Origin of the sequence: Actinomyces acetigenes, from assembly GCF_031296635.1 — a bacterium.
Taxonomy (GTDB): Bacteria; Actinomycetota; Actinomycetes; order Actinomycetales; family Actinomycetaceae; genus Actinomyces; species Actinomyces acetigenes.
In genome coordinates, this window is sequence record NZ_JASPFC010000012.1 from 1 (window position 1) to 57,671 (window position 57,671).

A 57,671-nucleotide genomic window follows, 5' to 3' on the forward strand; every position below is an offset into this window, starting at 1 on the left:
ACGCACCCCACGAAGCCCCGCAGAAACCTCCTCCACACTACGCTCAGCTATAAAGCACGCCAGAGGCGCAATCTTCTCATGAACGAGATTCCTACCACTCCTGCGAACCTCCATATCATAACGGCTCGCCCCCAGATCGGGGCTTGAGTTTCCCTTCTTACCACACCAGTACGCTGACCTACCAAGAGCTCCAATCAGTTCGAGATTTACCCCACTTTCATTCCCGAACAAGCAACGATCGATAATCTTATTACGCAAGTCGTCAAGATACTCCCATTCCTCTTCCAGATTCGGAGGAGCAATACACGGACTCATAGCGGCACTCGTCTTTTTTCCCTTGTTGTTCACCCATGGCTTACGATCTAGATTAATCTGCGGCCAACTTTCTGAGTCAGCAAGAGAAAGAGCATGCTGATATACGGCAGTCGCAACAGCCTCGTCGTCGTAGCCGTCGGCTGTGACAACCATTCGGGGCTCGGCGGTGTCAGTCCAGCCGAGCCGGACGCGCTCGGCCCCGTCGCCTTCCAGGATGAGCGCCAGTCCGAGCCCCGCGAAGGTTGTCAGCGCGCTGGTCATCTCTCCGCCAAGAATCATTCCCGTCACTTCCCTTCCATGGAGATCGTGCAGTCCGCGGCACGCAGCAATGCCTCAAGATAGGAGGTCCCCCAATGACCCCACTGCCTATCGGTGCGGGCGATCAATGAGTCCCATTCACCTTCACCCACTAGCTCCTCCAAGGCATCCGCATGGTCTGGGCCCGCAGTGGCCGGGTCGTGGTCGAACAGGGGCCTGCCACGACCATGACTGGTACCAATCAGCCTCGTGACCAGATCCCGGAGCTCCCGCTCGACGCCGTCGGGCTCAGTCTGCTCCCAGTAAGCGGCTGCGGAGACCAGCTCGTGGCGCCACCCCGCAGGGAGCCCGGCATCGGCCCATGCGCGTCGCACGGCCGCCAGTGATATACTGCGGCCCCCGCTCTTGGCAAGCGCCTCCCTGCCATCGGGATCGCCCCGCCACAGGAGCCTCTGGAAACGGGTATCGTTCTTTCCGACGTCGTGCCAGGCCCCGGCCTCAGTCAAGGCCGTTGCAGGCATCGGCTCAATACCGATGCCGTCGGCCAGCGCCTCCGCACGGGCGGCAACCGCCGCGTTGTGGTCCGCAAGAAGCACCCGGTGGCTCACGGACCAGGTGGAACGGTCGTCGGAATCATCGTCCGGTGTCACGCTGCTGCGTCTCACCATCCATGCGGGTTCGTCCTCCTCATCCCACCCCGGAGGCCACACCACTGTCTCCCCCGGAAACATGTCACTCAGCTCATCCGGTTCCAGATCCGCCAGTCGGCGCAGCTCATCGGAATCGGTCACGACATCGACAACACCGTCGAGTTCCCCGTAGGGCACCGACTCCCCCAAATCCTCACCATCCTCTGTGACGACGCCGGAGGCCAGAAGCGGCACGGAGGCATCCAGGATGATGATGTCGCCGGGGCGAAGCACACGAGACGCGTTCTTGTCTCCGCCTTCATCCTCGAGGACCATCGTCTGCCACTGGGGCAGGATCTCCCCGTCTCGCCACAACACCGACCGTCCCAAAGGATGATCCGTATCCTCTATCAGGCGCTGCACCACCTTCCGTGCGGTGGCCAGAGTCATGGGGTAGACCTCACAGTCCTGCGGAGGCACCTCAGTCAGCAGAGTCTCGCACTCCGTCGCATCGGGCAAGTCCTTCAGGTCCCTCAGGACAAGCCCCACAGTTCCGATCTCCGGGTCGAGGTCGTCGCGGATCCACAGGTCGAGCTCCGGTTCGACGACGAGCCTCATCGACGTCTTCGACCACAGGGCCGCATCCCAGGGCTCAGGCCGCTGGTACAGCAGGCGGCGCGAAGACTCCGCGGGCGGTGCCTTCGGCTTCTCGCTGACCGTCAGAGGAGACAGGTCGCCGTCATCGGCGCGATCCAGAATCCATGTGCGAGCAGCGAGTAGGTCATCCTTCCGGTACGGCAGTACGTCCTTGCTCAACGGTGCTTCCCTCGGAGGGCCGACGACGGTGAACCACGCGCGGTCACGCCGCCCCAGCCGGTTGACCCGGCCGGCGCGCTGAGCCAGGGCACTAGCGGAGGCGAGCTCAGTCACCATATGGGTCAGGTCCAGGTCAACCCCGACCTCGATGGTCTGAGTCGCCACGAGAACGTCGATGCCCGGTTGTCCTGAGACGTCGAAGAGTCCAGGCTCGTCTTGCCTCATGCGTTCCAGGTCCCAGGGGCGCATGCGCCCCACCCACAGCCGGCAGTTCAGCCCCTGCTCGTCGAGGGCCTTCGTCACCTGAACCGCACTGTCCACGCGGTTGAGGACACACCCCACCGTCCGAGGGCCCTCGGGGAGGAGCTCGCGCGCATCCTCAACAGTGGCGAGCACCTGCGAGACAAGCTCATCGCGATAGGCCTTCGTCATCTTCCCGTTGGTAGGCCACGTAGTCGTCTCCACGTACCGAGCCGACTTGGGTGCCCGTACCCGAGCGGCCAACCGAACGTCCTGAGCCAGCGACTCCGGAGTGACGCCGACGATGTCCGTCGCGTCACCCGAGGGCGTGGCCGTCATCTCCACAGTCTGGAGTGCCGGGACTCCGAGCCGCTGCGCGCTCGAAGCGCACAGCTGCCCCACCCTCCGGGCAGTCACGAGGATCTGGCGGCTCAGGTGGGCCTCATCGACCACCACAGCAGCGTCGAGGGCCAGCATCCCCGCCAGCCTGGGGCGCGCGAGCCGGGAGGCTCCGTAGGAGCGGAACAGCAGGCTCGACGCCCACATCGCCGGTGTCATGCACAGCACGGCGCACGCCTCCGGGGCGTTGAGCCAGGCTCGATCCGTGGCCGCCGCGCCACGCATCGTGGCGGTGACCAGCGGTGCGCGGTCCTCGGCCTCGCACACACGCACCCCCACCAGAGCGTCGCGTACGCGACTGAGGATCGAGTCATCCGCGGGCGCGTCCTGCAGGAGGCACCGTATCCTTGCCGCGCGCGCGGCGTGAGAGTCGGTGAGCGCCCTGCGGTTGACCACCACGGCCAGTCTTCTGGGGACACGCTTCGCGGCGCCAACCGAGAACAGAGCCACAGCGAAGACGTGTATCTCCACAACTGATGACTTACCGGCACCTGTCGGCGCAACGATCTGCTCCGGCCAGGTCCCAGTATTCACCAGGTGCCTCAGCAGATCCTCCTGCCAGGCGAAGGGCCGTCTCCCGGCACCGTGAACCGCTTCGAAGAAGTCTCCGAAGTCCTCGATGGCGATCATGGTCTCCTCCCCAACACGTTCTGCGCCAGTTCGATAGGAAGATCAGCCGGTACCAACAGACCTCCGCCCAGGTGGCGGCTCTGCCCGACGGCCGCCAGCTCGGTGTCCGCCAGGAGGTCTCCCGCACTGACGAGCGCCGTGTAGGGCTGAGTGGTGACGCCCTGCGGCATTTTGTGGGCGTAGAAGCTCGGGTTCCTCGTGATGCGATGGTGCCACATCACTCCTGCTCCACGTTCACGTACCTGGGCAACCAATGAGCGGTAGCCCTGGGTGCCTTTGGGCACGGCATCGAGGCGATCGCGCCAGACGAATCCTAAAGAAAGGAGGATCGCGTCCTCGAAGGTCCAGTCCCCTCGCTGGCGGGCCACCTCCGGCACAGCCACTGGCGTCGGGGACCACAGACGCTGCGTTCCCTGAGCAGGTGGGAGCCAAAAGCACTGTGCGTCAAAAACCTCTCCCACCGGACGCAACCTCGCCGGCGCCTCATCTCGGCGGTGGTTCAACTGAGTCATCCCCGCCAGGGCTCTGAAAATGACTGCCTCGTCGTCGTCGCTGACGTCGGAGGGCAGCATGATGAGGAAGGCACCTGGAACGTCGAGCTCCGTCTCAGCCACTGACTGAGAGAGCACAGATGCGGGAACGTACTGTATAGCCAGGCGGTTGGCGGGTTTTGTCATATTTTGCCGGTAGCAGCCTGTAACAATTGGAGGAGCCCCATTACCAATGTGCTTTATGAGTGCCTTATGAAAGGCAACACACCAACTCACGCGGCGTTCTGGAGCAATTTCCTGCCCGGCACCGTCGTCGGCCAAGAAGATCAGGACGTCACGCCAGGGTGAATGATCGCCACCGTTATGCCTCACCGGTTCCACCGGCACATACCTGACGTCCCGCAAGAATCCTCCAGAGGTTAGGAACTCCCTGTCAGAGTCGCTTGAGTCTTCATGAGGGTGAGACTGAGAATGCAACTCGCGGAGCACGCGAGTTCGCCCCGGTGCGGGAACCTGCACGCGCAGACCCCCAGGAGTGAAGGCGGTTGCGGCAGGATCGAGCCGCCAGTTCGTCTCCACCTTCTCGGCACTCATGACCACGGGACTGTCCATCTCCCCAAGGCACGGCACGTCCTCGCATAGTTGAGTCACAGCGTCACGGACATCGTCTGGCATGTCATCCCATACCCAGCCGATCACTCCGTCGATTGCATAACCATCCGATACGGTCCTCGCCTCAGTCTTGTACTTGTTGTTCTCGATAGACCCATTTCTGCGGTGCATAAAAATGCGGCTTGTCTTTATTCTGACGTTCATCGTGGTAGGCAGACAGATCCCGTTCGGCGGATGCTCTTCCAGCCACGTAAGCGCCGCTGCGTACTGGGGTTTTGCCGTGCCATCGCCTGGAGCCGTGGCTCCGATATGGGCAGCGTTCACCAAGGCCGACAACAACCGAGCCGGCGAGGGAAAAGGCTCAGACCTGCCGTCCGCCGCATGCCCATGGTAGACGCCGAGGGGAAAGTGCGCAGTAATGCTGACGGGAGCCATCAGTCGTCCTGCGCATCGTCAGTCACAGCCGCCAGAATCGCCGGGTTGCCCTCAACGACGAGGACCGAACCATCCCAGGTCAGGTTCGCCGCCTGAGTCGCATGGTCGATGGCGGCGCTCAGCAGGCCCTGGGCCTGGTCGATGCTCAGTGGCTCAAAGCTCTCCTTCTGCCCGTAACGCTTGTCCAGGGTGACGACGGCGGGGCCGGTCTCCACCAGGTCGCAGTTTGCCCGTAGGAGGAGCTCGGCGTCGGAACGTGCCAGGCCGTTGAGAGCGAGTGCGGCCAGCAGCGCTCGACAGGCGACGTCGCCTTCCGGCGTCGGAGAGTCGAAGCGCAGGGCACGAAGCGCAGCAAAGCTCAGCACGTGGGAACGGATGATCGCCTGGCAGGTAACGCCACCGAGCTGTTCCAATGACGGCGGGATAGCCCCAATGCCAAGTCGAGCCAACCCTTTCTTCTCATCGCTACCAACAGAATTATCATACGTCTTTTTGGACAATTCTTTCTTCTGTGCATCTGCAATTGCTTTGCGACCCGCCCGGTCCAGCTGGATCCTTGCACCCAGGGGATCGATCCGGGTTCCCCCACGCTTGGACTGGTTGACCTCCGGATCCCCGTCCTGGTCGGCAAGAATCCCAATAATCTCTCCGACGAGGAGACTGCGATAACGACCTGCATTTTTCTTACGCGTGGCGTCCCATCCACCAAAGAGGAGCGTTATGGGGCTGCACTCCAACAGCGGGCGCGCATGGTTCACAGTGGCGTCCCGCAGATCTCGGTACTCTTGCACCTCGGTTGCCGGTTCTCCGTTAATGGTGCCGGCTCGGATCTGCCCGTCGAAGGCCCGGTGTGGCAGGTCGAGGTCGCTGTAGACGATCTTCTTGCCATCCCTCTCGAAGTGGAGCTCAATGCGTGGAGTGCGGGCCAGCACGGGGTCCCCATCCGCGATGGCCGCCGATATGGTCACCTCTACCCTGTTGATCTGGGACGGCTTGGCATCGATGACGACGGCCGTGACAGCCTCCCCGTTCCAGAAGCGTCGCTCGTAGGCGAATACCGGTTTGGCGGTTTTCCCTTTTCCTTCACGATACTTGGCCGGAGCGACCGAGGCATGAGGACCGGCCGCGGGCTCCAAGGGGGTGACCGAGGTCAGGACGCTGGCTCCGCCCGGGCTGCAGGCGTCAAGCAGGTGCTGAAGGGTGATCGTTGACATGTAGGGTCTCCTCGTTGAGGTAGGTCCGTCTGACCTACACCTACATCTCTACACCTGCCCTACGACACATATGACGCGACGATATTGCGGGTTGACTCCGGCGGCAAAACGCTGTTATAGCCCGAGGCTCTCTGCCATAGTGAGGGCATGCCCAAGCAGGACAGACGCATCGTGACCCGCTGCGTGCAAGCCGTGGGCGCCAGCGTTCTCACGCTCTTCGCGATCGTGGGCACATGGCAGGTCTCCGACGGCTCCTGGGGCATTACGGCTGGCGCCGCGCTGGCAGTCATCGTGCTGTGGTGGCGCCGAGAGAAGCCCGACGCCGTCCTCGGCGTCCATCTTGTGCTGTGCGCACTCCAGCTCGGCGTCACCGACGCTCCGCTGCCCGCGGATCTGACGATCGTCGTGTCCCTGTACGCGGTAGGCCGGTGGGGTGAACGGGAGCTCACGCCGGTGTGGGCCATAGCCGTTGTCGTCGGCTCGACGCTGGGGGCGTGGGACTGGAACCGGGATGAGCTGGGAATCGTCCCGCTCTCCCTCTGGGCCCGGGACATGGCGCAGGCCGCCTTCGCACCGCTGTGCAGCGCCGCCATCGCCTGGGGCCTGGGAAGATTCGTGACGCAGCGCCGCCAGCTTCGGGCCAGTCGCCTGACGGCGGAGGAGCAGCGCCGGGCTGCGCACGACGCAGCGCTGCGCAACGAGATCGCCAGGGAGGTTCACGACGTCGTCGGACACGCCCTGGCGCTGATCGCCGTGCAGGCCGAGGCGGGCCACTACCTGGCGGCCGGCTCCGAGGACATCGACCTCCCCGCCGACGAGCGACTGGAGCAGGCGGCTCAGGCGCTCGGGCAGATCCGGGCGACCGCGCACTCGGCCCTGGCCGACACCCGCAGTCTGACCCGCACTCTGGCCTCTCCCCCGCAATCGGAAGAGCACCGGGGCGCCGCAGAACCCGCTGAGCCCGACGATGCCCGGCCCGCCTCCCCTGTCACCGAGACGCCGCTGCGTCCGGTCCCGAGGATCGCCGATCTGCCCAGGATCGTCGACGACGTCCGTGCGACCGGGCTGCCAGTCACCCTGTCAGTGGACGACCGGCTGATCAGTGAGGGCGAGCAGACGGGAGGCCGCAGTCCGCTCAGCGCGCAGGCGGAGCTCGCCCTGTACCGAACGACGCAGGAGTCTTTGACCAACGTGCTCAAGCACGCCGAGGCGGCCGCGGTCGAGGTGAGGCTGGAGTACCGTGACGACGAGGCTCACAAGGAGGTCGTTCTGACCGTCGCCGATCAGCCCAGCGCTCCCGGCACCGGGGCGCTTGCCCCGAGGGCCGGCAGCCGCCTCCCGTCGTCCGAGCAGACGCCCACGGACACCGGCGGGGGCCAGGGGCTGGTGAACCTGCGCCAACGCCTGGCGGCGGTCGGTGGCTCCCTGGAGGCGGGCCCGGGCCCCGGGGGAGGATTCATCGTGCGCGCCCGCATTCCCTCCGAGGCCCCTCAGTCGACAGTCGTGAACCCGGGAGAAGAACCGATATGACCCGAACTCTGCGCATTGCGCTGGTGGACGATCAGGACCTGGTCCGTTCCGGCTTCCGCATGATCCTCGATGCGCAGAAGGACATGTGCGTGGTCGGTCAGGCCTCCGACGGCGTCGGTGTCCTTCCCATGGTCAAGACCACTCAGCCCGACATCGTCCTCATGGATATCAGGATGCCCACCTTGGATGGCATCTCCGCCACCCACGCGGTTCTGGGCAGCCACCCTGACCTCAAGGTGCTCATTCTGACCACCTTCGACCTGGACGACTACCTCGTGGCGGCGATGCGGGCCGGGGCCTCGGGCTTCCTGCTCAAGGACTCGACGGCGCCCGAGCTCCTGGCCGGTATCCGCGCCGTAGCCCGAGGAGACTCGGTGGTGGCGCCGTCGGCCACGCGCCGGCTGCTGAAGCGGTGGTTCGCCCCCGCCGGCCCAGCCGGCCTCTCGGAGCCCGGCGCCGTACATACAGAGTCCATCGATGCTCTATCCGACCGGGAGAAGGAGATCGTCACGCTGGTCGGACGCGCCATGAGCAACGCCGAGATCGCCCAGCACCTCGTCCTGGCCGAGTCGACGATCAAGTCCCACCTCAACCGGATCCTGCACAAGCTGGAGCTGCGTGACCGGGCCCAGCTCATTGTGCTGGCCTACGAGAGCGGACTCGTACGCGTGGGTGGGTAACCCGGCACCGGTTGCGCGTCCCCGAGTTGGAAATCGCCCCGACACCTTGCAACCCCGGGTGGAAACTGGCCCCCATCGGTCACAATGACCGTCGTCGGGCTCTACGGTCGGCTCCATGAGTACCAGCAACCGGTTCCATTTCCTCGACTCCTTGCGCGGCTTCGCCATCGCAGGCATTCTCCTCGTCAACGCCGCCGATCTCATGTGCCTGGGACATGACGTCCCGGTCCGGCCCTTCCAAACCATCCCGTTGGCGGAGAACGTCCTGAACTTCCTGGTGGCGACCCGCTTCGTACCGATCTTCTCCTTCATGTTCGGAATGAGCATGGGGTTCGTCATCGATTCCGCGATCCGCCGGGGCGCCCCTGCCTGGAAGATCCTGCTGCGCCGCCTGGCCGCGCTCCTGGTGATTGGGCTACTCCACTCGATCCTCTATCCCGGTGAGATCCTGCGCGACTACGCGGTTGTGGGAGCCATTCTCCTGCCATTCGTCCTCAAGGTCCCGCGCTCCGTGCGTCTGGTACTCGGTCTGCTGGCGACGGTCGGCGCCTACGCATTCACGGGAGGAGGGGAACTATCGCTACCCGGACTGTTCCTTCTGGGATCGGCGGCCCAGGCCTACGGCCTTCCGGCACGCCTCGAGCACGCCGACCGTCGGATCGGGGCGGCGACGCTCGTATTCGCAGCTGCCAGTGCGGCCGCGATCCCCTGGCAGGCCGCCGAGGGCGGTGATCCCAGGTTCTTCACAGCGGGCGGAGTCGCCGGAGGACTCATGGCCTGTCTCTATGTCTGCCTTCTGGCGCTACTCTGGCGCACCCCGGTGCGGCGGGCCCTGAGCGCGGTATTCGAGCCCCTGGGCCGCATGGCGCTGACCTGCTACGTCACCGCTTCCTTCGTCATGGTGCCGGCGGGAGTGCTGCTCGATTCGCGCTCCACCCAGGACGTGATTCCCGGTCTCATCGTCGCTGCCGCGGTTCTGCCCCTCCAATGGGTGTTCTGCCGTCTTTGGCTCTCCCGGTTCGCCTACGGCCCCCTGGAGTGGGTGTGGCGCTGCATCACCTGGTGGCGGTGGATTCCGCTGCAGCGCCCGCAGTCGAAACGACTCGATCCGGTCAGCTCCGCGCCGACGACGACGGACGGGATAGCGTAGCTCTCCGAATGCGTGAACTCGACCGTCCCGTGGAGGATCCGCACTTCCACCGCGTCGACCAGGTCAGTGCGAACAGGTGGAACCATCACGTCGTCGAGACAATGAAGACCGCGCAGAGCGACTGGCTCAGGGAGCTTATTCGCGCCGGATACGAGTTCGCCTCCCGGTGAGCGCCCCTCAACAGCAACGCAACAGCGCCATGCGGCCGGCCATCCGCTCTGGAGCCCGAGTCCTCGGCCATCGAGGACGTACTTGTTGATCGAGGACTGCGTTATCCCGCAGACGACTGGTACCCGCCAGCAGCCGTTTGCGGGAAGAGTACGTCCTGGACGGAGAACGCAGTTCTCGATCCAGCGCAACCCCTCACTCCCCTGGCGTCATCTCAACGAACCTGGCGAAGCGCGCGTAGTAGTCGTCCTGGAGAGACCTGAAGGTCTCCCGGAGAAACCCCGGCCGCTGCTCGTACTCGCTCAGGCCGCGATAGTAGAAGGCCTTGACCGAGTCAAGCACGATGAACGGCATGATGCCGTTGCCCAGGCACTGCTGGAACATGAGGATCCGCCCCACCCGACCATTGCCGTCCTGGAACGGGTGGATGCTCTCGAAGCGGTAGTGGAAGTCGGCGATGTCGTCAAAGGTCATTCTCGCCGGGGTGCGCGCGATGAGATCGTCAATGGCGAGGGCGACGTGCTCGGGCGCCACGGTCTCGCGCCCACCCACCACATTGGGAACGCGCTTGTAGTCCCCGACGGCGAACGAAGGCCGCCGCGCATCTGCGGTCCCCTGCTTGAGAATTCGGTGGTAGTCCTTCATCGTCTCAGCGGTGATCGGCTCACCGAGGCGGTCGATCATCTCATCGAACAGCTCGAAGGAGTTAACCGCCTCCACGACGTCGTCAACGGCAACGTTCTCTCCCGTGATGGTGCGGGTCTCATAAATGAACCGGGTCTGCTCCTCATTGAGCCGACTTCCCTCGATACGGTTGGAGTTGTACGCCATGAGCACCTGGTTGAGGTGGTACAGGCCGCCCTTCATCCGCGTGTGGCGCTGATCGCGCAGGGTCCGGGCGAAGCTGGGGGCGTCAATGGCGTACTCGTCAGTCATCGGGCTCCTTCCTCACCGTCATCCTATGCCGGTCACCACCAGGCCCCCTGGGCTCTCCCGGTTGCCTGGCCGCCACCGACCTGCGGTAGCCTGCCACGGCCGTAGCAACATCTAACCGCCTGCCCGAAGGAGACCCCCGTGCGCGTCCTGGCCGCCCTGTCGGGCGGAGTCGACTCCGCCGTGGCCGCGGCGCGCGCCGTTGACGCCGGCCATGAGGTTGTGGGCGTCCACATGGCCCTGACCCGCAACCGGGCCCAGACCCGTACGGGCTCGCGCGGCTGCTGCTCCATCGAGGACTCCGCCGACGCCCGCTGGGCCGCCCAGATTCTGGGGATCCCCTTCTACGTGTGGGATCTGTCGGAGGAGTTCGAGGAGCGCGTCGTGGCCGACTTCCTCGACGAGTACCGCGCCGGGCGCACCCCCAACCCCTGTGTGCGCTGCAACGAGCGCGTCAAGTTCGACGCCCTCCTCGAGCGGGCCCTGGCCCTGGGGTTCGACGCCGTCGCCACCGGCCACTACGCGCGCCTGAGCGGTGGCGCCTCCTCCGGCCGCCCCGGCGACACCGAGGGCCTCACGCTGCGCCGCGCCGTCGACGCTGCCAAGGACCAGTCCTATGTTCTGGCCGTCTCGGGCCGCGAGGGCCTGGCCCGGGCTCTCTTCCCGCTGGGCGACGCCCCTTCCAAGGCGCAGGTGCGCGCCGAGGCCGAGGCCCGCGGCCTGCCGGTGGCCTCCAAGCCGGACTCCTACGACATCTGCTTCGTGGCCGACGGCGATACGCGTGGTTTCCTGACCCGCTCGCTCGGCGCCAGCCAGGGCGCCATGGTCTCCCCCGACGGAGAGGTCCTGGGTACCCATCAGGGCTACTTCGGCTTCACCGTCGGCCAGCGCAAGGGCCTGGGACTGTCCCGCCCGGCCGACGACGGCCGCCCCCGCTACGTCATCGAGACGCGCCCGGCCACCAACGAGGTCGTCGTCGGACCTGAGGAGCTGCTCAGCCGCACCGCGGTCGACGGCGACGGGCTCGTTCTGCTCGCCGATCCCGAACCGCTCGCCACCTGCCCGGCAGCCGGCGGCACCGATCCTGACGGCTCCCCCGCCGTCGGCTGGCCGGAGGCCGGCGTTCAGGTGCGCGCCCACGGCCGCCCGGTCCCGGCGAAGGTCCGCGTCGATGCGGCGCGCGGGCTCCTGCACGCCGAGCTGGACACGCCCCTGCGTGGCGTGGCCGCAGGTCAGAGCCTGGTCGTCTACGGCGGCGACGACGGCGACCAGGTCCTGGCCCAGGCGACCGTCGCCTCCACACAGTCCTCCAGCCACGCCGCCATCTGACGCCCCCTTCCGGCCTCGGCGCCGTCGACGCGCCAGGACGCCCGGGCCACGGCAGGCTCGCCGCGCCCCGGGCGTCCTGGCGCCGGCCTCGGTCAGGGACGTTCAGCGCAGGCAGGTGTGCCGTTCAATGGCTCGCACCGCCCACCAGACCAGGATCGCAGCCAGGATGGGCGCCATGACGACGGTGCCGATTCCCACCAGTTGCGGCTCCTGGTCCGCGCGGACGGCCTCAATGAACTGCGGGAGCATCATGCGCGTGACGATCCGCCCGCTGGTCACATCGAGCGACAGCGGCAGCAGCATCGTGAAGACCAGGGCCATGAGCTGGTTGACCATGTACAGGATGACCAGGCCGACCGCGGGCGCCCCGAAACCGAACCGGTTCCAGCGCCCCTGCGCCCCGATGCTCATCACCGCGGCGACCTCGATGATCGTCGTGACGACACCCTCCACCATGGTCAGCCCGTAGAAGAAGAGCATGCCGGTCCCCACCATGCTGATCATCTGACGCACCGGTTCGAAAAAATCTCCCAGCGTCATACCGAGCAGGTGCGCGTAGGCAGCGAACCAGCCGATCATCAGGAGCGTCGCCACCACGGCCGACGCCAGCACCGCAATGACGGCGTACAGCGTCTTGGCGGCGAATATGACGCGTCCCCTCACCGGCAGGCTCATGGTGAGGTAGCCGCGAGCACCGTACATGGAGGCCCAGTACTCGATACCGACCTGGACACTCACGACGGCGGGCATGGCCACGAGCGCTACGAAGGAGCACACCAGCAGTATTGAGGAGAGCACGGGAAGCCTGAGCAGGCTCATGAGTATGGCGCCGACCGCGACCGCACCGATGATCACCACGACTCCGGCATTGCGCCGAGCCTGGGTGCGAGCCTCCTCCATGAGTAGCACGGTGAACATCAGCGGTACTCCTTCCTGAACAGGGCGTCCAGGCTCATACCGCAGTCCTGGCGCAGGTCGTCGGCGTCGCCCGCCAGCAGCAGGTGGCCGTCCTTGAGGAAGACGACGGAGTCGACGATGGGCTCGACGTCGGCAATGAGGTGGGTGGAGATGAGCATGAGCGCCTCGGGATCGAAGTCGCGCAGGACGCCGCTGAGGATGACGTCGCGGGCGGCTGGGTCGACACCGGAGATCGGTTCGTCAAGGAGGTAGACGCGGGCCCGGCGCGACATGGCCAGGCTGACGCGCAGCTTCTCCCCCATGCCCTTGCTCATCTCCTTCAGGGTGCGGTCGGCGGGCAGGCTGAAGAAGCGCACCAGCTCGGCGGCCTTGTCGGCGTCGAAGTCGGCGAACAGACGCCGGTGCTGGGAGATGGCCGCCGGGACGGTCAGCCCGGGGGCCAGGAAGCTCGCGTCGGGCAGGAAGGAGACGAGTGCCTTGGACTCGGGTCCCGGATCGTGCCCGGCGATCCGGACTCTGCCGTCGTAGTCGGCCAGGACCCCGGCGAGGATCTTGAGCAGGGTGGTCTTGCCCGAGCCGTTGGAGCCCATGAGGCCGATGATCCGTCCGGGCGGCAGCTCGAGGCTCAGCCCGTCCAGCGCATGCTGGTCCCGGTAGGTCTTGGTGAGGTTCTCGACGACGACCAGCGGGTCGGCGCCGTCGAGGGCGGGAATGGTTGTGGGTCTGTTGGGGGTGTGTGCGCTCATGACGCATCTCCTGTGGTCTGGCGGCCCTGGCGGTCAGGAGCCCACCAGCGCTCGGTCAGGAGCGCCGCGGTCTGGTCCAGGTCCATGCCGATGGCGGTGAGGGTGTCGATGTAGGAGTCCGTGGCCCCGGAGGCCAGGCTTCGGCGCACGGAGTCGATGGCGCTCGCCCTTGTGGTGACGAAGCGTCCGGCGGTGCGTTCGGCCGCGGTCAGTCCCTCGCTGTCCAGTGCGCCCAGTGCCCGCTGGACGGTGTTGGGGTTGACGCCGGAGCTCGCGGCGAGCTCGCGCACGCTGGGGACTTTGGAGCCCGGGGGCCACTGGCCGGAGACGATCTGGTGGCGGAAGTCGTTGGCCAGCTGGACCCAGATCGGACGGGAGTCATCGAGATCCATGGCTCTCCTGATGTTCGGGGACGGGTGGTGCTCATGAGCGCAGCACAGGCGACTTCGTCAGACCGTCTGTATTACTGCACTAATACAGTGACACAGGCGGGAGGTGTCGTCAAGCCGAACGGCCTGGAGCCCCACACGTGGGCTCCAGGCCGCAGCTCCTCATCGGGCAGGACCACCCGGCCCTCTCCCTCCTGGTCTTCAGTCCGGCGGGCCGACAACGGCGTGGTAGTCGGCGTAGCACTCAGCGAGGAGGACAGGCGGCGCATCCTCCAAGGGCATGGCCCAACGTCCCGAGACCAGGCTCAGGGGACCGGTGGTCACCACCTGGTCCTCGCTCCACACGTCCGCCCCACTGAAGTCAATGACGCTGCACAGGCCGGCTACCGGGAAGTCTTTGAGGAACGTGGTGTACCAGTGGATGTTGGAGTCGGGCTCATAGCCGCGGGCCTTGGCCCGTTTGCGCAGGTCGCGGGCGACGACCCGCCGACCGGCGCCGTCGTTAATGCCCCGCTGTCCTTGGCCCACCTGCGGAGCCCGAGCCGAGAACTGGTCGAAGAGCGGGGTGATCTCGTAGTCGGCCAGGTGCTCCTGCCAGCCGGCCATTTCCGCCTCAGACAGCAGCGTCCCGTGAGCCAGTGTGACCACGGCATCCGGGGACAGCTCCAGTGCGGCGTCGTCGGCTCCCAGAAGCTGGCCGTCCTCAGTGGGGCGGAAGGTCCAGGTCCGGGGCTCATGGCCGCCGGCTTCCGGCTCACGGGTTCCCACACCCTCGTCCTGGCCACGAGCCATCCAGACCAAACGAGCCGCCAGGTGCCGGGCCAGGGGGTGGTCGGCGAACAGCTCCCGCCACAAGGGAGCCGGCCAGGACCGCCCTATGCACATGGCCTCATACAGACGCCGCCGCTGGACCTTGAGCACAGCGGCGACCTCCTTGCGCGCAAAGGTCAGGCGGCACTTGGTCTGCGCCACGAGCTCGCCGTCCTCGCTCTTGCGGGCGGCGGGCAGGCTCTTGCGCGCGCGTCCGTCGGAGTCCGTCAGGGCGATGGTTAGCTCCGGGGTCAGTCGGCCCAGGAACTCGCGCTCGCCATAGGACAGGTGCAGCAGCCCATCAGACCCGAAACCGGCCGTGGGGATACTGCGATCGCCGAGCTCAGCCTCACTCCAACCTCGCTCGGCGGCCACAGCCCGCGTGAGCAGGCTGGCGAAGCCGCGCACCTGCGGCAGGCGGTGCTGGGCCTCAGCCGAGACGATGACCTGCAGGGCCTCGGCGGACGGGTTCGCGGCGACGGCGGTCAAGACGGTCTCGGACTCGGCGCGCCATGTGGCGTGGCGGCTCAGGGCACTCCTGGCGGCGGCGGCAAGACGCTCACCCTCCATTCCGACGGCGAAGGCCAGCAGCCCCTTGTTCCTCAGGCTCTCCCCCTTGGCGGCCTCGCGGTTGTGGGCGACCCAGCACTCGACGACGAAGGCACTGAGCTCACGGGCGTCCTCCGCATCGAGCAGGCTCAGGTAGAGCTCGATGGTGCCGGCCCCGTCGGGGGTCTTGAGCCTGTAGGCCTCGAGCACCCAGTTCCGCGCGATGTCGGGGTCCAGCGGTGTCCCGTCGTCGAGCCTCACCTCGGGCAGGGCCTCGAAGGGGAACCAGTCCAGGGCCGCCGGAGGGCGCTTCAGCCGCCGCCGGGGAGGCGTCAGGGCCTCTGCGGTGACGAGGTCGGTGACGTCATCGCCGTATACCTGCAAGGTGCGCAGCAGGTTGGCCCGAGCCAGACGGTCCTCCTCCTGGGCACGGGCGGCACGCAGCCGGGCAATGCCGTCGGGGATCGTCAGGCCGGCCAACCAGGCCGCCCCCACCCGGCGCACGTGCGCGACCGGACTCATCACTGCTTCAAGTGCCAGGTCCCCGACCTCGGGGAAGCCTGCGAGAAGCTTCTGGGCCAGCTCCCGGTTGACCTCTGAGCGTCCCACGGCAACCTGCGCCAGCGCCGGCACCATACTCTGGGGAACGGCCGGGAAGTGCTCGAGCGCGCACAGCACGCGCGTCGCCGACGTGGAATCCTTCAACAGGTCGCGGGCCCTTGCCAGATCCTGGGCCATCCACGGCCAGCTGTCCTCGGACCCACAGGTCCACAGGGCCCAGTCCCAGGTGATCGTGCGCACTACTTCGGGCAGGTGCCCGGCTCGGACCAGCGCGTCGGCGACGACGCGTGGGTCGGTGTCCCACGGAAGGCCTTCCTCCAGGCGGATACGGGTGATGCTTCTGCTGACGCGCTCATCAGATCCGTCCAGCGAGCGGCACAGCTCGTCGAGCACCGCAGCGCGATCCTCAGGCAGGGGGATCACCGGTGGAACCGCGACCGGCGGAGTCTCACCCGGCTCCGCCCCGCTTCCCCCTTCCTCCTGCTTCACGGCTTCCTGACTCGTGTCGTCGGGCGAGTTCTGTGATCTGGTCGTGACCTGCATGCCTGCATTGTGCCGGTCTCAGGGGGCGCTGGATGCGGAAATGACGGCACATTCCTCCGGACAGGCGTCCACGCAGCAGGAGGACTATCCACCAGTTGGTCTGTCACCTATTCCGCCTCTCGTCTGGACTTTGTCCTTCTAGGCTGCGGTTACGTCTCCGTCTCCTTAACTCCTCTGCTCCCGAATTCTCTTCTCCAAAGGTCCCCCGTCCGCGACCCCACCGCCTACGAGCGTGGCCACCTGCGGGCTCTCGCCACCGCCTCTAGAGCCTCTAGTACGGTCTTGTCCTGTCCTCCCAGTGCGGGTCGTAGGCTCCCAGAGCCGCCAGGGCCGCGTAGTCCGCATAGCACTCGGCCAGCAGCGGCGTGGGCACCTCGTCCAGCGCCACCAGACGACGACCGGTTCCGCGACGCAGCTCCAGGCTGTCGGTCGCACACGGGGTGTTGCCACCCGACACGAAAGCGCCGGTGAAGGTCAGTGCGACGGTGAGGCCCGCTGCGGGAATCGTGCGGAGATACTCGGTGAACCATCCCCCATCCTCCATTCCCCCGTGGCGGTACCCGCGCTTGGAGGCGACATTGCGCACGGAGTAGGCATCGGTCATGTGCCCACGAAGATCGGTGAGCCGCTGCTGGCCCGGTGTGATGACGGGCGCGAGCGCAGAGAGCTGGTCGAACAGCGGCTCGACCTCGTAGTCGGTCAGGTGCTCGCGCCACGCAGACACGGCGTCGGGCCCGATGATGGTCCCGTGCACCACCGTGATCCTCCCCTGGCTTGGGAGGTCGACGACGGCGTCGTCGGCCGCCAGCAGGTCCCCTTCCGGTGTGGGACGGAAGACGAGCGGCTCGCCGCCGTCAGTCGGGGTGAGCTGCCAGATGACCCGGGTGACGAGGTGCCTCATGAGGGGGTGGGCGAGCAGAAGGTCACGCCATTCGGCCGGGCTCCATCCCCGTTCCACGCACATGGCCTCGTAGAGCCGACCGCTTTGGACGGAGAGCACGTTCTTGGCCTCCTTGCGGGAGGCGGTGAGCTGTTTCTTAGCGGCCTTGACGGCGTCCGCATCGTCGTCGGCCCGGGGCGCCGGCAGTGATGCCCGGGCCCTCCCATCCGGCCCGGTCAGTGAGATCTTGAAGTCCGCGGTCAGCCGGCCGGCGAAGGAACGGGCTCCGTAACTCAGGTGCAGCAGACCGTCAGAGCCGAAGCCCGCGGTGGGGATGGTCCGGTCCTCCAGCTGCTCGGCGCTCCAGCCCCGCTCGACGGCGACCTCGTCCAGCAGCTCGCGGGCGGTCTTCTGCAGGCTCGCCATCTTGTGACGCTGCGCCACGCCGATCAGCACCTGGAGAGCGGGGTCCTGGCCGTTGGCTCGAAGAGCCCGAATAAGGACCTCGTACTGGGGCCGACGGTTGCGGTGGCTCCGCATGTAGCTGTGGGTGAGGGTGGCGAGCTCGCCGCCATCGGCTCCGACGGCGAGGGCCATGAGGCCTTTGTCGGCCATCGCCGAGCCCAGGTACGTCCCCTGATGCTCGTCGTAGATCGCCTTGACGTAGCTCTCCAAAGGTCGAGCCAGACCCTGCCTGGCCGCCTCCCGTTCCTCGGGATCGTCGCTCTGGGCGGCCGAGGTCCAGTACCGCTGGAAGTGCTGATACCGCTTCAGCCCGATGTCCTGGGCGCGGGCGAGGCTCTCTTCCGGGCTCGGATGAGCCGTGTCCCGCGCCACCCACGCTCTGACCAGATGGAGGGCCAGCCGACGAGCGTCCTGAGGATCAAGAAGAGAGAGGTAGAGGTCGATGAGGCCCCGGCCGTCAGGGTCCTTCATGATCACGGCCAGGGTCACCCACCAGCGGATCACCTGCGGGCTCACTGGACCGCCGTCTCGCCAGTGCACAGTGGGCAGGCCGTCCCAGTCGAGCCAGTCCGGGCCGGCAGCCGGGTTGGCCTCCAGACCCTCCACGGCCTCCTGCTGGAGCTGGTCGGCAGACAGCAGCTCGGTGAGGTCCTCACCGCAGGCTCGCATGGCCTTGAGCATGCTGGCTCGAACCGACACATCGTCCTCCGTGGAGCACGCTGCTCGAAGGGAATCAACGGACTGCTGAGGCGCCAGAGAGACAAGCCACTCGGCCGCTGAACGTCGAATCTCCGCTGACGGGTCTTTCAGCATGGGCTCAGCCAGGATGGGTGCGGCCGGGGAGGTGCTGAGCAGGCGCTGCACCCGTCGACGCACCCGCGGGGAGGCCGTGACGGCCAGGCGCGCGAGCTTGGGAAGGATCTGAGGAGGCAGTCGCGGGAAGACCTCAAGGATGTCCAGCGCGCGAGGAACGTTCTCCGAGCTGTCGAGCCCTTCAGCCAGGACATCGAGGTGCTCCCACACCCACGGCCACAGCACCTCGGGATCCCCCGTACGCCAGAACACGTGATGAACCGCAGCGTCAATTGGGAGGTTGAAGTGTCTCAGCACGGCTTCAATGGCTCGAGGATCGGCAGCCGCGAGCAGTGTGTCTCTCCATCTGGTGGAGGGGCCGTTGACGGTCAGGCGCAGACGGTGGACGACTGACAGGGCCGGTACGAAGGAGCCCACCCACCCGAAGCCGTACTTCTTGAGAATGGCCGGAACCCCGGTTGATCGACCCTCGGCGACTGCGATGAAGTCCTCCACGTCCTGTTCGGTGGCCAGGTACCTCGCGGCGACCTCCTCCCGAGACTCCGAACCGTGAGGATCCCAGGCGTCATCGACGATCCGGTTGAGGATCCGCCAGAGCTGCTGCCGGGCCGTATCGGCCGGCTGATCGAGAGCGATGTGCTCCACCTCCGGCAGGACGACGGGAGCCTGTTCGGACTCCTGGGCCGCGCACTGGGAGAAGGCCGCGCGGGCACGCAGCTGTTCGACAGCAACGGCGAGCACGGGGTTGTTCTCGGCTGCGACGTCGAGGAGATCCGCATCCGGCCCCTCGGCCAGGTACTCGAGCAGATCGGTGGAGCGTTTGCTGCCCGCCTTGCTGCGGATCGCCTTCCCGGACAGGAGCTCGGCGAGGACCTTGCGGCGTCGGGCGTCGGGAACCCGGCTCAGCATGTCGATGGCTTGGAGACGCGTCTTGCGTTCCTCCTCCAGCGTCAGTGGGACCAGGAGGTGGGCCACTGGCTCAAGATCCATGTCGAGATCGGCCAGGAGCAGCACAAGATCACGACGGTTGTAGTCGCCCAGACTGCGGATGAACGAGGCCGGAATCCGCGACCCCTGCGACTGCAGGTACTCCGCGATTCCCGGAAGGTGGCACGGAGCTCGGCCCTCGCCGTGAGAGTACAAGTGTCTCGACAGCCACAAGGTCAGTACCTGGGAGAGGAGCTTGCCCGTTTTGACTCCATCGAGAGCCAGGACCTCGGCGAAGCGTTCAGGCACCCACGTCGGGCGCTCCTTCGCCATATTCACCGCCTTCTCCTCCCAGGGGGAGACGGTTTTGACGACGTCCTCATTCAAGAGAAGCAACCAGAGAGGGGTGAGAGGCTTCCGGCGCCAGTCCTTTTTTCCCGGAGTATCAGCTGCCCAGATCGCACGAAGGAGCTGACCATACCGCCACCACTGCTGAGCACTGAACGCATCATGACGATACAGACTGTCACGTAGCGCATACAGGACACGGCGACGATCTTTAGGGGGCTCTCTCATATCCGAGGGCCATGCGACACCTACTGCAGACAGTCGATCTGCGAGGTCGTCACTCACATGAAGCCCTCGATTCAGCTCGCCGACGCCACCGAACAACGCGTCCGTCTCCGACTCCTGCCACACGTGCTCCACGACGTCCTCAGGATCTCCTGAGAGCACATAGGAGACGGCCTTCTCGTGGAGGTCCTCGCTGACCGCCCGCAGGGGCAGGAGCGCCCTGGCCAGCTCATCGGACGCGGCGCCCTCACGAGTCTCAGCGATTTCTTCCAGATTCACAGCACTCTCCATAAGCATCCGCACAGCACATTCACTCGACTCGATATACCGGCCGGTAGTCAGGCATCCTACAGGCGCAGTATCGCGCTCCGAGCACTTTCTCCATTTCCGACCGTCAGTTCCCGATGCCGCGAGGGCAATGCAGTTCGGATAGACCGTGCAGGCCGCGTGTCACTCGGCCGGTGGCTCCGGCAGTATCAGGGGGTCAGGGGGTCAAGGCATCGAGCCGGTCGACGACGGCGCAGGCTCGCAGCACGGCGCCGGGACTCGGCCGGTCGCCCACCTCGGCGAGCGCGGCCGCCAGGGTGGCCAGCTGGAGGTCACCGGCCCGGCGGACTCGCGTGCGCAGGACGTGCGCCACCATGCCGGTGGGCCGCATCGCCCCGGAGGCAGCGAGCGCGGTGAGCGCCTCGCGCACGTCCTGGACCAGTACCCGTATAGGGGTGCGATCCTCCCCGTTCGTCTCGGCCTCTTGAGTGCGGGCCTCCTCCGGGCCTCTGCGCGACCGGCCGCGCCCGCGCCCGGGGACTGCGCGAGATGGAGGGAAGGTGGCGGCCAGAAGGCTGATCCGGTCGTGCTCGCGCACGAAGACACCGGATGGGCGGTCACCCTCGACCGTGATGGCCTGCACCTGAAGGTCGCGGGAGAGCACGTCGGAGACCATCTGCATCTCCCAGCCGCCGACCTCCATGCACAGCAGGTGCCTGCACCCGTCGGTGCTCGTCACCGCCAGCAGGTAGTGCTGGTGGACCTCGTCGATGCTGATCGGTCCCAGGCCGTCCTGGGCAACCAGGATCAGGCGGAGCCGGGGCACGGGGGCCTCGAAGCGGGCGACCCCCGGCCCGGTGCCGGTCCGTTGGAGATGATCGGCCACGGCTTCCAGGTCGATGTCGTCGTAGCCGGGCTCGGTGCTGCGGCGGGTGACGGAGGTGCGGTTGGAGGGGGCCAGGGAACCGTCGGGGCGACGCTGGGCACCTGTCAGGCGCAGGGGGCCGGACAGGATGTTCCTCACCGATGTGCCCCACAGGAGGGTGGCGTCCTGCGAGTAGTGGAAGGCGGCGTCGGTCCCGGTGGCTCGCCCAGTGGTGACCATCTCCGGCTGGCCGTTGTCCAGGTCCCAGAGTCTCATGGTCAGTCCTCGGCTTCCCGAGGGGGCGGTCCACCAGGTGGCGCTCAGCGGGAGCAGCAGCCCGGTCCGCGCCGTCTCCGTGTCGGCTCGCCCGATGAGAGCGGGGTCGGGTGGGCCGGTGACGGCTGTGAGCGCCTGGGTCAGGGACCAGGCGGCGGCCAGGGCGCTGAGGGCGGTGGCCTCGTCGAGGGCGTCGTCGCGCTCGGCAAGGGCTCGGAGCCTCCCGGCGGCGGAGGTCAGCAGTCGGGACAGGCGGGGCAGCTCTTCCAGGCGGGTGACCTGGGCCAGGCGCTCCAGGTCGGTGGCGCTGCGGGGGCCGGCGTGTGAGAGCCCTGCGGAGAGGAGTGTCTCGATGGAGGTTGCGACTGTTGAGACGACGTCTCGCTTCCGGTCGTCGAAGGTGGTCTTCTCGTCCGGCCACGGCCAGGGGCGGTCTGCGCGGGCGAAGAGCCGGATGACGGCCTGAAGGCACCAGGCCGCGTTGGCGGCCGAGGAGTGGCGTCCTGAGACGATCATGCCTCGTGGTCCCAGTCCCGCGATCACGACGATCTCGGGGGCGTCGGGCCAGGTGATGCTCAGGCGTCCAGGGGCACTGGTCACCTCGGTGCTGGCGGCTAGCCGATCCGGTGCCATTCCGGCCAGGAACGCCTGCGCGCGCCGCCGGGCCTCAGCTCCCAGGGACTTCTCGACGTCGGTCGGCTCCCAGGCGAGAACCTCCTCCAGGACCGGATCGCTCGAAGTCGCTTGGGCGGGTGCGGAGGTCGCGCGGGCTTCCGGGGATGCGGGGGCGGTTGGCGTGTCGGCGGCGGCGGTGCTCTCGTCGGCCCCGTCCCGGTTGACGGCTTGGCGCATCCACAGGCAGGCGGCGAGGATGTGCACGCAGATGCCGGCCACGGGGCAGGGGCAGCGCGCGTCCTGCGGGCCGGAGACGGTCAAGGTGACGGGAACCGGTGGCCGGCCGACGCCGATGGTCACCTCCTCGGCTACTGGCTGCGCCCCTGCTCCGGGGTCAGCCGGCTCGTTGACGGGTGCGACCCGGCCGGCGGTCAGCTCGGCGCGCCCGCGACGCAGCAGGCCCCGGTTGCCCAGGGCGATCAGGGCGACATCGTCAAGCGCACCGTAGACCGAGAAAGCAGCCGCCCAGAGGCCACCGTGGGCTTCCGGGGCCGGGGCGTCGGAGGCGCCGGCGGAGCGTTGAGACTGGCCGGTGCGCTCGTTCATACGGTCACCTCAGCCAGCCAGGCGGCGAACCGGTCCGGGGTCATGGCGGCGATCCTCATACCGACCTCGGCCAGGCGCTCGGCCACGTCATGGTCGTACCAGGCGTGGCCGCCCTCGTCCAGGGAGACCAGCCCCAGCACGGTCACGCCTTGGGCGACCAGGTCACGCACCCGTTTGACGAGGGTGGACACCGATCCACCCTCCTCGAAGTCACTGATGACCGTCACAATCGTCCGGCTGGGACTGGTCACGGTTCCCGCGGCGTAGCCGACGGCGTTGGCTATGTCCGTTCCGCCTCCCAGCTGACTGGTCATGAGAACCTCGACGGGATCGTGAACCGTGTGGCTGAGGTCGACGACGGTGGTGTCGAAAATGGCCAGTCGTACGGACAGGCCGGGAAGACCCGCGAGGATCGAGGCCATGATGGCGCTGTGGAGCAGGCAGGAGGCCATGGAGGCGGACTGGTCAACGAGGATGATGACGTCCCAGGTCAGGTTGCGTCTCCTCTGGCGGGACATGAAGCGCACGTCCTCGACGATCATGCGGCCGGTGTCCGGGTTCACGTTGCCCAGGTTCGCGGTGATGGTGCGGCGCCAGTCGAAGTTGCGCGCCAAGGCGTGAGGGCTGTTGCTGCGCCGACGGGCTCCGCTCAGGGCTGTCGTCACCGGGTACTGCAGGCGCTCCATGATGTCAGCGACGATCCGGGAGATGAGGGCGCGCAGCCCGTCAGTGAGCTGGGGTGAGATCGTCCCCTTGATGCGCAGCAGTGCGGCCCCGAGCTCGGGGCTGGTGTCGATGGCCTCGATGGCGTCCGGGTCGGCCAGCAGCTCGGCGAGCCCGTACCGGGTCAGCGCGTCGCTCTCGAGGCGTTGCAGGGTGGAGGCCGGGAAGAGCCGGCGGGCGCTATCGAGCCAGTCGACCGCCCGTATCACCGACGGCCCCAGGGTGGCTCTCGTCCCGTCTCCGCCTCCTGCGCCCAGCCGGTGCCCACGGCCCGTGTACTCGCGGTCATAGACGTAGCCCAGGGCGTCATCGAGGTCGGCGTCCTGGTGCCTGCGCGGCAGATTCGGCTCGGCGTATCGGCCCAGCACCATGCGCCAGCGACGTGCTGCCAGGTCACCGTCCGGCTTCTCCCCGGAAGCGGAGGCGTTCAACGGCATGTCCTTCGTCACCCTGCCCACTCCCCCAGTCCGTCGCGCACCAGGGAGGCGACCAGCTCCCGCTCGAGCTGGGCCCCGAGCGCGGCGTGGGCCGGATCCACGTTCCAGACGGTGTCGAGATCGGAGGCGGCGGTCCCGACGAGCTGCGCCACCATCCCTGCCAGGCGATGAGTCTCCATGGGCCTCAGTGTGGTGAAGGCCCGGCGCAGGTCAGGCAGTGCGGCGACGAAGGCCCGATCATCAAGGCAGGTCAGAGCCCCGGTGACGGCCTCGACGGCGTCGGGAGAGTGCAGAAGCACGTCCGGGGCGGTTCGCACCAGGCCCACGATGAAGTCTGCGGCCCGCACCGGATCCGCACCCACGGCGAGATGAGTGACGACGGCGCGCACCGCCTCCTCCTCGCTGAGTACCCGCACAGAGGCCGCGATGCCGGTGGCACAGCCGACAAGGACCGCGGCTGCGTCGCGGTTTCGACGCAGAATCTCGATCTCACGCAGTACCGCCCCGAAGCCGGCGTTCTGGGCGGCCTCACCGGTGCGCTCGTCATCGGCAGCTGACCGGGTGATTCGGGTGATGAGGTCTCGTACCGAGATGAGGGCCTCAACGGCCCTGGCCGCCTCCTGGTCCTCCAGCCCGACCAGGTCGGAGACACGTCGGGCGATCATGGCGTCACCCCGGTGCAGAAGGGATCGGATCCGCGAAGCGGCCTGGTCCAGGCGCAGTCGGGACGTGGACTCGATCAGGTCCGTCAACCGGTGCAGGACCTCGACGAGCTCCCCCAAGTCGCTGAGCTGCCCGAGACTGTTCTCGAGGCGGTCGCACACGTCGCCGGTCTCGGCGTCGAGCCCCATGACCGCCAGCTCACTGACCAACGCCACCAGGGTCTCGGCGCTGAGCTCACCGGCGAGCCGCTGGGCCAGTCGGGTTCGCACGAGGACATCGAGATCGGGGGCCTCCTGCGCCGCGCGCACGAGTGCGGCCTCCACCATGGGGGTCCAGGCGTAGACCCACTCCTCGAGGAACTGTCCCATGCCGGTTCCGGCGACGAGATCGGCCCCTGAGATCTGGTGGGCGAAGCCGGAGCCGACGAAACGCAGGCGGGCAAGCAGCTCGCGGCGCTCGCGGTGGCGAGGTCGGCGGCTGGTGTCGAGGCTGACGCGGTGCTCGACGGCGTCGTCGATGATGAAGCGCGCGGCGCGCAGGCGGTCACGCGCCTGGCGGACCAGTGGCGGGGTGGCGATGCCGTCGGGCACCTCTCCCACGTCGGAGGCAGCAAGGACGGAGTCAACGGCGGCTCCCAGATTGCCCGATAGCCCGGTTTCGTCCTTGGCCAGGCAGCTGGTGAGGGCGTCAAGGATGTCACAGCGTCCGGGCCATGCCCGGCCGCGCAGTGCGGCCAGTCCCATGGCTTGCTCCACGGTGGCGAGCACTTGGGCGGTCCCCAGTGGTTCGCCGAGCCCCCGCAGGGCGGTGGCGACGTCGATGACCACGGTGGTGGCGAAGGCTCGGGCAGCCTCAGCCGGTTCTTGGGTCGTCTGGGCAGTGCGCCGCGTGGGTCGTCGGGAGCCTGTGCCGCTGCGTGCAAGAGGACCGGCCCCGGTGCGGGCCCGCCAGGCTCGCTGCCACAGGCCCGGCGAGGGCATGCCGGCGCCGTATCCGCGCAGGGCGTCGAGGCGTGCGTAGTCGTAGCGGATGAGCCATGCCGGCCCGCCGGGCTGGGGCTGCGGCTCGGGCAGCCATGCGGCGTGCTCGGTCGCGTCGAGGTAGTCGAGCAGTGCCATGGTGTGAAAGCCCCCGGTGACAACCACGACCGGGGCGGCCGGAGCAGCGGCGTTCGTCTCGCCGACACCAGTCGATGCGGATGATTCTGGCAGATGTCGTCTCAGAGCGGCTGCCATGACGGCCTCGCGGGCGTGGGTGCCGTCGGTATCGAGGACCTCACGCTCAACGTCGAGCCGGGCCAGCCCCGCCCACGCCAGGGTATCGGAGAAGAAGCCCCGCCAGGATCGGATATCGGCGGTGGCCCGGTCCTCGAAGAGGTGCTCCCAGACCTCGTCGTGGTCCCGGCAGCCTAGGCGCCGGGCGAGGGCGTCCAGGCTGCGCGAGCGCGCTAGGTACCGCTCGGCCTGGAGCGTGCGGGCGACCCCGCCTCGAGCATCACCGCGAGAATCGCCGCGAGAATCGTCATCCTCTCGAAGGCAGGCGCTGCGGTCGATGAAGGCGGCCTCGACCCCGTGCTCCCCCGCCCACCGCAGAGCCACCCACTCCGGGGAGAACTCGGCCAGCGGGTAGTAGGAGGCGGTGCGCTCCCCCAGGGAGAGCAGTGCCACCGGCGGAACGGTCCGCGGGTCCTGAAGGGAGGGCAAAAGGGCGGCGTACTCGACCGGCCCCTCGATGAGGACCGCGGTGGGGTGCACCTCCTCCAGAAGGGCCGACAGGGCCAGGGCGCAGGCGGGCGAGTGGTGGCGGACGGGGACGAGGTGAACGCCCGCCTCGCCCCAGCGCCGCTGGGCGTCCAAGGCGCGCTGGAGCCGGGCGGGAACCTGCGTCGTCGGAGCGCTCACTCCCACAGTCCTTGGGAGGCAACCAGGAAGTCTCTCCACTCGGCGCTGCTCTCGGCCCGTTCACGCACCACCGAGTCGAGGTAGAAACGGATGCGCGTGGCATCCTCGTCCTCGCCCTTGAGCGCTACTCCCACCATCTGGCGGGCGATGTCGGAGGCCCTGACCGTGCCGTCGCCGAGGTAGCGGGCGCTCAACGACGCGGCCACACCGACGTTGACGGCCTCCGCGGTGGACATGACGGTCTCGGGGCGCTTGACCGGGGTACCGGCCTGCGTGGTCCCGGTGCGCAGGTCAGCGAAGGCGGTGACCAGGACGTCGAGTACCTGGGGGCTCATGGGCGCCCGCTGCTCGCCGAGCTCGGCGTCCAGGGCACGCTCAATGAGCTCGGCCTCGAAGGCTCGGTCGGTGATGGGTCGCACCGTCTCGAAGTTGAAGCGCCGCTTGAGCGCGGAAGACATCTCGTGGACGCCGCGGTCACGCAGGTTCGCGGTGGCGATGACGTTGAATCCCTGAGCCGCGCTGACGCGGAAGCCGTCTCCCAGCTCCGGGACCATGAGCTGCTTCTCGGAGAGCACGGAGACGAGCGTGTCCTGGATCTCGGGCGGGCAGCGAGTGATCTCCTCGAAGCGCACGATGCTGCCCTGCTCCATGGCCTGGTAGACCGGCGAGGGCACCAGGGCCCTGCGCGTAGGGCCCTCGGCGATGAGGAGCGCGTAGTTCCACGAGTAGCGGACGTGGTCCTCGGTGGTGCCGGCAGAGCCCTGGATGGTCAGGGTCGAGGCGCCGCAGACCGCTGCGGCGAGCAGCTCGGAGAGCATGGACTTCGCGGTTCCCGGTTCGCCGACGAGCATGAGGCCCTGGCGTCCGAGCAGCGTCACGATCGCCCGGTCGACGAGCGGGTCGTCCCCGTAGAACTTCCGGGTGACACCGAGATCCTCGTCCCCGACGATGAAGGCGCGCACGGAGTGCGGCGACAGGCGCCACCCCCGGGGGATCTCCGCGCCGCGCTGGGCGTCGGCGGCCGCCAGGGCGGCCAGCTCATCGGCCCACCGCTCCTCAGCGGCAGGACGCAGCGCCTTACTCGTCTCAGGCGCAGGCCGTCCGCTCGATCCTGCGGTCATCTTCCTGCCTCCACAGATCGATCGGTGCTGCCTCGTCCGTCCACCCGTTGCCGTATCAGCCGCGCAGCCTGGCGAGCTCCTCGACGAGCTGGGGCACGACCTCGGTGACGTCGCCGACGACGCCGAAGTCGGCCATCTCGAAGATCGGAGCCTCGGAGTCGTCGCAGATGGCGACGACCGTGCCGGCCCCCTGGATGCCGCTGGTGTGGTGGACGGCGCCGGAGACGCCCAGGCCGATGTACAGGCGCGGAGAGATGGTCTCGCCGGTCTGACCGATCTGGGCACTGCGCTCAATCCAGCCCTCGTCACAGGCCACGCGGGTGGCTCCGACGGCGGCGTCGAGCGGCTGGGCCAGGGAGCGGACCAGGTCGAAGTCGCCGTCCACACCGCGGCCGCCCACGACGACGGTGCGTGCCTCGCTCAGGGCCGGGCCGGAGGCGACGGAGGTGGCCTCGCGTGAGACGAGGCGCACGGCGGCGGCCTCGGCGCTCACGGGGACCTCGAGGGGCTCGGCCGTCAGGGGCGCGCCCTCGGCCGTGGTGACCTCGGCGATCCCGGGGCGCACGGCGATGATCGGCGCGCTGCCGCCCGAGGCGACGCCGGCGGTGGTGGACCAGGAGCCGGACAGGACCAGCTTGGAGGCGCGTAGCTCGGCGCCGGCGGCCTCCAGGGCGGTGACGTCGCAGACGCAGGCCGAGCCGAGTACGACGGCGGCCCGCCCGGCCAGCTCCTTGCCACGGTAGTCGGAGACGACCAGGACCGCGGCGGGCTGGACGGTGCCGGCGGCCGCCACGACGGCGTCGGCCGCGGTGGCGGGCAGGTGGGCGGCCTCACCCAGGTCGGCGGTCAGCAGGCGGGTGGCGCCGGCACCGGCCAGGGCCGCGCGAGCGGCCTCACCCAGGTGCTGGAGGGCCAGGGCGACGACGTCGCCGCCGGTCAGCTCCCGAGCGGCGGTGAGCAGCTCCAGGCTGGGGCCGGTGGGGGCGGCCTCGGTGGTCTCGAGGTCGACGAGGACGAGCAGGGGGGCATCGAGCATGGGAATCAGCTTCTTTCGCGAGTGGTATGAGGCGGACGGGCGGCGCTACGGCATCCAGCGCCCCGGCTGGGGGACGTGGGGGCGCTGCGGCCGGCCGTCAGACGAGCTTGTTCTCCACGAGCCAGGCGGCGAGCTCGCGGCCCGCTTCCCCGGCGTCGGTGCGGATGATGCCGGCCTCACGGGCGGGTCGGGCCTCGTCGTCGACGACGGTGACAGCCGGCTCGGCGATCTGGAGGCCGAGCTCGGAGGCGTCCCAGAAGTCGATGGGCTTCTTCTTCGCGGCGCGCATGGCGGCGAAGTTGGGGTAGCGGGGCTCGTTGGCCTGGTCGGTGACGCTGACGAGCGCGGGCAGCGCAGCGCTGAGGACCTCGCGGACGGTGCCCACGGTGCGGGTGACGGTCACGACGCCGCCGTCGACCTCGAGGTGGTTGGCCAGCGTCAGGGCCGGACGGTGCAGGGCGGCGGCCAGGGCGCCGGGCAGCATGGAGGTCATGGAGTCCAGGGAGGCCATACCGGTGACAACCAGGTCGACCTCGCCGATGCGCTCGATGGCGGCGGCCAGGACCCGGGCGGTGGTGACGACGTCGGCTCCGGCCAGGTCGTCGTCGGCGACGACGATCCCGGAGTCGGCCCCCATCTGCAGGGCGCGGCGCACCCCGTCCTCAGCGTCCTCAGGCCCCATGGTCAGGGCGATGACCTCGCCGTCGGCCTCCTCGGCCAGGGTGACGGCGGCCTCGACGGCGTTCTCGTCGAGCTCGTTGAGGACATCCTCCTCGCCGCGCACGAGTCGACCGTCCTCGATGCGGCGCTCGGACTGCACGTCGGGAACGTGCTTGATGCAGACCACGATTCTCATGGGATCAAGGTTGCCATAACAGCGGCATCTCACCACTGAGCGCTCAGTCACCCTGACACGGCGTCAGGACAAGGATCGGAACGACGAAATGATGACGACGCCGTCACGCCCGGTGGCCTAAACGCGACGCGGCGCACTCCTACGAGGGAGACCTCACTACCCCTCAAGTGGTAGCAACCGGCAGCCGCCAGGACAATGGGCCCATGTCTTCGACGCCAGAGCCCGCCCCAGCACCGCGCGCCGAGCTGCCAGCAGCTCCCGACCACAGCCTGGGCGTCGCTCTGAACGGAGACGGCGCGGACTTCGCGGTCCACGCCCCGCACGCCACGGCCGTGGACCTGTGCCTGCTGACCATGGGTGCCGACGGCGCCGTGGTGGAGGAGACCCGGATCGGGATGCACGGGCCCTCGCGGGGCCTGTGGAGCGCCCACGTCCCCGGCGTCGGAGCCGGTCAGCGCTACGGCTACCGCGCCTACGGGCCCTGGAACCCGCACGAGGGCCTGCTCTACAACCCCCACAAGCTGCTGTTGGACCCCTATGCCCGCGCCCTGGACGGCCGAGTGGATCTGGGGCCGGCTGTCTACGCCCACGAGGTCACTGACGACCTGGTTCCGGCGGCCGAGCCCTGGAGGCCCTCGCACCTGGACTCGGCCGGCGCCACCGCCGTCGGCGTGGTCACCGGCGACACCTTCCCGGTGGTTCCGGGGCCGCGCGTGCCTCGCGAGCGGACCGTCATCTACGAGGCCCACGTCAAGGGCCTGACCTACCTGCTGCCGGGCGTGCCCGAGGATCTTCGCGGCACCTACGCGGGGCTGGCCCACTCGGTGACGGTCGAGCACCTCAAGGGCCTGGGGATCACCACGATCGAGCTGCTGCCGATCCACGCCTCGGTGAGTGAGCCCTTCCTGATCAAGCGGGGCCTGACCAACTACTGGGGCTACTCCACTCTCAGCTACTTCGCGCCCGAGCCCTCCTACGCCACGGCCGCGGCGCGTGCAGCCGGCCCACAGGCGGTCCTGGACGAGGTGCGCGGCATGGTCTCCATGCTCCACGAGGTCGGCCTGGAGGTCGTGCTCGACGTCGTCTACAACCACACCTGCGAGGGCGGTGTCGACGGCCCCTCCTTGAGCCTGCGCGGCCTGGACAACCTGGACTACTACCTGCACGCCCCCTACCTGCCGGCGCAGTACATGGACGTCACCGGCACCGGCAACACGGTGGACTTCCGGGCCACCGGGGCGATCCGGTTGGCCCTGGACTCGCTGCGCTACTGGGTCACCGAGGTCGGCGTCGACGGCTTCCGCTTCGACCTGGCCACCACCCTGGGCCGCCATGCCGCGGAGTTCTCGCCGCGCCACCCGCTGCTCACGGCGATCGCCACGGACCCGGTGCTCAGCACCGTCAAGCTCATCAGCGAGCCCTGGGACGTGGGGCCCGGCGGCTGGCGCACCGGCCAGTTCCCCGAGCCCTTCCAGGACTGGAACGACCACTTCCGCGACACCACGCGCTCCTTCTGGCTGCGCGACGCCTCAGAGATCTCCAAGGGCCGTCTGGGCTCGGACCTGCGTGACCTGGCGACGCGCCTGTCGGGCAGCGCGGACCTGTTCAGCCACGGGGAGTTCCCCGGCGGTCGCGGCCCGCTGGGCTCGGTCAACTTCGTGGCGGCGCACGACGGCTTCACCCTGCGTGACCTGGTGGTCTATGACCACAAGCACAATCTGGCCAACAAGGAGGACAACCGCGACGGCAACTCCAACAACCGCTCCTGGAACCACGGTTTTGAGGGAGACGTCGTCGAGGGCATCAACGGTGGTCCGATCGAGGTGCTGCGCCGCCGGTCGATGCGCAACCTGCTGGCCACCGTGCTGCTGAGCGCCGGGACCCCCATGCTGGTGGCCGGCGACGAGATGGGGCGCACCCAGCAGGGCAACAACAACTGCTACTGCCAGGACTCCGTGCTCTCCTGGGTGGACTGGAACCTGGAGGTCTGGCAGCGCGACCTGGTCGCCACGACGCGCTTCCTCATCCACCTGCGCCACACCCACCCGGTGGCGCGCCCTTCGCGCTTCGCGACCGGGCAGGTCCTTGACGGTGACACGATCGCGGATCTGGCCTGGTACCGGGCGGACGCCGCACCGATGGACGGGGACTCCTGGCACGACCCGCTCACTCGCGTGGTCCAGATGCTGCGCTCGGGCCGTCCCTGGGACGACGACGACATGCTCGTGGTCATCAACGGCGCCCTGGACCAGGTCGACGTCGTCCTGCCCGAGGGGCGCGGAACCGACTGGCACCTGGCCTGGGACTCGACCTGGGCGGTCCCCCAGCCTCATACCGCCCCCTTCTCCCAGGCGCGGCGCGTGAGCCGAAGCCCCCAAGACACTCAGACCGACGTCATCATCGAGACGGACGACGCCGGCGAGGTCAAGGACGTCAAGACCGTGGCGGGCAGCCCTGAGGGTCACACCGTTGAGAGTCTCACGGACTGCCATCACGACCGCCCGGGTGACACGACGATGCTGGAGGCGCTGTCTCTGCGGGTCTACTTCTCCGGTGAGTCGCTCGAGACCCTCAAGGCGGGTCCCCAGACCGAACAGACCGAGGCGGTCGGTGCCAGCTAGGGCTGCCGCACCAGACAGTTGATTCGGCATAGGCTGGTGCCCGATGCTGACGTTTCCTCCCCCTGTTGAACGCGCCTGGGACCGTCTGCGGCCGGACCTGGCAGGACTGGTCCTGGGCTCAGTGTTCTTCGTCCTGGCACTGACACCGTCGCTCATCCCCCGCGACATCCTCTTCCAGGGGGTGGCCTGCGGGCTGTGCGCGGCAACCGGTTACCTCGTAGGCGTCTGGTTGTCGTGGAACTGGCGTACCTGGGTGAGCAAGGTGGTGCAGATCCTGTGGGAGGCCAGTGGCAGGAGTCTGCCGTCCTGGGTGCCTCGCTGGAGGCGACGGGTGGAGTTCACGCTGAGTGTTATCGTGGTTTTAGGACTCAACGCGATCCTGCTGCAGGCGGTCCATTGGCAGCAGCAGGTGGCCTCCCTGACTGACTACCGCGCCTACACGCCCGCGCAGTACCTGCTGGTCTTCCCCGTGGGCTTCAGCATCTGGATGGCCCTGGTCATGGTGGGGCGCGGCTTCCTGCGCCTGGAGGCCTGGCTGAAGCGGCACCTGCCTCAGCGACTGCCACTGCCGGTGCGCTCGGTATCTTCCTGGATCATCGTGCTCGTGCTGGTATTCACGCTGGTGAACCAGACGATCCCGGGCATCATCATCCGGGGCGCGGAGTCGGCCTTCTCCGTGCGCAACAGTGCGGATCCGCCTTCGACGCCGCGGCCGACGGCGGCCGAGCGCTCGGGCTCGCCGGAGTCTCTCGTGGCGTGGGAGTCCCTGGGGGCCTATGGCAAGCGTTTTGTGGGCCGGGGCCTGAACGCGCAGGGCCTTGAGAAGGTGACCTCCCGGCCGGCCAGTGAGCCGATCCGCGTCTACGCCGGGTTGGAGAGCGCGGGGAGTGACCAGGCACGGGCCGCACTCGTCGTCGAAGAGCTGAAGCGCACCGGGGCGGCCTCCCGCTCGGCGATCATGATCGCCCCGACGACGGGGACCGGTTGGGTGGACCCAGTGGCGGCTCTGTCACTGGAGGTGCTCTACGACGGCGATACGGCGATCGCGGCCGCCCAGTACTCCTACCTGCCCTCAGGGGTGCAGTTCATCGCCGACACCGACAGGGCCCGGGCCTCCGGCAAGGCGCTGGTGACGGCTGTCGTGGCCTGGTGGAAGACGCTTCCAGAAGGCGACCGACCCCGGCTGCTGCTGTATGGGGAGTCGATGGGAGTGCTGGCCGGTGAAGCCGCCTTCGACAGCTTGGCCGACGTCCTGGACTCGGTCGACGGCGTCCTGTGGGCGGGCCCGCCCAACTCCTCGAGACTGTGGCAAGACCTGGTGACGCGGCGCGATCCGGGCACGGAGGAGGTAGACCCCACCTACTCGGCCGGCCTGACGGTGCGCTTCGCCCAGGACCAGGAGGATATGGAGGCCTTCGCCGGCGACACCACCTGGGGAGACCAGAGGATCCTCTACATCCAGCATGCGAGCGACCCGGTGGTGTGGTGGTCGCCGAGGCTGATCCGTCAGACACCGGACTGGTTACGGGAGCAGCCTGGGAAGGATCGCTCCCCCACCATGCGCTGGATGCCCTACATCACCTTCTTCCAAGTGAGCGCGGACCTGCCGCGGGCGATGAACGTGCCTGCTGGGCACGGGCACCGCTACGGTGCCGAGATCCTCGATGGGTTGGCCCTGATCAGTCATGACAGCTCTTTCACTCCCGAGCGCGTCGCCCAGGCCCGCCAGGAGCTGGAGCGCGCCTTGGCCACTCAGCCTTCCGATGACTGAGCCCGGGGCCGGGCAACGCCTGCCCCAGTCCGTCACAGCACCACCACCCCCTAGGATGAGGCCATGACTCAGACTCCCACCGCGGCCGAGGAGGCCCTGGCCAACGCCACCAATGACGCTTCCCTGGCCCGATCCATCGCCCGCTCCGCCGAGATCGAGGCCGATATCGCCGTCAACCCCGGCCGCTACCGGATGTTCACCGGGGTCCGCCCCACCGGGAACATGCACCTGGGCCACTACTTCGGCACCATGCACTCCTGGAAGACGATCCAGGACGCGGGCGTGGAGACCTGGATCCTCGTGGCCGACTACCAGGTCATCACCGACCGCGACGGCGTCGGCCCCATTCGCGAGCGGGTCCTGTCCCTGGTCACCGACGCCCTGGCGGTGGGCGTGGACCCGCAGCGCTCGACGATCTTCGCCCACTCGGCGGTCCCGGCCCAGAACCAGCTGATGCTGCCCTTCCTGTCCCTGGTCACCGAGTCCGAGCTGCACCGCAACCCCACGGTGAAGTCCGAGCTGGAGGCCACCGACGGGCGGGCCATGAGCGGCCTGCTGCTCACCTACCCGGTCCACCAGGCCACCGACATCCTCTTCTGCCAGGCCAACCTCGTGCCCGTCGGGAAGGATCAGCTCCCCCACCTGGAGCAGGCCCGGCTCATCGCCCAGCGTTTCGACAAGCGCTACGGGCGGGCGGTCAAGGACCACCCGGTCTTCCGCCGCCCCGAGGCGCTGCTCAGCCAGGCCCCGATGCTGCTGGGCCTGGACGGGGAGAAGATGAGCAAGTCGCGCCGCAACACGATCGAGCTGCGCATGAGCGCCGACGAGACCGCCAAGGCCCTCAAGAAGGCCAAGACGGACTCCGAGCGCGTCATCACCTATGACCCGGTCACCCGGCCGGAGGTCTCCAACCTGTTGATGCTGGCCTCCCTGTGCGGGGCGGGCGCTCCCGAGGAGATCGCCGAGCGCATCGGCGACGGCGGGGCGGGCACGCTCAAGAAGGTCACCACGGAGGCCGTCAACGAGTTCTTCGCCCCCATCCGGGCCCGTCGCACCGAGCTGGCGGCCAACGAGGACTACCTCCTGGAGGTCCTGCGGCAGGGCAATGCTCGGGCCAACGAGGTCGCTACCAGGACGCTCGACGACGTCCGCACCGCCATGCAGATGAACTACTGACGGCTTGTCGGCTGCTGAACCGACCTGCCCAGCCACCCGATCGGCCCGGTTCGCGACGCGCGTACCGGGCCGATCCGCGCCCTGCGAGCCGGCATGTGACTCAGCTCGTTTCTCATCGTAGTCTTGTTCCTGTGACTCTGAACACGACGCCGATGGCCGGCAAGAAGCAGTCCACCCGTCCCTCCAAGTCCTCTGCCGCTCCCACCGATGCACCCGCCCAGGGCACCGGGACGCAGACCACGCCGGCGGTGCCGTCCGCGAGCTCCGCGGCGCCACAGCCGGCCCCGTTCTCGCTGATCGGCCGGATCCCGGTCACGGAGGTCTTTCCCGTCGTCGAGGACGGGCGCTGGCCGGCCAAGGCCGTCGTCGGCGAGGTCATCCCGATCCGCGCCACCGTCTTCCGCGAGGGGCACGACTGCTACGGCGCCACCGCGGTGCTGGTGCGTCCCGACGGCAGTGACGGCCCGAGCGCCCGCATGCACGACATCGCCCCGGGACTGGACCGCTATGAGGCCTCCGTGGCGCCCGACGCCCCCGGGGACTGGCGCTTCCGCGTCGAGGGGTGGTCGGACCCGTACGCCACCTGGAGTCACGACGCCGGCATCAAGGTGCCCGCCGGGATCGACGTCGAACTCATGCTGGAGGAGGGCGCCCGGGTCCTGGACCGGGCGGTGGCCATCGAGGGACGTGACGAGGAGGGCATCAAGGCCCTCAACGACGCCGTATGGATCATGCGCGACCCCTCCAACCCCGTGGCCGACCGCCTGGCTGCGGGCATGTCGGACTCGGTCAAGGCCGCCCTGGAGCGCCTGCCGCTGCGCGACCACGTCTCCCCCTCCGCCGAGTACCCCCTCCAGGTGGACCGCGAGCGCGCCCTGATCGGCTCCTGGTATGAGATCTTCCCGCGCTCGCTGGGCTCGGGGGTCAACGAGGACGGCACCTGGCACTCGGGGACGCTGCGCAGCGCGGCCGAGCGGCTGGACCGCATCGCGGCCATGGGCTTCAACGTCCTCTACCTCACGCCCATCTCCCCCATCGGCCTGACCAACCGCAAGGGTCGCAACAACACCTTGACGGCCCAACCCGGTGACCCCGGTTCCCCCTACGGCATCGGCTCCCCCGACGGCGGGCACGACGCCATCCACCCCGACCTGGGCACCTTCGAGGACTTCGACGCCCTGGTGGCCCGTTCGCGTGAGCTGGGTATGGAGGTGGCCCTGGACCTGGCGCTCCAGTGCTCCCCGGACCACCCGTGGGTGACCGAGCACCCGGAGTGGTTCACAGTTCTGGCCGACGGCTCGATCGCCTACGCCGAGAACCCGCCCAAGAAGTACCAGGACATCTACCCGCTCAACTTCGACAACGACCCCGAGGGCATCTATCAGGCGATCCTGGGGGTCGTGCACACCTGGATCGCACACGGCGTGACGATCTTCCGGGTGGACAACCCCCACACTAAGCCCCTGGCCTTCTGGCAGCGGCTCATCGCCGAGATCCACGCCGAGTCCCCCGACGTGCTGTTCCTGGCCGAGGCCTTCACCCGTCCCGCCATGATGCGCACCCTGGGCATGATCGGCTTCCACCAGTCCTACACCTACTTCGCCTGGCGTAACACCAAGCAAGAGCTCATCGAGTACATGATGGAGCTCAGCAAGGGCACCGCCCACCTGCTGCGTCCAGCCTTCTGGCCCACCACGCACGACATCCTCACGCCCTTCATGACCAACGGGAAGGTGCCGGCCTTCAAGCTGCGCGCCGTCCTGGCGGCCACGCTCTCGCCGACCTGGGGCATCTACTCGGGCTACGAGCTGGCCGAGTCCACGCCGCGCCCGGGCTATGAGGAACAGATCGACAACGAGAAGTACGAGTACAAGCCGCGCGACTTCGCCACCGCCCGTCGCAACGGGATCGAGAACCTGCTCACCCGTCTCAACGCCGCCCGATCCTCCCACCCGGCCCTGCGCCAGCTGCGGGACATCTACTTCCACCCCACCAGCGATGACCAGCTCCTCGCCTACTCCAAGCGGGTGGATGCCTTCCACAGCCCCACGGGCAGGGAGGATGTCGTCCTGACGGTGGTCAACCTCGACCCGCACGGGGCGCGCGCCGGCGAGGTCTACCTCAACCTGGAGGCCCTGGGCCTGCCGGGCTGGGTGGATGCCTCACGCCCGGTGGTCAGAGTGACCGACGAGCTCACTGGAGACACCTACGACTGGTCGGGGCAGAACTACGTACGCCTTGATCCCTTCGCCGGGCAGGTCGCCCACGTCTTCTCCGTGGAGCCGTTGTGAGCACGGACCCGATGAGCACCGGCCCGATGCCTGCTGGCAACGAGCCGCAGGCCGCAGTGCCGGTCGGCCCTTTCGGCCAGCCTGTGCCGGGGAGTGTCCCTGTAGCGGCTCCCTTGGCCGCTGCCGGAACCGTGGCCATGGCGGCGCTGCCCACCCCCAGCGGCGGGATCCCCATGCCGATGACGGTGGCACCGCCGATCCCCGGCGTACCGGTCCTGCCCGCTCAGGCCCGGCCCGGCCTGAGCCCGGACCCCGAGTGGTTCCGCACGGCGGTCTTCTACGAGGCGCTGCTGCGCTCCTTCGCCGACTCCGACGGCGACGGCGTCGGGGACCTGCGCGGGTTCATCTCCCGGCTGGACTATTTGGCGTGGCTGGGCGTGGACTGCGTGTGGATCCCGCCCTTTTACCCCTCCCCCGGGCGCGACGGAGGCTACGATATCTCCGACTACACGGCCATCGACCCGCGCTACGGAACGATGGAGGACTTCCGCGAGCTGGTCCACCAGGCCCACCAGCGTGGGATCCGCATCATCATCGACATGGTCGTCAACCACACCTCGGACGCCCACCCCTGGTTCCAGGCCTCCCGCTCGGACCCCGAGGGTCCTTACGGAGACTTCTACGTGTGGGCCGACGACGACTCCGGCTACGACGACGCCCGCATCATCTTCGTGGACACCGAGGAGTCCAACTGGGCCTACGACGTCGAGCGCGGCCAGTTCTACTGGCACCGCTTCTTCTCCCACCAGCCCGACCTCAACTACCGCAACCCGGCGGTCATCGAGGCCATCCACGACGTCATCCGTTTCTGGGCGCGCACCGGGGTGGACGGCTTCCGCCTCGACGCCGTCCCCTACCTGATCGAGTCGGAGGGCACCAACTGCGAGAACCTGGCCGGTACCCACGAGATCATCGCTGGGATCCGCGAGATGCTCGACCGGGAGTTCCCCGGGACCATCACGCTGGCCGAGGCCAACCAGTGGCCCGAGGACGTCGTGGAGTACTTCGGCACCGAGGAGGTGCCCGAGTGCACCATGTGCTTCCACTTCCCGGTCATGCCGCGCATCTTCTTCGCGCTGCGGCAGGGCTCGGCCGAGGCCATTCGCTGGGTGCTGGAGAAGACCCCCGACATCCCCGCTCACGGGCAGTGGGGGACCTTCCTGCGCAACCACGACGAGCTGACCCTGGAGATGGTCACCGACGCCGAGCGCGACCAGATGTACGCCTGGTACGCCCCCGAGGAGCGTATGCGCGCCAACATCGGGATCCGGCGCCGCCTGGCCCCGCTCCTGGACGCCTCGCGCGCCGAGGTGGAGCTGGCCTACGCCCTACTCCTGTCGCTGCCGGGCAGCCCCTGCCTCTACTACGGCGACGAGATCGGCATGGGTGAGAACATCTGGCTGGAGGACCGCGACGCCGTGCGCACCCCCATGCAGTGGGACGACTCCCCCAACATGGGTTTCTCCTCCGTGGTTGACCCCGGCGCCCTGACGCTTCCGCTCATCCAGGCCCCTGGGTACGCGCACCTGAGGGTGGCCACTGAGATGGCCCGGCCCGACTCGCTGCTGCACTTCACCCGACGGATTCTGCACCTGCGCCGCGCCCACCCCGTGCTGGGTCGCGGGAGCTTCCTCCTGCGCTCCACCAGCGACGACGCCGTCCTGGCGCACACGCGCTGCGACGAGGAGCCAGGGCAGGGGGGCGAGACCCTCCTGTGCGTCGCCAACCTCTCGGCCACGCCCCGCTCGGTGACGATCGAGGTTCCCGAGCTGGCCGGGCGACGCACCATCGACCTGTTCGGCGGCTGCCCCTTCCCCTCCATCGACGAACACGGCCGCCTCACCCTGACGCTGGGCGCGCGCGGCTATTACTGGCTGTCGGTCGACAGGGACACGCCGGAGAGCGTGGAGAATGCCGGGGGCACGGAGCACTCGGGGGACTCCCAATCCTCCGCGCCCCCGGCCGACACCACCTCTACCCATACCGCCCAGAACCGCCCCACCGAGAGGATGCCTGATGCCCACCGATTCCATCTCCGCAGCCAAGGCAGCACAGAACGCGGCGTCGACCGCGCCCCCGCTGCGCAGCGCCGGGGCGCCGTCGACCTGGCCCAGCGACACCGAGATCCTGGCGGCCCTGGGCCCGTGGATGCTTCAGCGCCGCTGGTTCCCGCTCAAGGGGGACGCCGCCCCGGTGCCGGGCTCCTTGCGCATCATCGCCTCCTGGGAACCCGAGGAGGGCGTGCGCGACCTCGTCATAGCCGCACCGCGGGGCGACAGCGGGCACGGTGAGCACACCGGGCACAGTGGGCGCGCCCGGAGCGCCGTGCTGCTGCACGTACCGGTGGTCCTGGAGGCCGCCGAGGCGCTCGACTCCTTCGCCACCCCCGGTGAGGCACCCGGCAACCACGGCCTGCTGGTGACCACCGGCTCTCAGGGGTCACCCACGCAGGTGGCGCTCGTCGACGGCGCCCACCACCCGGCCTTCTGGCGGGCCTGGGCCCTGAACGCCCTGAAGGCGGGCACCGTCCTGGACGAGGCCGGAGCCCTGGCCATCGCCCAGCGGGCGCCGAGGCTGCGGGTGACCACCGGGGAGCAGTCCAACACCTCCGTCATCCTGCCGGCCCCTTCCGACCCCGCCGAGGCTCTTGGGGAGCAGGACGCCGCCACCGGTGACCTCATCGTCAAGCTCCTGCGGGTCCTGGAGCACGGGCGCAATCCCGACGTGGAGCTGTCGGTGGCCCTGGCCCGCAGCGGCTGGGACCGGGTGCCCACGCCGGTGGCCTGGTCCACCATGACCTGGACGCGCATGGGCGGCTGCGGCCAGCCCGCCCTGGAGGAGTCCACCGACTCGGCGGTGGCATGCAGCTTCGTGCCCCGGGCCGACGACGGCTTCGAGCTGTTCTGCTCCCTGGCCTCCACCGACGACGTCGACGGGCCGGTGCGGGCCCGCGCCGTCGACCTGGCCCGCGATCTGGGCCGCACGACGGCGCAGATGCACCACCACCTGGCCGCCTCCCTGGGCGCGAGCAGGCCCCCCTCGCCAGCCGAGCTCGCCGCCGCGCTGCGCAAGCGCGCCCGGTGGGCGCTGGAGGAGGTGCCCGAGCTCTCCGGCCACATCCCCGCCCTGGAGCTCAAGGTGGAGCGGGCTCTGGCCCGGCTCGAGGCGCTGGACGCCCTGGAACCGGCCACCCGCATCCACGGCGATTACCACCTGGGACAGGTTCTCCACGAGATCGACGGCGAGCAGCGCTGGTACGTCCTGGACTTCGAGGGCGAGCCCCTGCGCCCCCTGGCCCAGCGCTCCGACCCCGACCTGCCGGCTCGGGACGTGGCCGGCATGCTGCGCTCCTTCGACTACGCCGCCGCCGTCGGCAAGGCCCCCCACCCCGACTGGCTCCCCGCCGTGCGCACCGCCTTCGAGGAGGGCTACCGCCAGGGGCGCCAGGAGACCGGCTCGCCGGAGCCCTCGCCGACCGTGTCCAGCACCGAGGAGCAGGCAGAGGCCTCGTATCAGACGGTCCTGACCTGCCTGGAGCTCGACAAGGCCCTCTACGAGGCCGTCTACGAGGCCCGCAACCGTCCCGACTGGCTGGGCATCCCCATGGCGGGGATCGAGTCGGTCCTGTCCAAGCACACGGAGGGCTGAGCACGCAACGATCCTCCATCCCCGTCATCCCCATCGGTTTGACGTCCAAAAGCACCCGTTAATCACCAACGCATGGAAGAGTTGCTGTATGAGCGCCAACACACCTGAGAAGGACCTCGGCTCCGAGGCCCCAGTCGACCTCACCCCCGTCCCCGTGGACCCCTGGATCCTGGCTGACGTCGCCTACGCGCGCTACCACGACCCGCACGAGGTCCTGGGCGCCCACGTCGGCGAGAACGGAGTCACCATCCGCACCGTCCGCCACCTTGCCGACGACGTCGTCGTCGTCACCAAGGACGGCACCCACCCGGCCACCCATGAGCAGGACGGCGTCTGGGTGGCGGTCCTGCCCGGCCAGGAGATCCCCGACTACCGCATCAAAGTCACCTACGGCGACGAGACCACCACCGTCGACGACCCCTACCGCTACATGCCGACCCTGGGTGAGATGGACACCTACCTCATCTCCGAGGGCCGCCACGAGGAGCTGTGGGAGGTCCTGGGCGCCCACATCAAGCACTACGACGGCCCCATGGGCGAGATCGAGGGAACCGCTTTCGCCGTGTGGGCCCCCAACGCCCGCGCCGTGCGCGTCGTCGGCGACTTCAACTACTGGGACGGCACCGCCACCGCCATGCGCTCCCTGGGTTCCTCCGGGGTGTGGGAGCTGTTCGTGCCCGGCGTCGGGGTCGGTGCGCGCTACAAGTTCGAGATCTGCTTCGCCGACGGCTCCTGGCACCAGAAGGCCGACCCGATGGCCCGCGCCACCGAGGTCCCCCCGGCCACCGCCTCGGTCGTCACCGACCAGTTCCACCAGTGGGAGGACCAGGAGTGGATGGCCAAGCGCGCCGCCACCGACCCCCACAGCGGACCGATGAGCATCTACGAGGTCCACATCGGCTCATGGCGCCAGGGGCTGGGCTTCCGCGGCCTGGCCGAGGAGCTGGTCCCCTACGTCAAGGAGGCCGGCTTCACCCACGTGGAGTTCCTGCCGGTGGCCGAGCACCCCTTCGGCGGCTCCTGGGGCTACCAGGTCACCAGCTACTACGCCCCCACCTCGCGCTTCGGCACCCCGGACGACTTCCGCTACCTGGTGGACCAGCTCCACCAGGCCGGCATCGGCGTCATCCTGGACTGGGTTCCCGCCCACTTCCCCAAGGACGAGTGGGCCCTGGCCCGCTTCGACGGCACCCCGCTGTACGAGGACCCCGACCCGCAGCGAGGCGAGCACCCCGACTGGGGCACCTACGTGTTCAACTTCGGACGCAACGAGGTGCGCAACTTCCTGGTCGCCAACGCCCTGTACTGGCTCCAGGAGTTCCACGCCGACGGTCTGCGCGTCGACGCCGTGGCCTCCATGCTCTACCTGGACTACTCGCGCCAGGACGGCCAGTGGCACCCCAACCAGTTCGGCGGCCGCGAGCACCTGGAGGCCATCAGCTTCCTGCAGGAGGCCACCGCCACCGCCTACCGCAAGAACCCCGGCATCGTCATGGCCGCTGAGGAGTCCACGGCGTGGCCGGGCGTCACCGCCCCCACCGAGTACGGCGGCCTGGGCTTCGGGCTGAAGTGGAACATGGGCTGGATGAACGACACCCTGCGCTACCTCGCAGAGGACCCGGTCAACCGCCGCTACCACCACGGCGAGCTGACCTTCTCCCTCGTGTACGCCTTCTCCGAGCAGTTCATCCTGCCGCTGAGCCACGATGAGGTCGTCCATGGCAAGGGCTCTCTGCTGTCCAAGATGCCCGGCGACCACTGGCAGGAGCTGGCGGGCCTGCGCGCCCTGTACGCCTACCAGTGGTCCCACCCCGGCAAGCAGCTGCTGTTCATGGGGCAGGAGTTCGGTCAGGGAACCGAGTGGAACGCGGATACCTCCCTGGACTGGTGGATCCTGGACGACCCCGGCCACCAGGGGCTGCTCGCCCTGGTCAGCGACCTCAACCGCCTCTACCTGAGCTCGCCGGCCCTGTGGTCGGAGGACTTCTCCCACCGAGGATTCGAGTGGATCGAGGCCGGCGACGGCGACCACAACGTCCTGTCCTACCTGCGTAAGGGCACCGACGCCGACGGGCGGGCCGACCTGATGGTCTGCATCATCAACTTCGCCGGCACCCCGCACGAGGGCTACCGGGTGGGCCTGCCCTTCGCCGGGGACTGGGAGGAGGTCCTCAACACCGACTCCGAGGACTACGGCGGCTCCGGCGTGGGCAACCTGGGCCGTGTCGAGGCCGAGGACCTGCCCTGGAACGGGCGCCCGGCCTCCGTGAGCCTGCGGGTCCCCCCGATGGGAGCGGTCTTCCTGCGCCCGGCTCAGGGCTGACCCGGGCCGGAAACACGTACAGCGGTGGGGCGAGAGGCATGAGTCTCTCGCCCCACCGTGGTTTGCTACCCATAACGTGATCAGAACCTTGAACTCGACCCACCACTACCACCTATAAGCCGGTAGTCTGGGCCCTGTCTCGCACAGGCGCGCGGCCTCCGGTGCCCTGTAACTCTGCGTGCTCCGGTCGGTCCGGCCCCGTCGATGTACGATGTTTCAGTCCGCTGCAAAATTCTTGCAGTCGGCGACCACGATGCCTGACAAGGGAAGAAGAATGACACAGAAACTGGTCACGAGCGCCCCCGCGCAGGTGCGCGCCGTATCCGGTCGCCCCGAGACCGCAGCCACCCTCATGGAGGTCTGGCAGGGCCTGTCCGCCGCCGTCGTCGACACTATTGCGGACGACTGGTACGCCACCGAGCAGAAGTACAGCGCCGGGCGCCAGGAGCACTACTTCTCCGCCGAGTTCCTCATGGGCCGCGCCCTGCTCAACAACCTCTCCAACCTGGGGATGGTCGACGAGGCGCGCGAGGTTGTCGGTTCCTTCGGCGTCAACCTCTCCGACGTCCTGGAGCAGGAGCCCGACGCAGCCCTGGGCAACGGCGGGCTGGGACGCCTGGCCGCCTGCTTCCTCGACTCCTGCGCCACCCTCGACCTGCCGGTCAACGGCTTCGGCATCCTCTACCGCTACGGGCTGTTCAAGCAGCTCTTCGAAGATGGCTTCCAGACCGAGCACCCCGACCCCTGGATGGAGGAGGGCTACCCCTTCGTCATCCGCCACGAGGAGGCCCAGCGCCTGGTGCACTACCGGGACATGACCGTGCGCGCCATCCCCTACGACATGCCCATCACCGGCTACGGCACCAAGAACGTGGGGACCCTGCGCCTGTGGAAGGCCGAGCCGCTCGAGGAGTTCGACTACGACGCCTTCAACTCCCAGCGCTTCACCGAGGCCATCGTCGATCGCGAGCGCACCTCGGACATCTCCCGTGTCCTCTACCCCAACGACACCACCTACGAGGGCAAGGTCCTGCGGGTTCGCCAGCAGTACTTCTTCTGCTCGGCCTCCCTGCAGCAGATCGTCGAGAACTACGTCAGCCACCACGGTGAGGACCTGACCGGCTTCGCCGACTTCAACGCCATCCAGCTCAACGACACCCACCCGGTGCTCGCCATCCCTGAGCTGATGCGCATCCTCCTGGACGAGCACCACCTGGGTTGGGAGGAGGCCTGGGAGGTGGTCACCAAGACCTTCGCCTACACCAACCACACGGTGCTGGCAGAGGCCCTGGAGACCTGGGAGATCTCTATCTTCGACCGTCTCTTCCCGCGCATCACCGAGATCGTTCGCGAGATCGACCGCCGCTTCCGCATGGAGATGGCCGAGCGTGGCCTGGAGCAGGACACCATCGACTACATGGCCCCCATCTGCGGGGACAAGGTGCGCATGGCCTGGATCGCCTGCTACGCCTCGTACTCCATCAACGGCGTCGCCGCGCTGCACACCGAGATCATCAAGCGCGAGACCCTGGGCGAGTGGCACGCCATCTGGCCCGAGCGCTTCAACAACAAGACCAACGGCGTCACCCCCCGCCGCTGGCTGCGCCAGTGCAACCCGCGCCTGTCGGCGCTCCTGGACGAGGTCACCGGCTCGGACGCCTGGGTCAAGGATCTCTCCGTCCTAGCCGAGCACACCGATTCCGTGGACGAGTCCGTCTACGACCGCCTGGCGGAGATCAAGCACGCCAACAAGGTGGACTTCGCCGCGTGGATCGCCCAGCGCGAGGGGATCGAGATCGACCCGGAGGCGATCTTCGACGTCCAGATCAAGCGCCTCCACGAGTACAAGCGCCAGCTGCTCAACGCCATCTACATCCTGGACCTCTACTTCCGCATGAAGCAGGACCCGAGCCTGCAGGTCCCCAAGCGGGTCTTCATCTTCGGGGCGAAGGCGGCCCCCGGGTACATCCGGGCCAAGGGCGTCATCAAGCTCATCAACGCCATCGCCGACCTGGTCAACAACGACCCCGTGGTCTCCCAGACCATCAAGGTCGTCTTCGTCCACAACTACAACGTCTCCCCGGCCGAGCACATCATCCCGGCCGCCGACGTCTCCGAGCAGATCTCGATGGCCGGCAAGGAGGCCTCGGGCACCTCCAACATGAAGTTCATGATGAACGGCGCCCTGACCCTGGGCACGCTCGACGGCGCCAACGTGGAGATCCTGGAGGCCGTCGGGGACGACAACGCCTACATCTTCGGCGCCACCGAGGACGAGCTGCCCGCCCTGCGTGAGAGCTATGACCCCGTGTGGCACTACGAGAACGTCCCCGGTCTCAAGCGCGTCCTGGACGCTTTCACCGACGGCACCCTGGACGACAACGGCTCGGGCTGGTTCGCCGACCTGCGCCGCAGCCTGCTGGAGGCCTCCCACGAGCCGGCCGACGTCTACTACGTCCTGGGCGACTTCGCCTCCTACCGCGAGACCAAGGACGCCATGGCGGCCGACTACGCCGACACCCGCGCCTGGCAGCGCAAGGCCTGGGTGAACATCACCCGCTCGGGCCGTTTCTCCTCCGACCGCACCATCAGCGACTACGCCCGCGAGGTCTGGAAGATCGACCCCGAGCCCATCGCCTGATCGTCATGGCATGAGCGAGTGCCCCTCACCACGATTGGTGAGGGGCACTCCTTTTTCCGTATGCGCTGGGCGCTGCCACGTCCTCAGCAGAGCCCGCCGAGGATCAGTAGAGCATGGTGGCCAGGCGGCGGCGGGCCTGGGCGACCTCCGGGGAGGTGGAGCCGATGATCTCGAAGAGCTCGAGCAGTCGCAGCCGGACCGTCTCCCGCTCCTCCCCCACGTGGGTTCGCACGGCCTCCAGGGCCCGGCCGAGGGCGGCGTTGACATCCCCCAGAGCCAGGGCGGCGTCGGCACCGGCCAGGGCCGCAGTCAGATCCGTGGGCGCGGCGTCGGCGGCTGCGAGGAGCTCGTGGGGGTCCTGGCCGTCCAGGCGGGCCATGAGGCGCACCTGGTTGCGGGCCACCTTGAGGTCGTCGTCGCCGGGGTTCTGGGCGATGGCGTGGGCGTAGACCTCCTCGGCGGCGGCGAAGTCCCCGGCCTCGATGGCCTCGCGGGCGGCCCGCTCGACCTCGGTCTCCTCGGGCTCGGCCTGGGGGTCACCGCCAGCCGCGCCATCGACGGCGATGGTGCCGTTGACACCGTTGGCGGCAGCTACCTCCAGCAGCTGGTCAATGACCGAACGCAGCTGCTCCTGGGGCACCGTCCCCTGGAACATCGGCACCGGCTGGCCCGCGATGAGGGCCACGACGGTGGGAATGGCCTGAGCCTGAAGGGCCTGGGCGACTTCGGGGGCGGCATCCACGTTCACGCGCGCCAGCTGGAAGCGGCCGGCGTACTGATCGGCGAGCTGCTCCAACGCGGCGGCGAGGTCGGTACTGGCCTGGCTGCGCGGAGTGTGCAGGACGATGACGACGGGAACCCGGGTCGAGACCTCGGCGGCCTCGCGCAGGCTGGAGGCATCGACGTCGACCACGAGCGGCACCGGCAACCCGGAAGCTCCTGAGGGGCGGTCCCCGGCGGTGGGGCTCAGGGTGGCGCCGGTAGAGCCGGCCAGCTTGGTGGCGGGGGCGAAACTGGACAGGTCGACGGCGCCGAACATGCTCATGGCAGCTCTGCCTTCCTCGGGCCGCAGCCCGGTTGCTTCATTGGTCTGGGTCTTTCAGTGTCCGTGGGCGCCGGCGCGGTTGGCGGGCCTCACGCTGCTCACCGGTCTGGGCGCGCCTGCGGCCCGACTCCGAGCAGTCACGGAGCCGGGCCGGGGACCGGAGGCGGTCAGGACGGCTTGGCCGACGCCGAAGCCGTGGGGGCCGGCGTCTTGGAGTCGTCCCGTTCCACCTTCATGAGCGCCGTCTCGGCGCCCAGAACGGTCACCTTCTCGTTGCTTCCCTCCTTGGGGATGGAGAAGGCCACCATGGAGTCGTAGGTGGCGGTCACGGTACCGAGGATCTTCTGGTTGCCACCCATGTGGGCGGCGACGTCACCCTGCAAGGTGAGGTCGGAGCCGTCAACGGTGCGCTTGTAGACCACCGTGAAGGTCAGGGTGGTGAAGACCAGCGCCCCACCGTCCCCCTCCTCCAGCTGCAGGCCCTGGAACCCGTCCTGGCCGGGAACCGCCGTCACGGTGACCTCGCCCAGGGACTTGAGATCGGTGGCTCGGGCATTCTGGACCTTTCGACGCAGATCGTCATCGGGGAAGGCTTTGCCGTTCTCACCGTCGGGGTGGTTGAGCGCATCGACGTAGGAGTCGAGGGCCGCCTTGGGGGTGGCGACCAGCCCGGTGGACTCGGCCGTCATCTGCTTGGCGTGCTGGGCCGACTGCTTGGTCAGCACGGGAATGCTCGCCTGCACGGCGAAACCCTGCACCCAGGCCCACACCTTGAACTGGTCCCGGGCCGAGCCCTGCTCCAGGGAGATGATCGAGACGCTCTTGTCGCCCTCCGAGGCGACCGCGGCGTTACGGGGGAAGCCGATGGTCTGCCCCACTCCCCCGCCCTGGATCTTCGTGGTCATGGCGTGGATGAAGGAGTCGTTCCCGCTGGCGGAGGCGGTGGCGTACTCGGCGGCACGGATCCGCGCCGCCGGACCGGACATGACCTCCTTGAGCTTGTCCGCGTTCTTCTCCTTGTCCGCCGCCGCCAGGCCGGTCTGGACGCGCTGGAGGATCTCGGCGAGCTGCTTGTCGTTGAGGACGGGCTCGGCGATCGGCGTACCGGAGGCCACGGTCTGGGCGGTCTTGGGCTGAGACCGCGAGCAGGCGGCCAGGCTCAGGGCGATGGCGGAGGCACCGCCTGCGCTCAGAAAGGCTCGACGGGTGGACATCATGCGCGCTCCTGGTTGTCGGGGTCCGCGGTGGGGTCTGGCTCACTGAGGGGCTCGGCGTCGACGGCCTGGATGACGGCGGGGTCGGCCTCGGGAGGCAGCTCGACGCCGTCGGAGTAGGAGGGCCAGGACACGGTGGTCGACGTCGCAGAGGAGTCCCCGAAGAAGCCGCTCGGGGAGAAGGCGGGGCCGCGCGCCGGCTCGACCTCCTGCTCACTCCAGCTCAGCGACGCGTCACTCACCTCCGGCTGGGCGAATCCGGTCGGCATCTGGAGGCCGGGGTCCTGCGACGGGGCCAAGGAGGCCGCGTCCTGGAACTCGGCGGTGTCGGTCTCGAAGGACTGCGCATCATCACCGCCCGCCACGTGGCTGGTGTGGTGCTCCGGCGGTGCGAAGCGGGAGTAGTCCGGGACGTCGGCGGGCTGGTCGGCCACCTGGTCCGCGCCCACGGCCATGTGACCGGCGCCGACACCGGTGCCGACGCCGTCACTGAGAGCCGGGGGGTTGGAGTGAGCCGATGAGTCGGAGGTGTTGGCAGCATCCGAGGTGATGGCCAGCGCCTCACCGTCCTGGAGGCCCTCCGGCTCCCGGGCGGCCCGGTACTGCCGGGTGGCTGTCTCATCAAGACCTGGGACGACGGACGCGCCTCGGGCAAGGCCGGCAACCGCGTGGTCGCCCTGCCCGCCGTGGCTCTCACCGTAGGAGGCCGCGGCTCCGTCACCGAACCCGCTGCCGGAGCCGGCACTGAGCCCGGTTGAGGGGCCGTCGTCGTAGTAGTCGGCGGGGAGGGCCTCAGCTGTCGAGGGGGCGGAGAACGTCTCGACGCCGTCAAGGTAGACGCGCCCGGTGCGCGGGTCGGTCCAGGGCTCGCCCGAGGCCTCGGCGCGCTCCTTGTCCCGCAGCTCTCGGCGGGTCAGCCGTCGGTCGGGATCGTCCACCTGGGGGATGCCCTGGGTGGAGACCGAGTCGGCGTTGGCGATGCGGGCCGCCCGCTCGGCCGAACGGGTGCGCCGATCGACATTGGCGCGGCGCAGCTGGAGGTCGATGAAGAACAGGAAGGCCCCCACGAGCACGAAGAGGCTGCCCAGAACCAGTCCCCCGTAGAAGTACCAGGGCGTCTCCACCTGGCGCTTCCAGCTGATGGTCAGGCCGGGAGCCGGGGCCTTGCCGTCGGTCATGGCCATGACGACGATCTGCTCGTCGACGTTCTTGCGCGGCAGCATGGCGCGGTCGGCGTCCTTGCCGGTGTTGAAGGTGACTGACGAGCCGCCGGTCTTCTCCCCCAGCCAGATGTCGGAGCCCGAGGCGGTCACGCCCTTGGCCTTGCGCGCCGAGCACTGCGAGCCGCCGGCCTGCGCGGAGGCTGAGGGCTGAGAGGAGGCCGCCGCGGAAGGAGCGGGAGTGGCATTGGCCGGAGGGCAGTACTGGGTCTCGTCCCTGGAGGACAGGGTTCCGGCATCGGCGTCGATACTGGTGACCACCGTGTAGGGCAGCGCGTTGTCGGCGTCGGGACTCATCCAGGCGTCGAGGTCGGCCGCCCTGGCCACGAAGAGGTGGACGTCCTTGCCGTCGGAGGAGCTCGCCGTCACGGTGACGTCAGAGTCCGCACCACTGAGAACCCCGGGGGCTGTGATGACGTAGGGCTGAGAAGGGCCGGAGGCGAACTTCGCCTCGACCTTGGAGCCGGGTTTCCAGATGGTGGCCGAGCAAACGGCCAGGGCGACGAGGACCAGCCCGAGGACGGTCACTACCACGCTCAAGATACGTCGACTCACGACGCGGATCTCCTATGCTCGCGGACGGTTGGACGACGGCCGGCTGCGGAGCCGGGTATCGCTGCGAGCGCTCACCGTGCGCCCGCCTAGGACCAGAATCGCATGATGGACCCCGCGACCGCACCGACCTCGGCGCAAGATCACAGCCAGACACGCGCTGAGCGAAGCGATATCTCCCGGAGTTCTGCCAGCAGAAAGGGCCTCGCCGCTCCGTCGAGCGGCGCTGCGGTCTCGAAGCGGAAACGGGGGAACGCGCGAAGAAACGCGCGCACGAGATCGGACACGCCCGAGCAGTCCACCAGTGCATCCATCCGCGACTCCTCCTGCTCGGTCGGGAACCGAACCACCACCAGCTTTCTGTGAGTATGGTCACTCTTTTGTGATTACCGCCCTGATCACACCCAATCGTTAGGCTTGCCCTGGTGGTGAGCGTCCCCAGCTCGCCAGGAGGAGGAACCCGACGTGGCTGAGGAATACAGCGAGTTTGCCATCACGATGCGCGGTTACGACCGCGCTCAGGTCGACCGGAAGCTGGAGCAGCTCTCGCGCCAGCTGGCCGACGCGCGTCGCGAGGTGGCCAGTCTTGACCAGCGCGCTATGACGCTGGCCGGCGAGCTGGCCGATGCTCAGCGCCGGCTGCGGGAGTCCGACAAGCCGACCTACGCCGGCCTGGGCTCACGGATCGAGCAGCTGCTGCGCAGCGCCGAGGAGCAGAGCGCCTCCGTCCTGTCCAAGGCCAACGCCGAGGCCGACGCCCTGTTGACCCGGACCCGGACCAACGCCAAGAACCTCTCCGAGCGCAGCGCCTCGGAGGCGGCGACCCTGCTCGCTGATGCCCGCCGAGAGGCCAGCGAGCTGCGCTCCCGCTCCCAGGGGGAAGCCTCGACCGCTCTGGCCAACGCCGAGGCCCGCGCCCAGGAGCTGGTCTCCTCTGCCTCGCGCAAGGCCGCCCAGATCTCCGCCGAATCCGAGGCGGCCGTCACCGAGATGCGAGCCAGCGCGGAGCGCGAGGCCGCACTGGTCCTGTCCCAGGCCCGCAAGCAGGCTGCCGAGATCGCCATCACCTCCGAGCGCGACGCCACCGCCAACCGCGAGGCGGCCGCGGCCGAGGCCGACGAGCTGCACAAGACCTCCACGGCGAAGGCCGAGGAAATCCTCTCCGCAGCCAAGCAGGAGGCCGAGCTGACCGTTGGCAAGGCCAAGCGCGAGGCCGAGGAGATCCTCACCTCGGCGCGCAACGAGTCGGAGACACTGCGTCGCTCGGCCACCGACGAGGCGGCCGCGGCCCGCGCGGAGGCCACCGAGCTGCGCCAGCAGGCCACCCTGGAGATCGCAGCGGCCCACGAGCAGGCCGCCCAGGAGGACTCCGACGCCCACGAGGCCACGCGCGAGCGCATCCGCGAGATGCAGGAGCAGGCCCAGATCCAGGCCCAGGAGGCCGAGGAGCGTCTGCAGGAGGCGCTGTCCCGGGCCGAGGAGGTCCGCGCGCGCACCGACGCCGAGGCCCGCAAGCGCCAGGAGGAGGCCGTCACCCAGGCCGAAGAGACTCTGGCACAGGCCCGCATCGAGGCCGAGCAGATCATCAGCGACGCCCGTGCGGACGCCGACGTCACCGCCCAGGTGGCCGCCCGCCAGCTCCAGGAGCTTGAGCGCCAGCGCGACTCGGTCGCCGCCTACCTCACCGAGATGCGCGGCGTCCTGGGAGGCGCACTGCCCCAGGCCCCCACCTTCTCCGACCACGTCGCAGCCCTGCCTCAGGAGTCGAGTCCGGCTCCGGCTCCAGAGCCGCCCTCCACGGAGTCGGCGGAGTCGGCAGAGCCGGCAGCGTCCGGCAGTGCCGGCAGCCCGCGCTCCGCCGCCTCGGGCAGCGCCTCCTCCGCGCCGTCGGCCACCTCGGCGGCCCCCGCGCCGGCCGCGAACAAGGCCGCTGCGGCCTCAGGCAGTGGCCAGCAGCCGGCCCCGAAGAACGCCCAGAAGGGCGGCCCCGCTCGCATCGAGCACGTCCCGGCCCCGGGGAAGAGCTCCAACGGCTCCGGTAACTCCGGCAACTCTGCCAACCGCCACCCCCGTCAGGGCAAAGGACGTCGCTGAGACGCTGACATGACAGTCGACGACGCCGCCCGGTCCGAGACCGAGTCCACCAGCTCTAGCGGTTCTGGTGACTGTGACTGGGCGGCGTCGCGTCGTCGTGCGGCCGCGCAGCGGGCCCGCATGCTCCAGGAGCGTCAGGATGCCGAGCACGCCCGGGCCGCCCGCATCGTGGGGCTCTTCCTCACCGTCGCCCGCAAGGAGGGCCTTGAGGACGTTCCTCTGCGGGTGCGCGGCTACGGGGGCGGTAGCGCCCGAACCCCGTTGCGCGGCTGGTACCTGAGGGCCGACGAGACGGTCGGCATCGACACGCAGGGGAGCTACTACGTCCTGTCGATGCCGTTGAGCCTGGGGCAGCGCCTGCGCGGTGTCAGGCCCGAGAGCCAACCGGTGCCGATGACCATCGGCGAGGGCGGACGCGACGGGGACATCGTGCCGCTGCGCTTCGCGCTGGACCGTCTGCTTCCGGGCTGGGAGGAGCGCTGCGAAGAACCGCTCGTGTGACTCTCAGCCCCGCTGCCCCGCTGTCTCCCGCCGGCGTCGGGCTCTACCAGAGGCGCCGCTCCCAGCATGAGGTGTGCCAGTGACGCCGCTCCTCCAGTCCGCGGTCGGCTCCGAAGAGGGACTCATTGCTCCAAGCCACCACGTGCGCGGTGCCGGCCGGGATGACGCGGTGGCAGCCGGGACAGGTGTAGGACTTGTCCCCGCCACGCAGGTGGCGCACGGTGAAGTCGGCGCCGCCGGGGCCGGTCTGGGTGCGCGGCACGGAGGCGAGACGGTCCATGCTCAAGGGGATGTGCCCCTGCCCGTAGGGGCGCTTGGATCTGCGACGTGCCATGCCCCGATCACATCACATCCGGCTGCCATCCCCAAGCCGGGGCGGCAGCCGGATGCGAGAGCAGGCGGGAGCGTAGGACGCGGGGCGAGCGGTCCGGGCCGGTCTCAGCCCTTGACGGATCCGGCCATGAGGCCGCCGACGAAGTACTTGCCCAGCAGGATGTAGACCGCCAGGGTCGGCACCGAGGCGATGAGCGCCCCGGACATGGAGGCCCCGTAGTCGGCCAGGATCGAGCCGTGGGCCAGGTTGTTCAGCGCCAGCGTCACCGGCCCGGACTGCGCCCCACCGCCAAAGAACAGGGCGAACAGGAAGTCGTTCCAGGCGGAGGTGAATTGCCAGATGAGGACGACGACGAAGCTGGGCACCGAGATCGGCAGGACCACCGAGGCGTAGGTGCGCAGCATGCCGGCCCCGTCGACCCGGGCGGCCTCAATGAGCTCGTGGGGAATGGTCTCGTAGTAGTTGCGGAAGATGAGCGTCGTGATCGGGATGCCGTAGACGACGTGCATGAGAATCAGCGTGTGGATCCCGAAACCCAGGTCGGCGCTGGTCACCAGGCGCATGAGCGGGATCATGACCGCCTGGTAGGGGATGAACATGCCGAACAGGATGAGGGTGAAGACCACGTTGGCCCCGGGGAAGCGCCACTTGGACAGGACGAAGCCGTTGGCGCTGCCCAGCATCGCGGAGATGATCGAGGAGGGGATGACCAGCGCCAGGGAGCGCAGCAGCCCGCCGCTGAGCTGGTTCCAGGCGTTGGACCAGTTCTTGGTGACCCAGACCTCGGGCAGGTACCAGGTGCGCGAGGGGTCGGCGTCGGCGGATCCCTTGAAGGAGGTGACCAGCAGGACGTAGACCGGGATGAGGACGAGGACCACCGAGGCCAGCAGCAGGATGAAGCGGACGGTCTGGCCCCAGCCGGGGCGGCGCGCACTGCGCGTCGTGAGTGCCTGTGTCATGGTCGCTCACCTCCTGCCCTTGGCGTCGTGGATGAGGTAGGGGATGACGGCGACGGCGACCAGGACCAGCAGGATCGTGCCGACGGCGGCGGCGTTGGAGTAGTCGTTGTCGGTCATGAAGTTGAACATGTCGATGGCCGGGACCTTGGTGGAGTAGGTGCGCTGGTCCGTGATCGACATGATGAGGTCGAAGGACTTCAGGGACATGTGTCCGATGATGATGACGGCGCTCAGGGCGATCGGGGTCAGCTGGGGGAAGATGATCGACTTGTAGAGCTGCCACTCGCTGGCGCCGTCGACCCGGGCGGCCTCACGCAGGTCATCGGGAATGCCGCGGAAGCCGGCCAGGAAGAGCGCCATGACGTATCCGGCCAGCTGCCACACGGCCGGCAGCGCGATGGCCAGGATCCCCCAGGTGGTGTTCTGGGTCCATGAGTTCTCCAGGAACCGCAGGCCGGTCATCTCGAACAGGCGGTTGAGCCCGGAGGCGCTCTCCCCCTGCGCAGAGTTCAGCAGCCACCGCCACACCACGCCCGAGGCCACGAAGGACACGGCCATGGGGAACAGGAAGATGGAGCGGAAGATCCCCTCCCCCTTGATGGGGCGGTCCAGGAGCCAGGCCCACAGGAAGCCGACCACGAGGGTGCCGGCCAGGAAGGTGACGGTGAACAGGATGAGGTTGATGAAGGAGTGGCGGAAGTCCGGGTTGCCGAACAGGGTCGTGAAGTTGCTCAGCCCGACGACGGTGGTCCCCCTGCGTCCGGAGACCTGGCCGGCGGTGTGCATGTCCAGCAGAGAGGTGTTGATGTTGATGCCGATCATCCCGTAGACGAAGACGCCGACGAGGATGATCGAGGGCGAGATGAGCAGGAGGCCCGGGCCCCACTGCCTCCAGCTCGCCCGACGGCGCCGCACGGGGGCGCTCTTGGTGCTCACAAGGTTCTCCTGATGCGTAAGTGACGGAAGGGTTCCGCCTGTCGTGGTGATGAGCGCCGGCTGGGTGATCGGCGGGAGGGTGGCCCCGGGGACGGGGGCGGACCGGAGCGGGCGCACGGCCCGCCCCGCCCCGGGGAACCGGTCAGGAGGCTGCAGCCGCCTTGAGGTCGGCCTGCAGGGCGGTGACGTCTGAGGCGCCCTGGGCGAACTTGGTCAGGGCGTCGTTCATCGCGTTGGTGGCCTTCGACGGCAGGGCCGCGCCGTGAGCGATGGAGGAGACGATCTTGTCCTTGGCGAAGGAGTCCATGGCCGAGCGCTGGTAGTCGGAGAACTTGGCCTTCTCCTCGTCGGTGAGGTCGGTGCGGGCCGGGATGGAGCCCTTGACCGTGTTGAAGGCGATCTGGCCGTCCTTGGAGGAGATGGCGTTGAGCCAGTTCTTGGCACCGCCTGGGTGCTTGGCGCCGTCGGGCAGGGTGAAGGAGTCGGCCAGGAAGTCGAAGACGCCGTCGGTGCCCGGGACCGGGAAGTAGACGTAGTCCTGGCCGGCCTTCTTGCCGGCGGCGTCGAAGCCGGCCACGGCCCAGTCTCCCATGACGTTGAAGGCGGCCTTGCCGTCCATGATGGGCTTCATGGCGGGCTCCCAGTCCTCGGTGTAGAGGGAGGAGTCGGTGAAGCCCACGATGGTCTTGTAGTGCCCCAGCGCCTTGGTGACCTCGGCACCGCCCCAGTCGGTCTTGCCTGCGAAGAGCCCGTTGTAGGCGTCCACGCCCAGGTCGGCGATGAGGATGGTCTCGAGCAGCTCGAGCTGGGTCCAGGCCATGCCCATGGTGATGGGCGTCAGGCCGGCGGCCTTGACCTTCTCCATGTCGGCGATCCAGGCGTCGATGGTGGTGGCGGGCTTGGTCGGGTCGAGCCCGGCGGCCTTGAGCGCGGGCACCGAGGCCCACACGACGTTGGCCCGGTGGATGTTGGAGGGCACGGAGTAGATCTTGCCGTCGGAGTCCTTGAGGCGGTCCATGAGGGTGGCCGGGAAGGCCTCGTTGAGCTTGAACTCCTCGTAGAGGCTGGAGACGTCCAGCAGGTAGCCGGCCTCGATGTGGTCCTTGATCTCGGCGCCGGCGTGGGCCTGGTAGGTGTCCGGCGGGTTCTTGGCGGCCAGGTCCGCGGCGAGCTTCTGCTTGGCCTGGCTGCCGGCGCCGCCGGAGACGGCCTTGTTCTCGAACTTCGTCTTGGGGAACTGCTGGTTGAAGACCTTGATCAGGGCGTCCAGGCCGAGCTTCTCCGAGCCGGCCGACCACCAGGTGACGACGTCGACCTGGCTGGCGTCCCCTTCACCGGCGGCTCCACCGGACTTCGAGCCGGAGCTGCCGGAGGTCGCGCAGGCGGCCAGGGTGGCGGCGACTGCAGTGGTTCCCAGCCCTGCCAGCACGGCGCGGCGGGAGAGGTAGTGGGTGGGACGCATGGGACTGCTCCTTAGAAACGACGGTGTCTCATGACCACGGCACCGTTGCCGCGGGCTGGGAGCTCAGATGTTGTCTAGTCATCTGAACTCCCCAGGAGAGTAGACCTAAACTGAGCGAAACTCAAACACATAGTGCGTAAACAATCATTGTACTGGTCGTGAGCTACAGGTCTATACCAGCAATGACGGAGATTCATTCCCCACCTCATCCGCTACAGACGTGAAAAAAGTCCTCGCCGCTCAGGTGAGCGGCGAGGACCATAGGACGGAAGCGGACAAGGACTCACGGTCCCCCGCGCCCCAGGGGTGGTCCGTACCAGGAACGGGTCGGGATCGAGCGGGATCTCAGGGCGAGCCCGAGCGCCGATCCGGAGGGCTGGAGGGACTCAGATGAGCCCCATGGAGGCCACCGTGCTCTTCTCCTCGACGAGCTCGGCCGCCGAGGCGTCGATCTTGGCGCGGGAGAAGTCGTCGATCTCGAGACCCTGGACGATCTTCCACTCGCCGTTCTCCGAGGTGCAGGGGAAGGAGGAGATGATGCCCTCGGGAACGCCGTAGGAGCCGTCGGACATGACCGAGGAGGAGGTCCAGGACCCGGAGGTGCCCAGCACCCAGTCGTGCACGTGGTCGATGGCGGCCGAGGCGGCCGAGGCGGCCGAGGAGGCACCGCGCGCGTCGATGATGGCGGCGCCGCGCTTGGCGACGGTCGGGATGAAGTCGTTCTCGACCCAGGCCCGGTCGGCCAGGATGTCGGTGATGGGGGCGCCCTTGACGGTGGCCTGGGTCAGGTCGGGGTACTGGGTGGAGGAGTGGTTGCCCCAGACGGTGACCTTGTCGATGTCAGTGACGTGGCAACCGGCCTTGGTGGCCAGCTGAGCCAGGGCACGGTTGTGGTCCAGGCGGGTCATGGCCGTGAAGCGCGAGGAGGGGATGTCGGGGGCGTGCGAGGCCGCGATGAGAGCGTTGGTGTTGGCGGGGTTGCCCACGACGAGCACCTTGATGTCCTCGGCGGCGCCGGCGTTGAGGGCCTCGCCCTGGGGGCCGAAGATGCCGCCGTTGGCGGAGAGCAGGTCGGCGCGCTCCATACCGGCCTTGCGGGGCATGGAGCCGACGAGGAAGGCGATGTTGGCGCCCTCGAAGGCGGCCTTGGGGTCATCGAAGATGTCGACGCTGCCCAGGGTCGGGAAGGCGGAGTCGAACAGCTCCATCGCGGTTCCCTCAGCGGCCTTGACGGCCGGCGGGATCTCCAGCAGGCGGAGGTTGACTCGCTGGTCCGGGCCGAGCAGGGCACCGGAGGCGATGCGGAACAGCAGGGCATAGCCGATGTTGCCGGCAGCACCGGTGATGGTGATGTTGACGGGAGCGTTTGCCATCGAGGACTCCTTCGAGACGTGTGTCGTCGCGGGCCGCAGGCGGCAGCCCGGCAGGACAACGCTATGACGTTCGCGCAGGTGAATACACCGATCCGCCGCGTTTCGTGACTCTCACCACTGTCTGGGGTCATGGAGGTGGGA

Annotated in this window: 40 protein-coding genes; 15 read left to right on the forward strand and 25 right to left on the reverse strand. The window is 68.4% G+C overall.

The window, feature by feature from the left end:
• The 4 genes from RIV14_RS06410 to cas7g all read right to left on the reverse strand — a co-directional run.
• The coding region (locus RIV14_RS06410) for a hypothetical protein (RefSeq protein ID WP_309325033.1) at window positions 1-603 on the reverse strand (603 nt) is incomplete at its 3' end.
• Entirely contained in the window at window positions 600-3,287 is a 2,688-nt protein-coding gene (cas3g, locus tag RIV14_RS06415; RefSeq protein WP_075372629.1) for a type I-G CRISPR-associated helicase/endonuclease Cas3g, read from the reverse strand. The genes cas3g and RIV14_RS06410, both read right to left, overlap by 4 nt.
• The gene (gene csb2 / locus RIV14_RS06420) at window positions 3,284-4,825 is read right to left on the reverse strand and encodes a type I-G CRISPR-associated protein Csb2 (protein ID WP_075372630.1); all 1,542 of its coding nucleotides are present in this window, start codon (window positions 4,823-4,825) and stop codon (window positions 3,284-3,286) included. Before csb2 ends, cas3g begins: the two co-directional genes overlap by 4 nt.
• Window positions 4,825-6,039 carry a type I-G CRISPR-associated RAMP protein Csb1/Cas7g gene (cas7g, locus tag RIV14_RS06425; protein WP_075372631.1) on the reverse strand — a complete coding sequence of 405 codons (1,215 nt, stop codon included), beginning with the start codon at window positions 6,037-6,039 and terminating at the stop codon, window positions 4,825-4,827. Before cas7g ends, csb2 begins: the two co-directional genes overlap by 1 nt.
• Before the next feature lie 147 nt (window positions 6,040-6,186).
• Between cas7g and RIV14_RS06430 the strand changes: the two genes are divergently transcribed.
• From RIV14_RS06430 to RIV14_RS06445, 4 genes are all read left to right on the forward strand, one after another.
• Window positions 6,187-7,569 carry a sensor histidine kinase gene (locus tag RIV14_RS06430; RefSeq protein ID WP_075372632.1) on the forward strand — a complete coding sequence of 461 codons (1,383 nt, stop codon included), beginning with the start codon at window positions 6,187-6,189 and terminating at the stop codon, window positions 7,567-7,569.
• Window positions 7,566-8,249, forward strand: a complete 684-nt coding sequence (locus tag RIV14_RS06435; protein ID WP_075372633.1) for a response regulator transcription factor — start codon at window positions 7,566-7,568, stop codon at window positions 8,247-8,249. The genes RIV14_RS06430 and RIV14_RS06435 overlap by 4 nt, the downstream gene beginning before the upstream one ends.
• Before the next feature lie 115 nt (window positions 8,250-8,364).
• Window positions 8,365-9,399, forward strand: coding sequence for a DUF418 domain-containing protein (locus RIV14_RS06440; protein ID WP_075372634.1), 1,035 nt, complete (start codon window positions 8,365-8,367; stop codon window positions 9,397-9,399).
• A gap of 8 nt (window positions 9,400-9,407) precedes the next feature.
• Window positions 9,408-9,569, forward strand: coding sequence for a DUF5655 domain-containing protein (locus RIV14_RS06445; RefSeq protein ID WP_256699303.1), 162 nt, complete (start codon window positions 9,408-9,410; stop codon window positions 9,567-9,569).
• Window positions 9,570-9,762: 193 nt separating this feature from the next.
• Here the strand turns inward: RIV14_RS06445 and RIV14_RS06450 are convergent, their stop codons facing one another.
• A complete protein-coding gene (locus RIV14_RS06450; protein ID WP_075372636.1) occupies window positions 9,763-10,503 on the reverse strand; it encodes a Fic family protein in 741 nt (246 codons plus the stop codon).
• Window positions 10,504-10,641: 138 nt separating this feature from the next.
• On the opposite strand from RIV14_RS06450, the gene mnmA reads away from it, so the two are divergent.
• Complete coding sequence (gene mnmA / locus RIV14_RS06455) at window positions 10,642-11,829, forward strand: tRNA 2-thiouridine(34) synthase MnmA (RefSeq protein ID WP_075372637.1); 1,188 nt, start codon at window positions 10,642-10,644, stop codon at window positions 11,827-11,829.
• A 102-nt stretch (window positions 11,830-11,931) separates the two neighbouring features.
• Here mnmA and RIV14_RS06460 read toward each other — a convergent pair whose 3' ends face one another.
• The 11 genes from RIV14_RS06460 to RIV14_RS06510 form a co-directional block, all read right to left on the reverse strand.
• Window positions 11,932-12,747, reverse strand: a complete 816-nt coding sequence (locus RIV14_RS06460; protein WP_075372638.1) for a hypothetical protein — start codon at window positions 12,745-12,747, stop codon at window positions 11,932-11,934.
• A complete protein-coding gene (locus tag RIV14_RS06465) occupies window positions 12,747-13,493 on the reverse strand; it encodes an ABC transporter ATP-binding protein (protein WP_070659474.1) in 747 nt (248 codons plus the stop codon). Before RIV14_RS06465 ends, RIV14_RS06460 begins: the two co-directional genes overlap by 1 nt.
• Window positions 13,490-13,885, reverse strand: coding sequence for a GntR family transcriptional regulator (locus RIV14_RS06470; RefSeq protein WP_075372639.1), 396 nt, complete (start codon window positions 13,883-13,885; stop codon window positions 13,490-13,492). The genes RIV14_RS06465 and RIV14_RS06470 overlap by 4 nt, the downstream gene beginning before the upstream one ends.
• A 198-nt stretch (window positions 13,886-14,083) precedes the next feature.
• On the reverse strand, window positions 14,084-16,345 hold the full coding sequence (locus RIV14_RS06475; RefSeq protein ID WP_075372640.1) for a DUF4132 domain-containing protein: 2,262 nt from the start codon (window positions 16,343-16,345) through the stop codon (window positions 14,084-14,086).
• Between the two features lie 271 nt (window positions 16,346-16,616).
• Entirely contained in the window at window positions 16,617-20,282 is a 3,666-nt protein-coding gene (locus RIV14_RS06480; RefSeq protein WP_178387870.1) for a DUF4132 domain-containing protein, read from the reverse strand.
• 205 nt (window positions 20,283-20,487) lie between these two features.
• Window positions 20,488-22,632 carry a hypothetical protein gene (locus RIV14_RS06485; RefSeq protein WP_075372642.1) on the reverse strand — a complete coding sequence of 715 codons (2,145 nt, stop codon included), beginning with the start codon at window positions 22,630-22,632 and terminating at the stop codon, window positions 20,488-20,490.
• Window positions 22,629-23,792, reverse strand: a complete 1,164-nt coding sequence (locus RIV14_RS06490; RefSeq protein ID WP_075372684.1) for a VWA domain-containing protein — start codon at window positions 23,790-23,792, stop codon at window positions 22,629-22,631. Before RIV14_RS06490 ends, RIV14_RS06485 begins: the two co-directional genes overlap by 4 nt.
• An 8-nt stretch (window positions 23,793-23,800) precedes the next feature.
• Complete coding sequence (locus RIV14_RS06495; RefSeq protein WP_075372643.1) at window positions 23,801-26,356, reverse strand: DUF5682 family protein; 2,556 nt, start codon at window positions 26,354-26,356, stop codon at window positions 23,801-23,803.
• Window positions 26,353-27,477 (reverse strand): ATP-binding protein, encoded by a 1,125-nt coding sequence (locus RIV14_RS06500; protein WP_075372644.1) that lies wholly within the window; start codon window positions 27,475-27,477, stop codon window positions 26,353-26,355. The genes RIV14_RS06495 and RIV14_RS06500 overlap by 4 nt, the downstream gene beginning before the upstream one ends.
• A 55-nt stretch (window positions 27,478-27,532) precedes the next feature.
• A complete protein-coding gene (locus RIV14_RS06505) occupies window positions 27,533-28,513 on the reverse strand; it encodes an electron transfer flavoprotein subunit alpha/FixB family protein (RefSeq protein ID WP_075372645.1) in 981 nt (326 codons plus the stop codon).
• A 97-nt stretch (window positions 28,514-28,610) separates the two neighbouring features.
• Window positions 28,611-29,369 carry an electron transfer flavoprotein subunit beta/FixA family protein gene (locus RIV14_RS06510; RefSeq protein ID WP_075372646.1) on the reverse strand — a complete coding sequence of 253 codons (759 nt, stop codon included), beginning with the start codon at window positions 29,367-29,369 and terminating at the stop codon, window positions 28,611-28,613.
• 203 nt (window positions 29,370-29,572) lie between these two features.
• On the opposite strand from RIV14_RS06510, the gene glgX reads away from it, so the two are divergent.
• The 8 genes from glgX to RIV14_RS06550 all read left to right on the forward strand — a co-directional run bounded on the left by glgX (window position 29,573) and on the right by RIV14_RS06550 (window position 45,840).
• Window positions 29,573-31,990 carry a glycogen debranching protein GlgX gene (glgX, locus tag RIV14_RS06515; protein ID WP_075372647.1) on the forward strand — a complete coding sequence of 806 codons (2,418 nt, stop codon included), beginning with the start codon at window positions 29,573-29,575 and terminating at the stop codon, window positions 31,988-31,990.
• 43 nt (window positions 31,991-32,033) lie between these two features.
• Window positions 32,034-33,761 (forward strand): alpha/beta hydrolase, encoded by a 1,728-nt coding sequence (locus tag RIV14_RS06520; protein WP_075372648.1) that lies wholly within the window; start codon window positions 32,034-32,036, stop codon window positions 33,759-33,761.
• A gap of 63 nt (window positions 33,762-33,824) precedes the next feature.
• Window positions 33,825-34,937, forward strand: a complete 1,113-nt coding sequence (gene trpS, locus RIV14_RS06525; protein WP_075372649.1) for a tryptophan--tRNA ligase — start codon at window positions 33,825-33,827, stop codon at window positions 34,935-34,937.
• Window positions 34,938-35,068: 131 nt separating this feature from the next.
• Window positions 35,069-37,228: an alpha-1,4-glucan--maltose-1-phosphate maltosyltransferase gene (locus RIV14_RS06530; protein WP_275531681.1), complete on the forward strand. Its 2,160-nt coding sequence runs from the start codon at window positions 35,069-35,071 to the stop codon at window positions 37,226-37,228.
• Between the two features lie 26 nt (window positions 37,229-37,254).
• Window positions 37,255-39,519, forward strand: a complete 2,265-nt coding sequence (treS, locus tag RIV14_RS06535) for a maltose alpha-D-glucosyltransferase (protein WP_428978868.1) — start codon at window positions 37,255-37,257, stop codon at window positions 39,517-39,519.
• Window positions 39,422-40,876 carry a phosphotransferase gene (locus RIV14_RS06540; RefSeq protein WP_428978869.1) on the forward strand — a complete coding sequence of 485 codons (1,455 nt, stop codon included), beginning with the start codon at window positions 39,422-39,424 and terminating at the stop codon, window positions 40,874-40,876. The genes treS and RIV14_RS06540 overlap by 98 nt, the downstream gene beginning before the upstream one ends.
• An 88-nt stretch (window positions 40,877-40,964) precedes the next feature.
• Entirely contained in the window at window positions 40,965-43,199 is a 2,235-nt protein-coding gene (gene glgB, locus RIV14_RS06545) for a 1,4-alpha-glucan branching protein GlgB (protein ID WP_075372650.1), read from the forward strand.
• Window positions 43,200-43,473: 274 nt separating this feature from the next.
• On the forward strand, window positions 43,474-45,840 hold the full coding sequence (locus RIV14_RS06550) for a glycogen/starch/alpha-glucan phosphorylase (RefSeq protein ID WP_070659495.1): 2,367 nt from the start codon (window positions 43,474-43,476) through the stop codon (window positions 45,838-45,840).
• Window positions 45,841-45,943: 103 nt separating this feature from the next.
• Here RIV14_RS06550 and RIV14_RS06555 read toward each other — a convergent pair whose 3' ends face one another.
• The 4 genes from RIV14_RS06555 to RIV14_RS06570 form a co-directional block, all read right to left on the reverse strand.
• Window positions 45,944-46,885, reverse strand: a complete 942-nt coding sequence (locus tag RIV14_RS06555) for a tetratricopeptide repeat protein (protein ID WP_075372651.1) — start codon at window positions 46,883-46,885, stop codon at window positions 45,944-45,946.
• Window positions 46,886-47,052: 167 nt separating this feature from the next.
• Window positions 47,053-48,102 (reverse strand): DUF8094 domain-containing protein, encoded by a 1,050-nt coding sequence (locus RIV14_RS06560; RefSeq protein ID WP_075372652.1) that lies wholly within the window; start codon window positions 48,100-48,102, stop codon window positions 47,053-47,055.
• On the reverse strand, window positions 48,099-49,874 hold the full coding sequence (locus tag RIV14_RS06565; RefSeq protein ID WP_075372653.1) for a hypothetical protein: 1,776 nt from the start codon (window positions 49,872-49,874) through the stop codon (window positions 48,099-48,101). Before RIV14_RS06565 ends, RIV14_RS06560 begins: the two co-directional genes overlap by 4 nt.
• Window positions 49,875-50,014: 140 nt before the next feature.
• Window positions 50,015-50,185 (reverse strand): hypothetical protein, encoded by a 171-nt coding sequence (locus tag RIV14_RS06570; protein WP_178387871.1) that lies wholly within the window; start codon window positions 50,183-50,185, stop codon window positions 50,015-50,017.
• A 151-nt stretch (window positions 50,186-50,336) separates the two neighbouring features.
• On the opposite strand from RIV14_RS06570, the gene RIV14_RS06575 reads away from it, so the two are divergent.
• Together RIV14_RS06575 and RIV14_RS06580 are read left to right on the forward strand one after the other, a co-directional pair.
• On the forward strand, window positions 50,337-51,965 hold the full coding sequence (locus RIV14_RS06575) for a DivIVA domain-containing protein (RefSeq protein WP_070659505.1): 1,629 nt from the start codon (window positions 50,337-50,339) through the stop codon (window positions 51,963-51,965).
• A gap of 9 nt (window positions 51,966-51,974) precedes the next feature.
• Window positions 51,975-52,466 (forward strand): hypothetical protein, encoded by a 492-nt coding sequence (locus RIV14_RS06580; RefSeq protein ID WP_075372655.1) that lies wholly within the window; start codon window positions 51,975-51,977, stop codon window positions 52,464-52,466.
• A 43-nt stretch (window positions 52,467-52,509) separates the two neighbouring features.
• Here the strand turns inward: RIV14_RS06580 and RIV14_RS06585 are convergent, their stop codons facing one another.
• The 5 genes from RIV14_RS06585 to RIV14_RS06605 form a co-directional block, all read right to left on the reverse strand.
• On the reverse strand, window positions 52,510-52,800 hold the full coding sequence (locus RIV14_RS06585) for a hypothetical protein (protein ID WP_070659509.1): 291 nt from the start codon (window positions 52,798-52,800) through the stop codon (window positions 52,510-52,512).
• 104 nt (window positions 52,801-52,904) lie between these two features.
• Window positions 52,905-53,759: a carbohydrate ABC transporter permease gene (locus tag RIV14_RS06590; protein ID WP_075372656.1), complete on the reverse strand. Its 855-nt coding sequence runs from the start codon at window positions 53,757-53,759 to the stop codon at window positions 52,905-52,907.
• Between the two features lie 6 nt (window positions 53,760-53,765).
• Complete coding sequence (locus RIV14_RS06595) at window positions 53,766-54,695, reverse strand: carbohydrate ABC transporter permease (RefSeq protein ID WP_075372657.1); 930 nt, start codon at window positions 54,693-54,695, stop codon at window positions 53,766-53,768.
• 142 nt (window positions 54,696-54,837) lie between these two features.
• Window positions 54,838-56,157 carry an ABC transporter substrate-binding protein gene (locus tag RIV14_RS06600; protein WP_075372658.1) on the reverse strand — a complete coding sequence of 440 codons (1,320 nt, stop codon included), beginning with the start codon at window positions 56,155-56,157 and terminating at the stop codon, window positions 54,838-54,840.
• A 386-nt stretch (window positions 56,158-56,543) separates the two neighbouring features.
• Window positions 56,544-57,530, reverse strand: coding sequence for a malate dehydrogenase (locus tag RIV14_RS06605; RefSeq protein ID WP_075372659.1), 987 nt, complete (start codon window positions 57,528-57,530; stop codon window positions 56,544-56,546).
• Between the last annotated feature and the right edge of the window lie 141 nt (window positions 57,531-57,671).

Bases quoted from the DNA above. Each gene is read 5' to 3' on its own strand.
- cas3g (WP_075372629.1), bottom strand. From the start codon at position 3,287: ATGATCGCCATCGAGGACTTCGGAGACTTCTTCGAAGCGGTTCACGGT.
- csb2 (WP_075372630.1), bottom strand. From the start codon at position 4,825: ATGGCTCCCGTCAGCATTACTGCGCACTTTCCCCTCGGCGTCTACCAT.
- cas7g (WP_075372631.1), bottom strand. From the start codon at position 6,039: ATGTCAACGATCACCCTTCAGCACCTGCTTGACGCCTGCAGCCCGGGC.
- RIV14_RS06430 (WP_075372632.1), top strand. From the start codon at position 6,187: ATGCCCAAGCAGGACAGACGCATCGTGACCCGCTGCGTGCAAGCCGTG.
- RIV14_RS06435 (WP_075372633.1), top strand. From the start codon at position 7,566: ATGACCCGAACTCTGCGCATTGCGCTGGTGGACGATCAGGACCTGGTC.
- RIV14_RS06440 (WP_075372634.1), top strand. From the start codon at position 8,365: ATGAGTACCAGCAACCGGTTCCATTTCCTCGACTCCTTGCGCGGCTTC.
- RIV14_RS06445 (WP_256699303.1), top strand. From the start codon at position 9,408: ATGCGTGAACTCGACCGTCCCGTGGAGGATCCGCACTTCCACCGCGTC.
- RIV14_RS06450 (WP_075372636.1), bottom strand. From the start codon at position 10,503: ATGACTGACGAGTACGCCATTGACGCCCCCAGCTTCGCCCGGACCCTG.
- RIV14_RS06460 (WP_075372638.1), bottom strand. From the start codon at position 12,747: ATGTTCACCGTGCTACTCATGGAGGAGGCTCGCACCCAGGCTCGGCGC.
- RIV14_RS06465 (WP_070659474.1), bottom strand. From the start codon at position 13,493: ATGAGCGCACACACCCCCAACAGACCCACAACCATTCCCGCCCTCGAC.
- RIV14_RS06470 (WP_075372639.1), bottom strand. From the start codon at position 13,885: ATGGATCTCGATGACTCCCGTCCGATCTGGGTCCAGCTGGCCAACGAC.
- RIV14_RS06475 (WP_075372640.1), bottom strand. From the start codon at position 16,345: ATGCAGGTCACGACCAGATCACAGAACTCGCCCGACGACACGAGTCAG.
- RIV14_RS06485 (WP_075372642.1), bottom strand. From the start codon at position 22,632: ATGAACGAGCGCACCGGCCAGTCTCAACGCTCCGCCGGCGCCTCCGAC.
- RIV14_RS06490 (WP_075372684.1), bottom strand. From the start codon at position 23,792: ATGCCGTTGAACGCCTCCGCTTCCGGGGAGAAGCCGGACGGTGACCTG.
- RIV14_RS06500 (WP_075372644.1), bottom strand. From the start codon at position 27,477: ATGACCGCAGGATCGAGCGGACGGCCTGCGCCTGAGACGAGTAAGGCG.
- RIV14_RS06505 (WP_075372645.1), bottom strand. From the start codon at position 28,513: ATGCTCGATGCCCCCCTGCTCGTCCTCGTCGACCTCGAGACCACCGAG.
- RIV14_RS06510 (WP_075372646.1), bottom strand. From the start codon at position 29,369: ATGAGAATCGTGGTCTGCATCAAGCACGTTCCCGACGTGCAGTCCGAG.
- glgX (WP_075372647.1), top strand. From the start codon at position 29,573: ATGTCTTCGACGCCAGAGCCCGCCCCAGCACCGCGCGCCGAGCTGCCA.
- RIV14_RS06520 (WP_075372648.1), top strand. From the start codon at position 32,034: ATGCTGACGTTTCCTCCCCCTGTTGAACGCGCCTGGGACCGTCTGCGG.
- trpS (WP_075372649.1), top strand. From the start codon at position 33,825: ATGACTCAGACTCCCACCGCGGCCGAGGAGGCCCTGGCCAACGCCACC.
- treS (WP_428978868.1), top strand. From the start codon at position 37,255: ATGCCTGCTGGCAACGAGCCGCAGGCCGCAGTGCCGGTCGGCCCTTTC.
- glgB (WP_075372650.1), top strand. From the start codon at position 40,965: ATGAGCGCCAACACACCTGAGAAGGACCTCGGCTCCGAGGCCCCAGTC.
- RIV14_RS06550 (WP_070659495.1), top strand. From the start codon at position 43,474: ATGACACAGAAACTGGTCACGAGCGCCCCCGCGCAGGTGCGCGCCGTA.
- RIV14_RS06555 (WP_075372651.1), bottom strand. From the start codon at position 46,885: ATGAGCATGTTCGGCGCCGTCGACCTGTCCAGTTTCGCCCCCGCCACC.
- RIV14_RS06560 (WP_075372652.1), bottom strand. From the start codon at position 48,102: ATGATGTCCACCCGTCGAGCCTTTCTGAGCGCAGGCGGTGCCTCCGCC.
- RIV14_RS06570 (WP_178387871.1), bottom strand. From the start codon at position 50,185: ATGGATGCACTGGTGGACTGCTCGGGCGTGTCCGATCTCGTGCGCGCG.
- RIV14_RS06580 (WP_075372655.1), top strand. From the start codon at position 51,975: ATGACAGTCGACGACGCCGCCCGGTCCGAGACCGAGTCCACCAGCTCT.
- RIV14_RS06585 (WP_070659509.1), bottom strand. From the start codon at position 52,800: ATGGCACGTCGCAGATCCAAGCGCCCCTACGGGCAGGGGCACATCCCC.
- RIV14_RS06590 (WP_075372656.1), bottom strand. From the start codon at position 53,759: ATGACACAGGCACTCACGACGCGCAGTGCGCGCCGCCCCGGCTGGGGC.
- RIV14_RS06600 (WP_075372658.1), bottom strand. From the start codon at position 56,157: ATGCGTCCCACCCACTACCTCTCCCGCCGCGCCGTGCTGGCAGGGCTG.
- RIV14_RS06605 (WP_075372659.1), bottom strand. From the start codon at position 57,530: ATGGCAAACGCTCCCGTCAACATCACCATCACCGGTGCTGCCGGCAAC.